The following is a 56023-nucleotide window of genomic DNA, read 5'->3' as shown; positions in this document are numbered from 1 at the left end:
GATATTATTTAATCAAATTAACGATACATGTCGTCGATAAACTCAACGCCTGTCTCATCCAGTGATTTTTTGACCCAAAGGCGATTCGCGGTGCCGTTTTTCGCGGCCTCTACTTTGCTGGCATCGAATTTTGCATAATCTTTGGCTTTATTTAGTACGGCTTCTGCGTCACCGAGGGGGATAACAATCACGCCATCCGCATCGCCGACGATCAGGTCGCCCGGACAAACCGCGACGCCGCCAACGGCGATCGGCGTGTTCACCTCGCCCGGACCTTGTTTAAACGGGCCTGCGGGGTTGGAGCCGGTGGCGAACAGCGGAAAATCGAGAACCGACAGCGCATCGATGTCACGGATTGGCCCGTCCAGCACGATACCGGCGACTTTCTTCATGCAGTGGGCGTAGGCCACCATGATCTCGCCCATCAGCGCTCGCGAACGGTCGCCTTCGTTGGAGACCACAATCACATCGTTCTCACCCGCCATATCCAGCGCGGCGTGCAGCATCAGGTTATCGCCCGCGCGAACTTTTACGGTGATGGCGAAGCCCGCCATAATCGGTTTTTTCGGCGAAGAAATACGTTTAATCCCGTTACCCAGTACGGCAATACGATTCATGGTGTCAGCAATATTCGCCGCCGGGAGCTGTTCAAATTCTTTAAGAAGATCGACGCTGCAGGCCGGACGTTTTAAAAAAATACGGTTACCAATAGTCATGTTTTTCTCCTTAAAAACCCGGGACCGGCCAGGACGGTTTCTTACCGGATAAGACTTCATCAATGCCAATTGCGGAATGGAGCGAGGCTCTGTCGGTCGCTTCGATAGTGGCGGCGCCAATGTGCGGGGCAATCACGATATTGCTTAGCGAGAAAATCGGATCGTTGGCATCAAACGGCTCTTTCTTTAAGACGTCCACGCCCGCTCCGGCGATAGCGTGGGTGCTCAAGGCGTGATACAGCGCTTTTTCATCAACCAGCTTTCCGCGTGCGGTATTAATGAAGTAGGCGCTGGGTTTCATCATGGAAAACTGTTTCTCACCAACAAAATCGGTGGTTTCCGCGGTCGTCGGGCAGTGCAGAGAAACGAAGTCGCTCTCTGTGAAAATACGGTCAAAATCGTCGGTAAGCTCTACGCCTTCGGGGATCTGCTGCTGGGTTTTATACGGATCGTAGGCGATAACTTTCATATTAAAGCCATGCAGCGCTTTGATTGCCACGCGTGAACCGATATTTCCCACGCCAATCAGGCCCAGCGTTTTACCATCCAGTTCCACTTTTGGCGTGCGCAATTTTGCCCAGTAATAATCTTCAAGCATCTTTTCCTGTACCAGCTTGAAATTACGCGAGCAGTGCAGCATATAAAATATGGCCAGTTCGGCAACGGACATGCTATTAGCAATTGGCGCATTTAATACGACTACGCCGTGACGTTTCGCTGACTCCAGATCGACCGTATCGTAACCGGCACCGTGTCGTGCAACGACTTTCAGCTTTTTAGCCGCCTCAAATACGCGATCGGACATTTTTGAAAGGCGTACGATAATACCGTCGCAATCTCCGATGTCGCGAATGATATCTTCTTCTTCCATCCCTGAGCCGTTAATCAGTTGATAACCTCGGCTTTCCAGATATTCTCTTCCTTCCGCCATAATTTCCTGCGGGAGTAAAATTTTGTACGTCATTTAACTATCTCCAGTGTTGATTACGTGGAGGTAATTGCATGGCGTGTGCCATAAATTAATTCAGGCGGGATGTTTTTCATAATTACTTGATAAATATGTTTATTTTGTTTTTTGCTTCGCTGGCTTTTGGTGATGTCCTTCACATCCTCGGACACCGCCTCGAGGTCGTGTATTTAATAATGAAATGGCTGAAATGCATAATTAAATGCACGATCGGTCAGCTTCACACTTTATTTTATTTGTATGGCGGAGGGACCGTTTGTACCGATTGACATTGCGTGCCGGACAACTTAAAACGTAACCAAAGGTTTGATCAGGAGGAATTTTGGCAATGAATAAATCACAGGTGGAGATATTCATGCTGATGGTTCGGGAGGGGAGTATTCATATTGCATCGCAGCGGTTGGGTATTGTGCCTTCGTTGATAACAACCAGCGTATGTGCGCTTGAAAATGAACTGGGTTTTAACCTGATTACGCGCGGCAGGAATATCAGAAAAGTTACTCTAACGGAGAAAGGGCACGCTTTTTACCGGCTTGCTCCAGAATTACTGAGATTACTCAATGCGATTGCGGATATTCGCGCGGGAATAAAACGGCCCGGCGAGTCTTCACCGCCGGGCAAAATAATCAGTTCAGCCCGAGAAAATACTGGGCGATTTTAAAATAGATAATTAATCCGGTACCGTCGATGAGGGTGGCGATAAAAGGCGCTGAGACCACCGCCGGGTCGATGCCGAGGCGCTTAAGCGTCAGGGGGATCACCGACGACACCACCGCGCTCCACAGAGTGATGCATACCAGCGTCAGGCTGACAATCAGGGTGATCTCCATGCCGATACCCATCATCCAGGCGCGAAGGCAGCCCGCCAGGCCGAGCATAATGGCGATCAGCAGCGAGGTTGAAACTTCTTTACGGATCACGCGTCCCATATCGCGCAGCCGCACTTCCCCGAGCGCCATCGAACGCACAAGCGTAGAGGTTATCTGCGTTCCGCTGTTGCCGCCGGTACCAATCAGCAGTGGAATGAAAAAGGCCAGCGCGATAGCCGATTCCAGCGCCTCTTCAAAATGCTGTAACACGCTGCTGGTGTAGGCTTCGGCGACAAAGAGCAGCAGCAGCCATACCGAACGTTTTTTCCATAGCGCCCACGGGCTGGTTTCCAGATAGGGCTTTTCCAGCGGCAGCGTCGCCCCCTGGCGCTGAGCATCCTCGGTTACGTCATCTTCCAGCAGATGCGCAATCTCTTTTTCCATCAGGCAGCCGACCAGCTCGCCCTTTTCGACTACCGGCACCAGATCGAGCCCGCGCTCGCCGAGTTCGGCGACTACCTGCGGGCGCGGATCGTCGGGCCTGACGCGAAACAGGCAGCTATCCATTAAATAACGAATGGATTGCGCGGTATCGCTCTCCTGCAGCAGCTTTTTTATCGATAAACTGCCGCGCAGTTTTTTTCCGGCGACGACAAAAACCTGGCCGGGGATCTCATCGCTGGCCAGCTGAGAAACGAACAGCTCACGGGCTTCATGCACGCTGAGATGTTCCGGCAGGGTGATGAAATCGGTACGCATGTACTGGGCGATCGCGTCGCCGTCGAAAGCTGAGGTGGCGTGGCGTGCGGCGCACAGTTGAATGGAAGACATGGTTTAATTCCCTATAAAAAATCACTCATAGGGGCGAACAAGACAGGATGAGCACAGGCAGATCCCTACGTCCTGGTTTTAGCACTGCACAACGTATCTGTCCGGCATGAACGCCGTCAGAAGTTACCTTGGCAACACCTTGATTCGATGGAAGCCTGTATTTCCCTGAGTGGTCTCTCTCGATACCAACAGGGCGGTAACTTATGTTTATGCAGGAGCCTCGCCATAACGAGATCGTTAAATGAGGCGTGATTATTAGCGAAGAGAGATAATTCACCAAGCGTATAATTCATATGGTTTATTAATGGTTGAGAAAAACCGCTACGAGGCGCATGGGCCAACGAGCCAGCATGATCGCATTAGCCCGCTCGCGAGTTAAAAAGCCGTTTATCGCCGCGCACAGTTTATGAGTGGGGGGATTCCTTCTCCGTCGGCAGGCATTGCAAATGGCCGTGGCGCACGCCGCGCTGGGCGATAACATCATCGGCAAAATGCTGAACGTCGCCCATGTCCCCCTTCAGCACGGCAATTTCCAGACAATCGTCATGATTAATATGCACATGCAGAGTGGCGACGGAGAGATCGTGATGGTGATGCTGGGTGGAGACTAAACGGCTGGCGAGATCGCGCTTTTCATGCTCGTAAACATAGGAGAGCACTGCGAAGCCCTGGATACCGTGCTCCTGAGTGGTTTCCTGGACCAGCGCGCCGCGCAGAATATCGCGGATCGCTTCGGAACGGTTGTTGTAGCCGCGGCGCTGGCTGAGGTTATCCAGCGTGTCGAGTAAATCGTCGTCGAGAGTAATGGTAATACGTTGCATCTGGCTTAAACCTTATTTCTGCGCACGGGAAAGGCGGGAAGTACCGCATTTTGTAACACGCGACCGGCGTCAGAGGAAAAAGTTAATGCGTCGCCCACGGCCTGTGTCTCAACGATTTGCCCCTCATCCATCACCATCACCCGCTGACAAAAGCGCTCTACCAGGCGTAAATCGTGGGTGATAAACAGGCAGGCGGTGCCGAATTGTTGCTGGAGATTTTTGAGCAGACGAATAACGCCCGCCTGGATCACCAGGTCGAGGTTAGAAACCGCCTCATCAAGGATCAGTAACTTCGGTTCTACCGCCAGCGCCCGCGCCAGGCAGACGCGCTGCAGCTGTCCGCCGCTCAGCTGCGGGGGGCGCTTATCCAGCACGCTATCGTCGAGATCCACCGCCTTGAGCATTGCGCTGGCACGGGCCAGCTGCTCCGCTTTGGTCAACGACAGCAGATGACGCATAGGTTCACGCAAAATCTCGCGTACGGTTTTACGCGGATTGACCGCGCTGATGGCGTCCTGAAACACCATCTGAATATCCCGCCGGAACGCCTTTTGCTTAGCGCGATTGAGCCGGCAGAGCGGTTCTCCCCGCCAGCAGACGCTGCCCTGAGTGGGCGATTCCAGGCCAACGAGCAGGCGCGCCAGGGTGCTTTTCCCGCAGCCGCTGCGTCCCAGCAGGGCCACGGTTTCGCCGCTTTTCAGCGCCAAAGAGACCTCTTTTAGTACCTTTAAATCGGTATATTGATGGCTAATCGCGGATACGCTCAGTAATGTCATCAGGCCAGCTCCAGACCATAGAGGGCGAGATGCGCCGCCACCAGACCGCGGGTGACGCCGTGCTGCGGGGCGCGAAACAGAGAGTCAACATCGCCCTGTTCTACAATGCAGCCGTTATCCATCACCGCCACATCGTCCGCCAGCCGCGCCACGACGCCCATATCATGCGTCACCAGCAGCATCCCGGGTCCGCGGTTTTGCATAATATTTACCAGCAGATCGAGAATGCGCGCCTGGGCCACCGCGTCGAGATCGGTGGTGGGTTCGTCGGCAACGATAAACGGCGCATCGCACAGCAGCGCCATGGCAATCATCATCCGCTGCAGCATGCCGCCGCTCATCTCAAATGGGTATAACTTCAGCACGCGCGGCGCGTTCTCCAGTCCGACGGCCTCCAGCGCCGCAATAAGCGTGGCGTCGTCTGCTGCTTTACCCAATGCCCGGCAGGTTTCCCGCGCGTGATCGGCCATTGTCCGCAGCGGATTAAAAGCGCTGCGCGGGTTCTGCATAATGGTGGCGATTTTGCTGCCGCGCAGCGCGCAGGGAGAAACCGGCTTGCCGTCGGCAAGAATGGTTCCCGCTGTTTGCCGCACGCCGGGAGGCAAAATGCCCAGCGCTGCGGCACAGGTCAGCGATTTGCCACTGCCGCTGCCGCCAACCAGCGCCAGCACACGCCCACGTTTGATCGTCAATGAAACGCCGTGCACCAGCGCACGCTCAGCCTGTAAGACGATGTTTTGCAGTTCAATGTGTTGCGGCATCAGTGGGCGTGCTCCGCGATCAGGTGGGGATCCAGGCGATCGCGCAGCGCGTCGCCCACCATGTTGAAGGCCATGACGGTGATAAACAGCGCCAGCCCCGGCCAGAACATTTGCAGCGGCTGGGTCCAGATATACTGGCGGGCGTCATTAATCATCACTCCCCATTCGGCGGTGGGCGCGGTGACGCCGAGGCCGAGAAACGACATCCCGGCGACGTGCAGCATCATATGCCCGATATCCAGGGTCGCCAGCACCAGCAGCGAGGGGAGCACCGCACCGGCAAGATGGTCGATAAATACCCGAATATGGCCCGCGCCGGAAAGCCGCGCGGCGAGCACAAACTCGCGCTGGCGCAGGGAGATCGTCAGGCTGCGCACCATCCGCGCATACCACGCCCAGTGCGACAGGGCGATGGCGATAATCACGTTGGTCAGCCCGGTTCCCAGTACCCCTACCATAAAGAAAGAGAGGATTGAGGTCGGGAAGGTCATAAACATATCCGCGACGCGCATGGTGGCCTGATCGACGCGGCCGCCGATAAGCCCGGCGCTGCCGCCGACGATGAGCCCCAGCGCCAGCACCAGCAGTAGGCAGGCCATTACCGAGCCAAGCGATACGCGGGTCGCCGCCAGCAGGCGCGAGAAGATATCGCGCCCCAGATGATCGGTGCCGAGCCAATGCTGGCCGCCGGGCGGCAGCAGGCGCGAAGGCAGATCGATGGCCTGCGGATCGTACGGCAACCACCACTGGCTGGTGAGGGCAACGATCGCCAGCAGGGCGATGATGAGCAAAGATATGCGGACTGACCCGCGTGAAGAGAAGAAAAAGTTCACGAGCGCGCTCCTTCATGGCGGCGAATGCGCGGGTCCAGCGCGGCGTTCAGTAGATCAACCATCAGGTTACAAACCACAAAAACGATCACCATCATCAGGGTAAAACACTGAATGACCGGGTAGTCGCGGTTAAAAATCGCCGAGACGGCGTAGCGGCCCACGCCGGGCCAGGCAAAGATATTCTCGATAATCATCGTGCCGCCAATCAGCTCGCCGATATGCATTCCCACGGCGGTAATCATCGGCAGCGAGGCGTTGCGCAGAATATGGCGACGCTCGGTTTGCTTAGCGTTCAGGCCGCGCAGTCTGGCCCAGGTTACGTGACGCTGCCCGGCGACTTCCAGCATGCTGGCGCGCAGCAGACGGGCGTTGATCGCCAGCGACATAAAGGCAATCGACACCGCCGGCAGAATGATGTGCCGCCAGCCGCCATAGCCCATCGCCGGTAGCCATTGCAGGTAAACCGAAAAGAACATTACCAGCAGGAAAGCCAGCCAGAAGTTGGGCATCGACACGCCGAGAAAGGCGATGATCCGCACAATAAAATCCGGCAGGCGGTCGCGGTGGCGCGCCGCCCAGATGCCGAGCGGCACGGAGGTGAGGAGGATCAGCACCAGCGCGGCACCGGCTAGCTGCAGGGTGGCGGGCAGAAAGCTCAGCATGTCATCCAGCACCGGACGCTGGGTGGCGAACGAAACGCCAAAATCCAGCTGCAGCGCCCGCCACAGCCAGCTGCCGTACTGGATGATAAGCGGTTGATCCAGCCCCAGCATCGCGCGGGTCGAGGCTACCATCTCCGGCGTCGGCGGCAGGTTCGACAGGCGCAAATAGTCGAGCGCCGGGTCGCCGGTGCCCAGGCGGAGCATCAAAAAAATAATCACCGAAGCGGCGAAGATCATCGGTATCAGCAGCGCGACCCGCCGCAGCGCGTAGCGTAACATCAGGGTTTCACCGGCTTAATCTGTTCAAACGGAATTTCAGACGCGATCGGCGCATAGGGGATCGCGCCCAGCTCCGGCCTGGCGACCACCATCATCGAGACGTAGCTGATGGGCAGGTAGACGGCATCGTTGTGCAGACGCGTCAGAATGTCGCGATACAGCGCCTGACGCTGCGTTTCATCGCGGGTTTCCAGTACCTCGCCAATCTCTTTATCAATAACCGGTTTGTCGGCTAAACCCTGCTGCGCCTGAAAATCGGCGTGCGATGGCACGCGCATTGAACTCATAAAGGCGTGCGGATCGTACGGCGCGCCCCAGGTGCGGTTGAAAATCATGCCGAAGCGACCATCGCGCTGACGGGCATAAATACTGCTTTCTTCCTCGCCGGCCAGCGCCACGTCGACGCCAACCTGGCGCATATCGGCCTGAATGATTTCGGCCATCGATTTGCTCAGCGCGTCGGTGCCGATAAACGACAGCTCAACGCGCAGCGGCTGGCCGTTTTTCTCGCGAATATCTTTCCCTGCAGGCAGTACCCAGCCCGCTTTTTCCAGCAACGTCTTCGCCTGCTGCGGATCGTAGCGACGCGGCTTCAGGCCAATATCGGCATAGGGCACGGTGGGGGCGAACAGCGTATCGGCAACCTGCTGGGTGCCGTACAGGGCGTTATCAATCAGCGATTTTTTATTCACCGCATGGTTCAGCGCTTCACGTACCGAGAGCTCGTTGGTGGGGGCTTTGGCGGAGTTCAGCGCCAGCATCACCGTTTCTATCGGCTGGGAAAGCTGGGTGCGGTAGGCCGGGTTGTGGCTGAAGCGGGCAAAGGTGTCGAGCGGCAGCAGTCCTTCGTTGCCGTAGAGCAGATCAATATCGCCGGTTTCAAACGCCACCGCGCGGGTGGTCGGGTCCGGGATCACCTTGACGGTAATCTTTTGAATGTGCGGCTTTTCACCCCAGTAGCGGTCGTTACGCACCAGCACGTCATACTGATTGAGTTTTGATTCCTTCAGTACCCACGGACCGGTGCCAATCGGCGCTTTAATGCCGCGCAGGGTCTCATTGTCTTTGAACTGCGACGGAGCGATAAAGCGGAAAGGACGCGGCAGCGACAGCTCCTGTAAGAACGGGTAATAGGCGCTTTTCAGGGTGATTTGCAGATGGCTTTTGTCGAGCGCTTTGACATCGACGATCTGATTGACCAGCTCCAGCCAGGCGTGGCGCTGGCGGTTATCGAGCACCACGCGAAAGTTCTCCGCCGCCGCAACGGCGTCAAACGCTTCGCCGTTGGAGAATGTTACGTCATCGCGCAGGGTGAAGGTCCAGACTTTGCCGTCCTCCGAGTGCCTCCAGCTTGTGGCCAGCCAGGGCTTCACCGAGCCATCCGCCTGATACTTCACCAGCGGTTCATACACCATGCTTTGGGCGTACATCTGATTGGGCGTGTAGAGGTGCGGGTTGAGCGGCCCCACGTTGACCGGCCATGCGGTGGTGATGTCATTCGGCGCGGCGGGGGCCAGCAAAGGAACGCAGGCGAGTAGCGCCAGCAGCGTGGTGCGTATAATAGACAAGGCTTTTTCTCAGCGACAGGAAAGTATGACGATTTTAATGATTCATCATACTTTCGGCGTAAGCTGGATCAATATAGCGCCTGAAAGTATAAGAAAACGATATCGCTCTTTTGGCTGTATGAGATGGCGAACCAGCCTGCAGCCCGGCTAAACGCAGCGCAAGCCGGGAAGCATCAGCTTCGGCACATTTCCCGGAGGCGATGCTGCGCATCTGTCCGGGCTACCGGCCCGCAGACGGCGGTGAACCTGTAGCCCGGGCAAGGCGCGCCAAGCGCCGCCCCCGGGAGCAGAGCGCAGAGAGGCAGAATGTTCCGCAGACGGCGGTGAACCTGTAGCCCGGCTAAGCGCAGCGCGAGCCGGGTAAAACAGGCCCATCAGGGCGTTCTGAACAGATCCAACAGCGTGGCGACCTGCTCATCAATAGGCGTTAAATCACGCTTCACGATCAGGTGCAGCGGCGTTGCCCGCCGCGCGCCGTGTCCCAGCGGCAGCGCTTTCAGCACCCCTTGTTGAAGCTGTGGGCGAATACGCTCTTCCGGCAGCCAGCCAAACCCAACCTGATACAGCACCGCATCGATGGCGGCATCAATAGTGGAAAACGTCCACGCGTCGCGGGCGGACTGCGGGTCGTTGCCGCGATCGGCGATGCGCACCAGCGGCCAGGGAGCCAGCGCGTTATCATCCAGCGGCCCTTCGAGGGCGGATAGCGGGTGATCGCGATGGGCGACGGCGACAAAATCAATATTCATCAGCCATTCGCCGCGGCCGGTAATATCCTGACGACGGGTCAGCACCATCACATCCGCCTCGCTGCGGGCCGGAAGCTCTTCCTCAACGTTTTCCAGCACTTCGGTCAGCCTGACCTGAGTTTGCGGGTAGCGCTGCTGAAACTGGCGCAGAATGGCGAACAGCCGTTCGCGTGGGAAAATGCTGTCGACCACCAGATCCAGCCGGGTCCGGGCGCCGTCACGTAGGGTAGCGGCATGGGTTTCGACGTAAGCGAAGGCCTGCAGCAGCGGCTTAACCTGACCGAGCAGCAGCTCGCCTGCCGGGGTCAGCACCGCGCGGCGTCCCGATGGCGTGAGCAGCGTGACGCCGAGGCGCTCCTGCAATAGGGCGAGATTATAGCTCACCGACGACTGGCTGCGGTGGGTCTCGTCCGCCGCCTTCGCGAAGCTACCCAGCTCGACCACTTTCTCCAGCAGCGCCCATTGTTCCAGCGTAGTCTTGTGCATAATCTATCTAAAAAGTGAATGAGTTTAATCCAAACATAGCGTTATTCATCCATTTTTTAAAGCAGTATGCTTGTTCTCAACAAATAGAGGAGAACAGATTATGAGCACATTCGACAAACATGACCTGAGCGGTTTTATCGGCAAACATCTGGTTTATACCTACGATAATGGCTGGAACTACGAAATTTACGTTAAAAATGGCACCACCCTGGATTATCGCATTCACAGCGGTATCGTCGCGAATCGTTGGGTGAAAGATCAGCACGCTTACATCGTTCGCGTCGGCGAAAGCATCTACAAAATTTCCTGGACCGAACCGACCGGCACCGACGTGAGCCTGATCGTTAACCTCGGCGACAAACTGTTTCACGGCACCATCTTTTTCCCGCGTTGGGTAATGAATAATCCGGAGAAAACCGTCTGCTTCCAGAACGATCATATCCCGCTGATGGTCTCTTATCGTGAAGCTGGCCCGGCGTATCCGACAGAAGTGATTGATGAGTTCGCCACCATCACTTTTGTGCGCGATTGCGGCGCGGATAACGACGAAGTGATTAATTGCCCGGCTAACGAATTACCTGACAATTTTCCTGGCAACCTGTAATCATTTTGAAATAGTTTCGTGATTCGCCTGGATTTTTTATATTCCCTGAACGATGTTTAAAGATAGATTTATTAGAATCTGGTTGAGCATCCGTTTACTTTTCGCCAATGCGTTCCCGCTATTTCTCCGTCCGGCGGGAACGCTACAGCACCTTTTTTTACGATAAATTCCACTCTATCTAAATGATTTTTAACAAAATCATTATGCATATCTAATTAATATTAATTTCTTAATATTATCCTAAGCAAAGCTGACTAAATTTAATAACATCTGAATACAAAATAATGAAATGCGCCATCGGGCTGATTTCGCGTTCATTTTCATTTTGTTTAGGTCAGCAGGTGCAGGATATTTCTTATCGACCCCGTTTTTCGGCGGGTCATTGACAGAACAGGAACATGATGAGCGATTTTTTGCCGTTTTCGCGCCCGTCGATGGGCGACGCAGAGCTGGCTGCGCTGCGTGAAGTTTTGCAATCGGGCTGGATCACTACCGGACCGAAAAATCAGGCGCTGGAAGAGGCGTTCTGCACGTTAACCGGCAACCGCCACGCCATCGCCGTCAGTTCGGCGACCGGCGGCATGCACGTCACGCTGATGGCGCTGGGTATCGGTGCGGGCGATGAAGTGATCACCCCTTCCCAGACCTGGGTCTCCACGCTGAACATGATCTGCCTGCTCGGCGCGACCCCGGTGATGATCGATGTCGATCCCGACAATCTGATGATTACCCCCGAAGCGGTTGAAGCGGCAATCACCCCGCGAACCAAAGCAATTATCCCTGTGCACTATGCGGGCGCGCCGGCGGATATCGACGCCATTCGCGCGATTGGCGAGCGTCACGCTATTCCGGTGATTGAAGATGCCGCCCACGCGGCGGGGACGTACTACAAAGGCCGCCACGTCGGCTGGCGCGGTACCGCCATTTTCTCATTCCATGCGATCAAAAATATGACCTGCGCCGAAGGCGGGCTGGTGGTGACCGACGATGACGAGCTGGCCGCGCGTATTCGCAGCCTGAAGTTCCACGGCCTCGGCGTCGATGCTTATGACCGCCAGACCCTGGGCCGCGCTCCGCAGGCGGAGGTGATTTCGCCGGGCTTTAAATACAATCTCGCGGATATCAACGCCGCGCTGGCGCTGGTGCAGCTGGACAAGCTCGCCCACGCCAATCAGCGTCGCGCCGCCATCGCGCAACGCTATCTGCGAGAGCTAGCGGATACGCCCTTCAGGCCGCTGGTGGCGCCGTCGTGGGAGCATCAGCACGCCTGGCACCTGTTTATTATCCGCGTTGACGAAGCCGCCTGCGGCATCAGCCGCGATGCCCTGATGGAAAAACTGAAGGCCATGGGCATTGGCACCGGCCTGCACTTCCGCGCGGCGCATACGCAAAAGTATTACCGCGAGCGTTTCCCTGAAGTTTCATTACCGCATACGGAATGGAACAGCGCGCGCATTTGTTCCATCCCGTTGTTCCCGGATATGACCGATGACGATGTCACTCGGGTCATTTCCGCACTGCACCAGCTGTCAGGACGTTGATATGTTTAGCTATCCTCCCGTGAAAAAGGTCTCGGTCGTCATTCCTGTCTATAACGAGCAGGAGAGCCTGCCGGAGCTTATCCGCCGTACCGATACCGCCTGCGCGACGCTCGGTCGGCAGTATGAAATTCTGCTGGTCGACGATGGCAGCAGCGATGACTCGGCGCGGATGCTCACCGAAGCCGCCGAGGCCGAAGGCAGCCACGTGGTAGCGGTATTGTTGAACCGCAACTACGGCCAGCACTCGGCGATTATGGCGGGCTTCAGCCACGTTACCGGCGACCTGATCATTACCCTTGACGCCGACCTGCAAAACCCGCCGGAAGAGATCCCGCGCCTGGTCGAGAAGGCCGACGAGGGCTACGACGTGGTCGGTACCGTGCGCCAGAACCGTCAGGACACCTTCTTCCGTAAAAGCGCCTCGAAGATGATCAACCGCCTGATCCAGCGCACCACCGGTAAAGCGATGGGCGACTATGGCTGCATGCTGCGCGCCTATCGCCGCCATATCATCGACGCGATGCTTAACTGCCATGAGCGCAGTACCTTTATCCCGATTCTGGCAAACACTTTTGCCCGCCGGGCGGTTGAGATCCCGGTGATGCACGCCGAGCGCGAATTCGGCGACTCCAAATACAGCTTTATGCGCCTGATTAACCTGATGTACGACCTGGTGACCTGCCTGACCACCACGCCGCTGCGCCTGCTGAGCCTGTTCGGCAGCGCTATCGCCCTGCTGGGCTTTGCCTTCGGCCTGATGCTGGTGGTGCTGCGTCTGGTGTTTGGTCCCCAGTGGGCGGCAGAAGGGGTGTTCATGCTGTTCGCGGTGCTGTTCATGTTTATCGGCGCCCAGTTCGTCGGGATGGGCCTGCTCGGGGAGTATATCGGCCGCATCTATAACGATGTCCGCGCCCGCCCCCGCTACTTTATTCAACGTGTTGTTCGCCAGCCGGAAACGGCATCTCAAGAGGAAGATCGTTCATGAAAGCCGTAGTCTTCGCTTATCACGATATGGGTTGTGCAGGTATTCAGTCTCTGCTGGACGCCGGTTATGACATCGCCGCTATTTTTACCCATCCGGATAACCCTGGCGAAAACCATTTCTTTGGCTCCGTGGCGCGTATCGCCGCTGAGCAAGGCATCCCGGTATGGGCGCCGGAAGATGTGAATCATCCGCTGTGGATCGAACGTATCCGCGAGATAAAACCGGACGTGCTGTTCTCGTTCTATTATCGCAACCTGCTGTGCGATGACATTTTGAATATTGCGCCGCAGGGGGCTTTTAACCTGCATGGTTCACTGCTGCCGAAATACCGCGGCCGCGCGCCGCTGAACTGGGTGCTGGTGAACGGCGAAAGCGAAACCGGCGTGACGCTGCACCGTATGGTTAACCGCGCCGATGCCGGCAATATCGTGGCGCAGAAAAGCGTAGCGATTGGCGCGGATGACGCGGCGCTGGCGCTGCACCGTAAACTCTGCGCCGCAGCGTCGGATCTGCTGGCTCAGGCGCTGCCCGCCATCCGCGACGGTAAAACCGAAGAGCGCGTCCAGGATGAAAGCCAGGCGACTTACGTCGGTCGCCGTACGCCGGAAGACGGTCGCCTCGACTGGGAACGTTCGGCCCAGACGCTGCACAACCTCGTCCGCGCGGTTTCCGATCCGTGGCCGGGCGCGTTCGGCTACGCCGGCGCAAACAAGTTTATCGTCTGGAAATCACGCGTGCGCCACGATCTGGCCGCCGCCAAAGCGGGGACGGTGCTCTCCGTTGCGCCGCTGGTCGTCGCCTGTCAGGAAGGGGCGTTAGAAATCGTTACCGGGCAGACCGAGCGCGGCGTTTATATGCAGGGTACCCAGCTGGCGCAGGCGCTGGGCCTGGTTGCCGGCGCGGTGCTGAGCAGCAAACCGGTGGTGGCGATTAAGCGCCGCACCCGCGTGCTGATCCTCGGGGTGAACGGCTTTATCGGTAACCACCTGACCGAGCGTCTGTTGCAGGACGACAACTACGAGATTTACGGCCTGGATATTGGCTCCGACGCCATCAGCCGCTTCCTCGACAACCCGCGCTTCCACTTTGTTGAAGGCGATATCAGCATCCACTCCGAGTGGATCGAGTACCACATTAAGAAGTGCGACGTGGTCCTGCCGCTGGTGGCGATTGCCACGCCAATCGAATATACCCGCAACCCGCTGCGCGTGTTTGAGCTGGATTTTGAAGAGAACCTGAAGATTATCCGCGACTGCGTGAAATACGATAAGCGCATCATCTTCCCGTCGACGTCGGAAGTGTACGGCATGTGTACCGACAACAACTTCGATGAAGACACCTCCAACCTGGTGGTCGGGCCGATTAACAAACAGCGCTGGATCTACTCGGTCTCCAAGCAGCTGCTGGACCGCGTGATCTGGGCCTACGGCGATAAGAACGGCCTGAAGTTTACCCTGTTCCGGCCGTTTAACTGGATGGGGCCGCGCCTCGATAACCTCAACGCCGCGCGCATCGGCAGCTCTCGCGCCATCACCCAGCTGATCCTCAACCTGGTCGAAGGTTCGCCGATCAAGCTGATTGAGGGCGGTAAGCAGAAGCGCTGCTTTACCGATATCAGCGACGGTATCGAAGCGCTGTTCCGCATCATTGAGAACAAGGACGGCCGCTGCGACGGGCAGATCATCAACATCGGCAACCCGGATAACGAAGCGAGTATCAAAGAGCTGGCGGAAATGCTGCTGGCCTGCTTTGAACGCCATCCGCTGCGCGACCGCTTCCCGCCTTTCGCCGGATTCCGCGAAGTGGAAAGTAGCGATTACTACGGTAAAGGCTACCAGGATGTTGAACACCGTAAGCCGAGCATTCGCAACGCGAAGCGCTGCCTGAACTGGGTGCCGACGGTGGAAATGGAAGAGACCGTGGAACATACCCTGGACTTCTTCCTGCGCACGGTTGAACTGACGGACAGCGGCAAATCATGAAACAGGTCGGCTTACGCATCGATGTCGATACCTTTCGCGGTACGCGGGACGGGGTCCCGCGACTGCTGGCTCTGCTAAGCCAGCACGGGATTCAGGCAAGCTTCTTTTTCAGCGTCGGGCCGGACAACATGGGGCGTCATATCTGGCGCCTGGTAAAGCCGAAGTTTCTGTGGAAGATGCTGCGCTCAAAGGCCGCGTCGCTGTACGGCTGGGATATCCTGCTGGCCGGCACCGCCTGGCCAGGGCGCAGGATCGGCGCGGGGAATGAAGAGGTTATCCGCGCCGCCGCGCAGGAGCATGAAGTTGGCCTGCACGCCTGGGATCACTATAGCTGGCAGGCGTGGAGCGGCGTCTGGCCGCAGGAAAGGCTGACGCTGGAGGTTGAACGCGGGCTGCTGGAGCTGGAGCGGATTATCGGTCGCCCGGTAACCTGTTCCGCCGTTGCCGGCTGGCGCGCCGATCAGCGGGTGATCAAAGCCAAAGAGGCTTTCGATTTCCTCTATAACAGCGACTGCCGGGGGACCGGGCCTTTTCTGCCGCAGCTGGGGAACGGCGCGCCGGGGACCGTGCAGATCCCGGTGACCTTACCGACCTGGGATGAAGCGGTGGGAAACGCGGTGGATATTGCGGGCTTCAACCGCTATCTGCTGGACTGCATCCACCGCGACGCGGGGACGCCGGTCTATACCATCCATGCTGAAGTGGAGGGCATTGCTTTCGCGGATCAGTTTGATGAACTGCTGACCATGGCCGCACAGGAAGAGATCCAGTTTTGCCCGCTAAGCCAGCTGCTGCCCGCCGATTTTAGCGCGCTGCCGCGAGGGAAGGTGGTTCGTGGTGAACTGGCCGGCCGGGAAGGCTGGCTTGGACGTGAACAATTACTCAATTCGGGTGTTTGATGAAAAGCATTCGCTACGGCGCCTCTCTGGTCGCCCTTTTTGTCCTCTATTATATACTGCCGCTCAACTTCCGCCTGCTCTGGCAGCCTGATGAAACCCGCTACGCGGAGATCAGCCGCGAAATGCTGGCGACCGGCGACTGGGTGGTGCCGCATTTCCTCGGGCTACGCTACTTTGAAAAACCGATTGCCGGCTACTGGATCAACAGCATCGGCCAGTGGCTATTCGGCCACAATAATTTCGCCGTCCGCTTTGGGGTGGTATTTTCGATTACCGTTACCGCGCTGCTGGTTGCCTGGCTGGCGTGGCGTCTTTTCCGCGATAAACGCGTCGCGATTCTGTCGCCGGTTATCTTCCTGACCGCGCTGCTGGTCTACGGTATCGGCACCTACGCGGTGCTCGACCCGATGATCACCATGTGGATGGCGCTGGCGATGTGCAGCTTCTGGGGCGCGACGCAGGCTCAAAGCCACGGCGGTAAAATTTTCGGCTATGTTTTACTCGGCGTGGCCTGCGGGATGGGAGTGATGACCAAAGGCTTCCTTGCGCTGGCGGTGCCGGTGGTCGGAGTGCTGCCGTGGGTGATTGCGCGTAAGCGCTGGCGCGAAGTGCTGACTTACGGCTGGCTGGCGGTGGGCGTCTGCGCGCTGGTGGTGCTGCCGTGGGGGCTCGCCATCGCCAAACGCGAGCCGGATTTCTGGCGCTACTTCTTCTGGGTGGAGCATATCCAGCGTTTCGCGGAAAAAGATGCCCAGCATAAAGCGCCGTTCTGGTACTACATTCCGTTCCTGATTGCCGGCAGCCTGCCGTGGCTGGCGCTGCTGCCGGGGGCGCTCAAGCGCGGCTGGACCGAGCGCGATGAGGCGCGCGGTGCGCTCTATTTGCTCGGATGGGTGGCGATGCCGCTGCTGTTCTTCAGCATTGCTAAGGGTAAGCTCCCGACCTACATCCTGCCCTGTTTTGCTCCTCTGTCGATTCTGATGGCGCGCTACGCGCTGGATGCGGCGAAGGCGGGGGTGAAAGCGCTGAAAATTAACGGCGCGATCAACCTGGCCTTTGGCCTGATTGGCCTGGTCGCCGTGCTGGTGGTTTCGCCGTGGGGCTTTATGCACAAGCCGGTATGGAGCCACATTGAGCTGTATAAGTGCCTGCTGGCGGCGCTGATATTTGGCTGGTGGGCGCTGATGGGCTGGCTGGCGATGAAGGATAACGGCCGCCGCTGGACCCTCGCCGCCTGCTGCCCGCTCGGGCTGGCGCTGCTGGTGGGCTTCGCTATCCCGGATCGGGTGATCGACAGCAAGCAGCCGCAGTTTCTGGTGGATATCGTCAGCGAATCGCTGACGCCGAGCCGCTACGTGTTGACCAATAACGTCGGTATCGCCGGCGGGCTGTCGTGGGAGCTCAAGCGCAGCGATATCATTCTGTTCGACAAGCAGGGCGAGCTGAAGTACGGTCTCTCCTGGCCGGACGCGCAGCACCAGTTTGTCGATCAGGCGCATTTTGCTGACTGGCTGGCGACGCACCGCCAGCAGGGACCCGTCTCGCTGGTTCTGCTGATGGACAAAGGAGAAAGTATGGCTGATTTAGCGCTACCGAAACCGGACAGCTTCTACGAGCTGGGGCGCGTGGTGTTTATCCAGTACCTGCCGCAATGAGCGTGTGGATCTGTCTGGTTTTCGCCAGCCTGCTGAGCTGCGCCGGACAGCTGTGCCAGAAACAGGCCACCCGCCCGTCCAAATCCGGGCGGCGCGGGCGCCATATCCTCGGCTGGCTGGGTTTAGCGCTGCTCGCTCTCGGCTGCAGTATGCTGCTGTGGCTTAGCGTGCTGCAGTCAATCCCGGTCAGTATCGCCTACCCTATGCTGAGCCTGAACTTTGTCTGGGTGACGCTGGCGGCGTGGGGGATCTGGCGCGAGCCGGTCGCGCGCCGCCACTGGCTTGGCGTGGGGCTGATCGTCGTCGGGATTGTTATTCTGGGGAGCCGTATCTGATGGGCTTAATCTGGGCGTTATTCAGCGTCGGCCTGGCGAGCGGCGCGCAGCTGCTGCTGCGCAGCGCGATGGTCGAACTCCCGCCGCTGACAGAGATATTCACCTTCCTCAACCATCTGCTGCATCTGCGGGCGGGCACGTTTGGCCTGACGTTCGGGCTTATGGGTTACCTGCTATCGATGGTCTGCTGGTACTTCGCCCTGCATCAACTGCCGCTGGCGAAAGCCTACGCGCTGCTGAGCCTGAGCTATATCCTGGTCTGGGCCGCCGCCATCTGGCTCCCCGGCTGGCATGAGCCTTTCCACTGGCAATCGCTGCTGGGCGTGCTGCTGATTGTCGCCGGGGTGCTGACGATCTTCTGGCCGGTGAAGCGGCAGGGCTAGCCCGGTAGCCTGCTTTTGGGGCGTCCGGGCCCGAGCAGGATGGCTAATTTACTGCCGCCCTTGGTGGTCTCCATCCATATTTTACATACGCTGGTTAACGGTACCGACAGCAGCATTCCCACTGGGCCAAGCAGCCATCCCCAGACCAGCAACGAGAGGAAAACCACCAGCGTAGACATGCCCAGCCGATGGCCCATCATGCGGGGTTCGAGAATATTGCCGATGATCATGTGCACGACTAAAAAGAGCGCGCCGACCATCAGACACTCATAATAACCGTTAAAAAGTAACGCCTGGACCATAGGCGGAACGGCGGAAATCACCGAGCCAATGTTAGGCACATAGTTCAGCAGAAAAGCCAGCACGCCCCACATCAGCGCAAACTGAACCCCCATCAGCATCAGCCCTAACCAGACAATCACCCCAGTCCACAGGCTAAGCAGCGTTTTCAGCGCCAGATAATGCGAAACGCCTTTTAAGGCCCGGTGCAGACCGGCGATGTGGATCTGCGGGTTGTTGAGGGCAAAGCGGAGTTTATAAGGCACATGACGGACTTCAAAAAGCATAAACACCACCGTCATCACCAGCAGAACGACGCTGGCCATAGCGCCAGAGAGCCCGGTCATCAGGGTGGTCGTGAACGTCATCAGCTTGTCAGAGTCTATGCGTTGCAGCATACGCTCCGGGGACATGTGAATATGCAAAAACGGCAGCGCCTCCTGCAGCCGCAGAACTTTTGCCGTCAGCTCTTTATTATATTTTGGCAGCATGGCGACAAATTCGTTAACCGATGCGGCCAGTACGCCAATTAACGCGGTGAGCACGATCAGCATCACCACCACCACGATAGTAATGGCTGCCGGGCGACGCACGCCGCGGCGAATAAACCAGGTGACCAGCGGATTGAGGACAATGGCGAAGAACAGCGCCAGTAATAGCTGCACGATGATATCTGCCGCGGCATGGATCCCGGCGAGGATCACCACCAGTGACGCCAGTTTAAGCAGAATATGCATACCCGTTTTATCGGGCTGAGGGGTTGTCATTCACGGTTCCTTTCTATGATTTTCATTAAGTGTAGCGGCTGGCTTGCTGCCAGGAATCCTAATCTGGCTGCTGATTTATAACGTGTGGCGTGGTAGAAATGAAACACAGTAGTAAAAATCTGGTGGAACCCGATGCCCGAAACCGTCGCCGAACCGGCGCTCAATGGATTGCGCCTCAATCTGCGGATTGTCTCTGTCGTGATGTTTAACTTTGCCAGCTATCTGACCATTGGCCTGCCGCTGGCGGTGTTGCCCGGCTATGTGCATGATGTGATGGGGTTTAGCGCCTTCTGGGCCGGACTGGTGATTAGCCTCCAGTACTTCGCTACGCTGCTCAGCCGCCCGCACGCCGGGCGTTACGCCGACCTGCTGGGGCCAAAAAAGATCGTCGTTTTCGGCCTGTGCGGTTGCTTTCTGAGCGGACTCGGCTATCTGCTGGCGGCGCTCTTCGGCGACTTGCCCGCTGTGAGCCTGGCGCTGCTATGCCTTGGGCGCATAATTCTCGGCATTGGGCAGAGCTTCGCGGGAACCGGCTCCACGCTGTGGGGCGTCGGGGTAGTCGGTTCGCTGCATATCGGGCGGGTTATCTCCTGGAACGGCATTGTCACCTACGGAGCGATGGCGATGGGCGCACCGCTCGGCGTGCTCTGTTACTCGCTGATTGGCCTGCACGGGCTGGCGTTGACCATTATGGCGGTGGCGCTGGTGGCGGTGCTGTGCGCGTTGCCGCGGGCGGCGGTGAAAGCGGGCAGGGGCAAAGCGATGTCGTTTCGCGCGGTGCTGGGGCGCGTCTGGCTCTACGGTATGGCGCTGGCCCTGGCTTCGGCGGGGTTTGGCGTTATCGCCACCTTTATCACCCTGTTTTATGATGCCAAAGGCTGGGACGGCGCGGCCTTCGCCCTGACGCTGTTTAGCTGCGCCTTTGTCGGCACTCGTCTGCTGTTCCCCAACGGAATTAACCGCCTTGGCGGGCTGAACGTGGCGATGCTCTGTTTTGTCGTCGAAATTATTGGGCTGCTGTTAGTGGGCCTGGCGGAGACGCCGCTGATGGCGAAAATAGGCACTTTCTTTGCCGGAGCCGGTTTTTCGCTGGTGTTCCCGGCGCTTGGGGTGGTGGCGGTGAAGGCCGTGCCGCAGCAAAATCAGGGGTCGGCGCTGGCGACCTATACGGTATTTATGGATCTCTCGCTGGGGATCACCGGTCCGCTTGCCGGGCTGCTGATGGCGTGGGCGGGCATTTCATCGATCTATCTCGCGACGGCGGGGCTGGTCGCGGTGGCGCTGCTGCTGGGATGGCGGTTAAAAAAACGGCCCCCGGTCGGTGAACCGGAGGCCGCGGCGTCAGGCCAGTAGTTACTGGATGACGAGGGTGTTGATAATGTTTTCCGCTTCGGTCTGCGCCTGCTGCTGATTATCCGCTGGCAGCGTGATCTGCAGCGTCAGCAGTTTGTCATCAACCTTACCGAGCAGGACGGAAGACCAGGCGGTCTGGCCCTTGGCGGAGATGATGCTGTCCAGCTGTTGCAGGGTGTGGCCTTTGATCTCAATGGATTTATTGCTCACGACCTGCAGCTGCGGGTCGCGGCTGCGCTGCTGCTCTTCCAGACGCTGGCTCATGACGGCCAGATCTTCATTGGTGCTGTCGCCAACAATCACGATCACCGCTTTCTGGCCGGTGGCGTCAGAATAGACGTGCATATTGTTGGCCTGGGTGCCCAGCTTGCCGCTCTGGTCGGTCATACCGGCAGGCAGGGAGAAGCTCAGTTTGCCATCCAGCAGACTAATAGGTTGCCCGCTGGCGTTGCTTTCCGCAGCCGCCCCGGCAGTCGGCGTTTTTGTATCGCTGTTATCACAGGCCGCAAGACCCACAACCAGCAGGCCAATACCGACATATTTAACCAAATTGCGCATTGACATCTTCCTTTCGATAAACGGCCATTAACGGCTCATTCGCTTATCTTATCACATCGTTTCGTGAGTACTCTTAACCTGGCTGCAATGCGGATAAATCAGATTTATCTGCCAGCTTTTTCAGCAGCATATTCAACAACATGCCGTACATCGGCAGGAAGAATACGATGCTAATCAGCACCTTGAAGCAGTAGTCGACGATGGCGATTTCACCCCAGTGCGCCGCCATAAACGGATCCGGGCTGCGCCAGAAGGCGATAAAGAAGAAGGCCAGCGTATCGCTGACGTTACCGAAAAGGGTGGATGCCGTGGGCGCCAGCCACCAGCGGCGGTTCTGACGCAGGCGGTTGAAGACGTGGACGTCGAGGATCTGCCCCAGCGCGTAGGCCATAAAGCTGGCGGCGGCGATACGGGCGACAAACAGATTAAAGCTGGTTAATGCGGCAAAGCCCTGCCACTCGCCCATATAAAACAGCGCGGAAACCCCGTAGGAGATGAGCAGCGCCGGGATCATCACCGCGAGGATAATGCGTCGCGCCAGCGGAGCGCCAAAAATCCGCACCGTCAGATCGGTGGCGAGGAAAATAAACGGAAAGCTGAACGCGCCCCAGGTGGTATGAAAACCAAAGATGGAGATCGGCAGCTGCACCAGGTAGTTACTGGAAGTGATGACCAGCAGATGGAATAGCGATAGCCAGATCAGCGCTTTTTTACGCTGTACGGTAGTAAACGGACTCATATTGTGACCTTTTTAGTGGTTGGGGTGAGGGAACCCAATAAAAACGGCTGCATGATACTGCGTTGCGAGCGTATTGCAATGCTTGTTTTTCGCGCAAACGTTAACCTGGCTTGCGTACTGGCGAACTGGGGGTAAACTAGGGCCGTTTTGTTAATGTGAGATGAAAATGAGCGAACTTTTCTCCAGCCCTGACCATATGCTTGATGCGCAGGGGCTTCGTTGCCCGGAACCGGTGATGATGGTGCGCAAGACCGTGCGTACGATGCCGGTGGGCGAGACGCTGCTAATCGTGGCCGACGATCCGGCGACGACCCGCGATATTCCCGGTTTCTGCCGCTTTATGGAGCATGAGCTGCTGGCGCAGCAAACCGAGGCGCTGCCGTACCGCTACCTGATCCGTAAAAGCCACTGAGTCTGGGTACGTCTTCCCGGAGGCGGTGCTGCGCACCTGTCCGGGCTACAAAAACCAGACCGCACGAACCTGTAGCCCGGGCAAGGCGCGTCAAGCGCCGCCCCCGGGGAAAGAATGCAGCGCTCGCCGCCAGAGATATCCCGGATTGCGGCTGATGCCTTATCCGGGCGACAAAAAACCAGACGGCACGAACCTGTAGCCCGGGTAGATACTATTTCTTACGCAACAGCCGCAGCGCGTTAGCGGTGACCAGCACCGTCGCCCCGGTATCCGCCAGCACCGCCAGCCACAGGCCGGTCAGGCCAAGCAGGGTGGTGACCAGAAAAATGCCCTTCAGACCCAGCGCGATGGCGATGTTCTGCCGGATATTGGCGTGGGTGGCGCGCGCCAGCGAAATCATCTGCGCCAGCCCGGTCAGACGGTTATGGGTCAATGCCGCATCGGCGGTCTCCAGGGCGACATCGGTGCCGCTGCCCATGGCGATGCCAATCGTCGCCGCTTTCATCGCCGGCGCATCGTTGATTCCGTCGCCGACCATCGCCAGCGGCGACTCGGCGTTGAGCGCCATCACCGCCTGCACTTTATCCGCGGGCAGCAGCCCGGCGCGGAACGCCAGCCCCAGCTCGCTGGCGATGGCCGCCGCCGCGCGCGGATTGTCGCCGGTCAGTATCACTCCCTGAACGCCTAACTGATGGAGTTCATCCACCGCCTGGCGGGCATCGTCGCGCAGCGTATCGCGCAGCGCCAGAATCCCCAGCAGCGTCTCATCGCGCATCACCAGCACCACGGTTTGCCCGGCGCTCTCCAACTGCTGAATACGTGCATCGTACTGCGGATCGTTATTTTTCCCGGCGGCGCAAATCAGCACCTGACGACCTTCGACCTGCGCCTCAATGCCGGAGCCAGCCAGCGCGCGCTGGCCGCTGGCCGGCGGAATCACCAGCTGACGCTGCTCCGCCTCACGTACGACGGCCTGGGCTAACGGGTGGCTGGAGCCTTGCTCCACGGCGGCCGCCAGCGCCAGCAGATCGTTTTCGCCGATGTCCGTGGTCGCCATCACCGCGGTGACGCGCGGCTGGCCGATGGTCAGGGTACCGGTTTTATCAAACGCCACCTGGCGCACGCGGCCCAGTTGCTCCAGCGCCGCGCCGCCTTTAATCAGCGCGCCGCGACGCGCCGCCACCGCCAGCCCGGAGGTGATCGCCGCCGGGGTAGAAATCACCAGCGCGCACGGACAGCCAATCAGCAGCAGCGTTAAACCTTTATAGATCCACGGCAGCCATGCGCCGGCAAACAGCAGCGGCGGAACAATGGCTACCAGCAGCGCGACGACCATAATCGCCGGGGTATAGATGCGGCTGAAGCGATCGATAAAGCGCTCAATCGGCGCGCGGCGCTCCTCCGCTTCTTCAATCAGCTTAAGAATGCGATCGATGGCGCTGTCGCCCGGTTCGGAGATCACCGTCAGCTGTACCAGACGATCGACGCTGGTGGCGCCGGCCGCCACGCGTTCCCCGGCGTTACGCTCCACCGGTACGGATTCACCGGTTAGCGCGCTCTCATCGAAGCTGGCGAAGGGCGAGAGCAGCTGGCCATCGGCGGGCAGACGGCCCCCGGCGGCCACTTCAATCACGTCGCCGGGGCGCAGGTCGCGCTGGGCTACGGTTTCGCGTACGCCGTCGCGCACGCGGATTGCGGTATCGGGTTTCAGCGCCATCAACGCGCTGACGCCTTGACGCGCGCGGCTGGCGGCCCAACCCTCAAGGCGTTCGCCGATTAAGAACAGCAGCAGCACCATCGCCGCTTCGGCGGTGGCGCCGATAAACAGCGCGCCGATGGCTGCGACGCTCATCAGAGTTTCGATGGCGAACCAGCTTCCGCTTTTGATCAGGCGTATTGCTTGCCGGGCGACCGGCCACAGGCCGACAAGGGTGGTTGCGATGAAGGCGATTTCGCCCAGAGGAGGGTTAAACTGCTCCAGCCCCCAGCTGAGCGCCATCATGGCGACGAGGGTGATGAGCGGCAGATTCTCGCGCAGCCACGAGGTGGCGTCCTCTGTCCGGGGCGCGTTTTCATCCCGCAGCTGGTAGCCCGCGGCGCGCACGGCGCTTTCGATCTGCGGACCAACGTCGCCCTCGGCGTTGACCAGCAGCTTTTCGGTGGCGAACAGCACCTGAACCTGGCTCACTCCCGGCACCTGGCGAACGGCGGTTTCGACCTTGCGGGCGCAGGCCGCGCAATCCATACCTTCTACCAGCCAGCTAAAGCGTGCATGACTCAGCGCGTCGTTTTCAGCGGTGGTTTCGCTGCTGCAGGCGTGGTCTGCGCAGCAGCTTTCCGCAGGCTGCGCGGCAGGGGTAAATTTTAACGATGAGAAGTGTGGGACTTTTTTATCCTGCGATTCTGGAGCCGACATAGGACCCTCCGGGTAATGATAATTTTCTCATTACCCGCAGGATACACTCTGGAGTCGACTCCAGAGTCAAGCGCTTAATTACAAATAGAGCGCGCGGACGATCAGGAAGTGCCCGGCGAAGTAAAACGCCGAGGAGATCGCGTTGTCAGCGCGGAAGCGGCGGCGATAATGGCTGATGAGCCAGACCGCGTTGCCGAGCAGCAGGAACGCGGCGCCAACGAAGCCGGACAGCGCGGTGTCCGTCGGGCGAGCGAACCACAGCTCGCCGGCCAGCCAGACCATCACCAGCGTCATCGCGATAAAGGTAAACACCGGCATTCGCATCTCTTCCAGCCGCGTCCAGATGATGGCCAGCAGCAGCGCGCCGAGGATCAGCAGCACCAGCGGCAGCGGCCAGAAGAACGATAGCGTCAGCTGGCTGGCAAACCAGATGGTGTAGAGCAGATGGGAGAGAAAGAACGCCCCCACGGCGTACATCACCCGCTGTCGGGGCAGTAGGGTCAAGGCGTCGCCGACCAGCGAAGCGCAAAGCCCGGCCAGCACCAGGTAGCTGATGGCGTTAAACATCGGCGCTTGCCAGGCCAGTAACAGAAGCAGGATCAGCGTGACGGGTTTAAACACCCAGCGACGCCAGGCAGGCCCACGATAGGACGCATCGACGTAAAGCCATGCGGAGAAACAGACAGCAATAAATGACCAAAGCATAGTAAGTCCCTGTATCTGTTATCATTAAGTAAGTGATTGTACTTACAGTACTGAATCTCAGTGTAGTGGTTTGCAGAGGAAGATGACAATGATAATCAAGCCACAGTATGCTTATTCCTGATAATTCCTGGGGGCAAGGTGAATGAGTAAAGTTCCGCTGTTTTTTATGGTTGCCGTTGCCATCATTGCGGTTGCCGCATCGTATCGTTATGCGCAGCAGCGCCGGGAAAAAATGGAGAACGACGCCGCGCCGCTGTTGCAAAAACGGGTGGTGGTGAGCAATAAGCGGGAGAAGGTGATTAACGATCGCCGTTCACGCCAGCAGACGGTGACGCCTGCCGGCAGCGAGATGCGTTACGAAGCCAGCTTCAGGCCGGTAAGCGGCGGGATGGAAATGGTTTTTCGTCTGCAGGCGCCGCAGTATCATGCGTTAAGCGTCGGCGATAAAGGCGTCCTGAGCTATAAAGGTTCGCGGTTTATGGGCTTTGCGCCAGATCCCTGAACCTTTTCCGGGCATTACTTCTTCTTCAGGGTCGCCTTGAGCTTTTTCTGCCAGGCGACCAGTTCGAACACGCCGAAGATGAAAATACGGACCTGCTCGAAGCGCCCCAGCGGCGGCATCTCTTTCGTCTGCGTCGCCTTGAGCAGCGTCAGCTGCAGGCCGTGCATCAGAATCATAAAGATTAGCGCCACGTTAACGAAGATATTCAGCGGCTTTGGGAACGGTTGAAACAGATTCAGCAATAAAAACGCCCACACGCACAGCATCAGCAAGCGGCCAAAATTAATCAGCATAGTTTTCTCCTTGGGCCTCTCGTTGATAGAGACGGTAGGCGACCTGTCCGGCCACTTTTTCACGATAGACGTGCCAGTTCATCGGCACCGGCGGTAAACCGTTTTCGACTTCACTCTCGATGTAGATGAGCGCTTCATCGCTAAGCCAGCCGTTGTTTTCCAGCAGTTTCAGCGTTTCTTCAAGCAGCCCTTTACGAAACGGGGGATCGACAAACACGATATCGTGCGGCGCGCCCGCCTGAGCGAGAAACGCTAAAGTATTGGTGTTCACGACCTTAGCGTTGCTGGCTTTGAGGGTCGCCAGGTTTTTTTGCAGCTGCTGCGCGACGCCGCGTTCCATTTCCAGCAGCGTGGCGTTGGCCGCGTAGCGGGAGAGGGCTTCAAGGCCCAGCGCGCCGCTGCCGGCGAAGCAGTCGAGGCAGCTCGCGTCAACGATCGATGGCGCCAGCCAGTTAAATAGCGTTTCGCGTACCCGGTCGGTGGTCGGGCGCAGACCCGGGCTCTCCGGCACCGGTAATTTACGGCCCCGCCATTGCCCGCCGATAATACGGATCTGGCCGCTGCCTGCGTGGTTTGGTTTCTTCATCTCTTTGCTCAAGTCTCAACTTCCGGGCTGCTATTCTAACGATCGGCAGCGGTTGACGAAACCTTAATCCGGGGGCGGTGATGCGAGTTAAGTTAAGTGGTAGACTATCCGACTAATTTCATCATTTTTCAGCTTCCGCTACCAACTGGCCGAAGCTGTGCCATGAATTAACAGCGAGGAGTGTAGTCGCAAATGGCGAAAGACAAAAAACGTGGCTTCTTTTCCTGGCTGGGCTTTGGCCAAAAAGAACAGGCGCAGGAAAGCGAAACAGAACAAAAAGTAGAAGCCCAGCAAGAGGTTGCAGAACCGTCCGCGGAAAGCGAAGCGCCTGCCGCTGCGCCGCAAACGGTCGACGCGCCTGCGACGGAGAAACCGGACGCCGAAGCCTTTGCCGCCGAGGTGGTTGAGGTGACCGAGCAGGTCGTTGAGAGCGAACAACCGCAGGCGGTTGTCGAATCTCCGGTCGTTGAAGAGGTTGTGGAGCAGCCTGCGGTTGAAGAAATTGTCGCTGAGCCGCTGGTTGAAGAGGTCATTGCCGAGCCGGTCGCGGCTGAAGCCGTCGCTGAGCAGACGCCGGAAGCGGTGATTGCCGAACCGGAAGCGGTGATTGAAGAAGCCGTTGTCGAAGATGCCGAAGCAGGCGAACCGTTAGCGGATGCGCAAGCCGATATCAGCGATGAAGAGCTGGAAGCGCAGGCTCTGGCGGCAGCCGATGCGGCGGAAAACGCCGTGGAGGTGGTGCCGGACGAAACCGTCGTGACGCCGTTAGAGCAGGAAAAACCGACCAAAGAAGGTTTCTTCGCCCGCCTCAAACGCAGCCTGGTGAAAACCAAACAAAACCTCGGTTCCGGATTTATCAGTCTGTTCCGCGGTAAGAAAATCGACGATGATCTGTTTGAAGAGCTGGAAGAGCAGCTGCTGATTGCCGACGTCGGTGTGGAGACCACGCGTAAGATCATCACTAATCTGACCAACGACGCCAGCCGTAAGCAGCTGCGCGACGCCGAGGCGCTGTACGGCCTGCTGAAAGAAGAGATGGGCGATATCCTGGCGAAAGTGGATGAGCCGCTGAACGTAGAAGGCAAAACGCCGTTTGTGATTCTGATGGTCGGCGTCAACGGCGTCGGTAAAACCACCACCATCGGTAAGCTGGCGCGTCAGTTCGAGCAGCAGGGCAAGTCGGTGATGCTGGCGGCGGGCGATACCTTCCGCGCGGCGGCGGTTGAGCAGCTCCAGGTTTGGGGGCAGCGTAATAATATTCCGGTGATTGCCCAGCATACCGGCGCGGACTCGGCATCGGTCATTTTCGATGCCATCCAGGCGGCGAAGGCGCGCAATATTGACGTCCTGATTGCCGATACCGCGGGCCGTCTGCAGAATAAATCGCACCTGATGGAAGAACTGAAGAAGATTGTCCGCGTCATGAAAAAACTCGATGTCGATGCGCCGCATGAAGTTATGCTGACCATTGACGCCAGCACAGGGCAGAACGCGATTAGCCAGGCCAAACTGTTCCACGAAGCGGTTGGACTGACCGGTATCACCTTGACTAAGCTGGATGGTACCGCCAAGGGCGGGGTTATCTTCTCGGTTGCCGATCAGTTCGGTATTCCGATTCGCTACATCGGTGTTGGCGAACGTATTGAAGATCTGCGTCCGTTTAATGCGGGCGACTTTATTGAGGCACTTTTTGCCCGAGAGGATTAAAAATGATTCGCTTTGAACAAGTCAGCAAAGCCTATCTCGGTGGGAGACAAGCGCTGCAGGGGGTGACTTTCCACCTGCAGGCGGGCGAGATGGCGTTTCTGACCGGCCATTCCGGCGCGGGGAAAAGTACCCTGCTGAAGCTTATCTGCGGTATCGAACGGCCCAGCGCCGGCAAAATCCTCTTCGGCGGCCATGATATCAGCCGCCTGAAGAGCCGCGAGGTGCCGTTTTTGCGCCGTCAGATTGGCATGATTTTCCAGGACCACCATCTGCTGATGGACCGTACCGTTTACGATAATGTGGCGATCCCGCTGATTATCGCCGGCGCCAGCGGCGATGATATCCGTCGTCGCGTCTCGGCGGCGCTGGATAAAGTCGGGCTGTTGGACAAAGCGAAAAACCTGCCGATTCAGCTTTCAGGCGGTGAACAACAGCGCGTGGGCATCGCCCGCGCGGTGGTGAACAAACCCGCGGTCCTACTGGCGGATGAACCGACCGGTAACCTCGACGAAGCGCTGTCGGAAGGGATCTTACGTCTGTTTGAAGAGTTTAACCGCGTTGGGGTGACGGTACTGATGGCGACGCATGACCTGGGGCTTATCTCCAGTCGTCCGTACCGCGTCCTGTCCCTCAGCGAGGGGCATATGCATGGAGGCCATATCGGTGAATAAGCGCGAGGCAATGAACCACATTCGCCGATTCGGCAATCGATTCGACCGTTTCCGCAATGCGGGCGGGGCGGGCGGTAGCGGCGGACGCAATGCGTCGAAACGGCCAAAAGCGGCGCCGAATCCGGCTTCCCGCAAGAGCAACGTATTCAATGAGCAGGTGCGCTACGCCTGGCACGGCGCGATACAGGATCTGAAAAGTACGCCGCTGGCGACGTTCCTGACGGTGATGGTGATCGCCATTTCGCTGACCCTGCCGAGCGTATGCTACATGGTTTACAAAAACGTCAGCACCGCGGCGTCGCAATATTACCCTACGCCGCAAATCACCGTCTATCTGGAGAAAACGCTGGATGACGATGCCGCTGCGCGGGTAGTCGGCCAGCTGCAGGCGGAGCAGGGCGTCGAGAAGGTCAACTATCTGTCGCGTGATGAAGCCCTTGGCGAATTCCGCAACTGGTCTGGCTTTGGCGGCGCGCTGGATATGCTGGAAGAGAACCCGCTGCCGGCGGTAGCGATCGTGGTGCCTAAGATTGATTTCCAGAGCGTTGAGGCGCTGAACACGCTGCGCGACCGCGTGAGCCACGTTCAGGGCGTTGATGAAGTGCGTATGGATGACAGCTGGTTTGCGCGCCTCTCGTCGCTAACCGGGCTGGTCGGACGCGTGTCGGCGATGATCGGCGTACTGATGGTGGCGGCGGTCTTCCTGGTCATCGGCAACAGCGTGCGTCTGAGCATCTTCGCCCGTCGCGATACCATTAACGTGCAGAAACTGATTGGCGCGACGGATGGTTTTATTCTGCGTCCATTCCTTTACGGCGGGGCGCTGCTGGGGTTCTCCGGCGCGTTTCTGTCGCTGATCCTGTCGGAGATTATGGTCATGCGCCTGTCGTCGGCGGTCACCGAAGTGGCGAAAGTGTTCGGGACGCAGTTTGAACTCAGCGGCTTAGGCTTTGACGAGTGTCTCCTGATGCTGATTGTTTGCTCAATGATTGGCTGGGTCGCCGCCTGGCTGGCAACCGTTCAACATTTACGTCACTTTACTCCCGAGTAATAAAAATCTGGTATAATCTTTCCCTGCACTGAATATCTCTCTGCAGGGAAAGAGTCCCTGTTGACGCTTCCCTAAACTTCATAACCATGTCACATTTTGTGCGTAATCTATTCACATCATTGCATGGAACTTGTGGATAAAATCACTGTCTGATACTAATGTGAGTGATATTCTCGTTGCTCATCAATGCTGGCATGTTTGTTGCTCCGTTGTGAGGACAGAATGATGCCAGAAGATATCGATTGAGAGGATTTGAATGACCAAAGATATGCAAACTTTAGCCTTAGCCCCCGTTGGTAACCTGGAATCGTACATCCGGGCTGCTAACACTTGGCCGATGTTATCGGCTGATGAAGAGCGGGAGCTTGCTGAAAAGCTGCATTACCAGGGCGATCTGGAAGCAGCGAAAAAGCTGATCCTGTCTCACCTGCGCTTTGTTGTTCATATTGCTCGTAACTACTCGGGCTATGGCCTGCCGCAGGCGGATCTGATTCAGGAAGGCAACATTGGCCTGATGAAAGCCGTGCGCCGTTTTAACCCGGAAGTGGGCGTGCGTCTGGTTTCCTTCGCCGTGCACTGGATCAAAGCGGAAATTCATGAATACGTGCTGCGTAACTGGCGTATCGTGAAGGTCGCGACCACGAAAGCGCAGCGTAAACTGTTCTTTAACCTGCGTAAAACCAAGCAGCGTCTGGGCTGGTTCAACCAGGACGAAGTCGAAATGGTCGCCCGCGAGCTGGGCGTGTCGAGCAAAGACGTGCGTGAGATGGAGTCACGTATGGCGGCGCAGGACATGACCTTCGACATGTCTTCGGATGATGAGTCCGATAGCCAGCCGATGGCGCCGGTGCTCTATCTGCAGGATAAATCGTCTAACTTTGCCGACGGCATCGAAGACGATAACTGGGAAGAGCAGGCGGCGAACAAGCTGACCGACGCGATGCAGGGTCTTGACGAACGTAGCCAGGACATCATCCGCGCCCGCTGGCTGGACGAAGACAACAAGTCCACGCTGCAGGAGCTGGCGGACCGCTACGGCGTGTCGGCTGAACGTGTACGTCAGCTTGAAAAGAACGCCATGAAAAAACTGCGCGCCGCTATCGAAGCCTAATCTGAGCGCCAGTCCCCGATAACGCCCCACATTACGTTGGGGCGTTTTGTTTTTCTGCCTCCGCCAGCGCCTGCGGGCAGTGCATTTTCAGGCACGCAAGCAGGATGTTGAACGCCGGCTCCATCTGCGTTTCCGGCTGCGAAGCAAAACCCATCAACAGCCCTTTCTTGCGTTGCGTTGTCAGGTAATAGCGCGACAGCGGACGCACTAAAATATTGCGTGCGTTGGCATCGCGGGCAATCGCCACGTCATCCGCCTCATCCGGCAAATTCAGGATCAGATGCAGTCCGGCATTATCGCTGAAGTCCGACAGCGCGTGCGGCCCGCAGTGCCGCTCAATCAGCTCGGTCAAAAAGACGCGACGGCGGCTGTAGAGCAGGCGCATGCGGCGAATATGCGCCGAGTAATGACCGGCGTTGATAAATTCCGCCAGCGCCAGCTGGATAAGCGAATGGCCGCCGCGATAGAGCTCGGCATGGGCGTTTTTGAGTTCGGCCGCCAGCGGACGAGGCAGCACGACATAGCCCAGCCGCAGCCCCGGGTAGAGCGTCTTACTGAACGTCCCGACGTAGACCACCGGCGCTTCGGCGACTAAGCCCTGTAGCGCCGGGATCGGCTGGCCGGAAAAGCGAAACTCGCTGTCGTAATCATCCTCCACAATCCAGCTGCCGTGCTGATGGGCCAGCGTGAGCAGGCGCTGTCGGCGCTCAAGGCTCATTACCGCGCCGAGGGGATACTGATGGGACGGCGTCACGAAGATCAGCCGCGGCGCTTCGGCTATGCTTTCGGGCGGACACAGGCCGCTGGCATCAACCACCACGGGCTCGGCCCGCACTTCATTCATCGCCAGCACATGGCGAATGCCCCAGTAGGACGGCTCCTCCACCCAGGCGAGATCGCCGCGGTCGCACAGCATGCGGGTGATCAGGTCGATAGCCTGGTGGATCCCTTCGGTGATAAGAATTTGATCTGCCTGACACTGAACGCCGCGCGCTACTCTCAGATAGTCCACCAACGCGTGCTGTAGCTCGGCCGTTCCGCCGTTACAGCTGTAGCTGAGCTGTTCCGGTTTTGGACGGCGGCTGATACGCGCCTGGATTTTACTGAACAGCGGATGGGGAAACGCGTTGACGTCCGGTACACCGGGGATAAACGCCCCCCACTGACGCGGGCTGGCGCTGACCTGTCCCAGCAGATGCTGGCCGCGCCGGGAGATAGGCGCGCTGGTTGCCGGCGCCGGGCTGCTTTCACTGGCGCTGCAGACGGGAAGGAACATATCGGGCAGCGTTTTCGCGACGAATGTTCCGCTGCCGCGACGGGACACGACGTACCCCTCGGCCAGTAGTTGTTCATAAACTGTTAAAATTGTGTTGCGTGACATTCTCAGCTCCCCCGCCAGATCCCGCGACGGCGGCAGGCGGCTATGGGGCGGCAGAGAACCATCCAGAATGGCGTGGCGAATCGCCTTGTAAAGGCGCTTGTGCAGGAGCGGATCGGTTTCTTTCTGCAATCTGACCAGCACCAGGTCTGCGATGAGCGAACGCAATTGGATCCCTCAGATAATCTGAATTGGTACTCGATTATAGGGCCAAATCCTGTGTAAATAAACGACATAGTTTCGGATTTGTTGCGATAACGTGACACACATGACAGGAGATTTCCGGTGAAAAGTTCAGAACTGAATCAGCGTCGCCAGCAGGCGACTCCGCGCGGCGTAGGGGTAATGTGCAGCTACTTTGTTGAGAAAGCAGAGAACGCTACGCTGTGGGATATTGAAGGGAATGAGGTGATTGATTTCGCCGCCGGCATCGCGGTGCTGAATACCGGCCATCGGCACCCTAAAATCATTGCCGCCGTTGAACAACAGCTGCAGGCCTTTACCCATACTGCTTATCAGATTGTCCCGTACGAAAGCTACGTCACGCTGGCCGAGCGGATTAACGCGCTGGCGCCGATTGACGGTCCGGCAAAAACGGCGTTCTTTACCACCGGGGCGGAAGCGGTTGAAAACGCAGTGAAAATTGCGCGCGCTTATACCGGTCGTCCGGGGTTGATTACCTTCGGCGGCGGATTCCACGGCCGCACGTTTATGACCATGGCGCTGACCGGTAAAGTGGCGCCTTATAAGATTGGTTTCGGTCCGTTCCCGGGATCGGTGTATCACGCAGTCTACCCTAATGCCGCCCATGGCATTACCACCGCTGACGCGATGAAAAGCCTGGATCGTATTTTTAAAGCCGATATCGCGGCCGACCAGGTGGCGGCGATTGTGCTGGAGCCGATTCAGGGGGAAGGCGGCTTTAACGTCGCCCCGCCTGAGTTTATGCAGGCGCTGCGCGCGCTGTGCGATACCCACGGCATTCTGCTGATTGCCGATGAAGTACAAACCGGCTTTGCGCGCACCGGCAAGCTGTTTGCGATGCAGCACTATGATGTGAAGCCTGACCTGATGACGATGGCTAAAAGCCTGGCCGGCGGTTTCCCGCTCTCCGGCGTGGTCGGTCGCGCCGAGGTGATGGATGCGCCTGCGCCGGGCGGTCTGGGCGGTACCTATGCCGGTAACCCGCTGGCGGTCGCGGCTGCGCACGCGGTGCTGGACGTGATTGAAGAAGAGCAACTGTGCCAGCGCGCTGAGCGCTTAGGCAGCCATCTGAAAGAAGTGCTGAATCAGGCGCGTCAAAGCTGCCCGGCCATTGCGGACGTACGCGGCCAGGGGTCGATGGTGGCGGTGGAGTTTAACGATCCGCAAACCGGCGAGCCGTCGGCGGAGATCACTCGTCAAATCCAGCAAAAAGCCCAGGAGAACGGTCTGCTGCTGCTGAGCTGCGGCGTCTACGGCAACGTCATTCGCTTCCTCTATCCGTTAACGATTCCGGATGCGCAGTTTACGAAGGCGCTGGATATTCTGGCCCGCGTGCTGAAGCCCTAGCTTTTCGCCCGGTCAGACTGCGGCGGCAGGGAAGCCGAAGAGAAACAGGATGCCGCGTTCTGGCCAGTCATGCTCAGCGTGAGTGGTTTATCACCCTGATATCACCTTTTTTCCGGCAGCGGATGTTGCCGGAATAAAACGGAAAATATTATGTCTGACAACTCCACCTTTTCTCCGGTTCTGACGAGCCGGGAGCGTACCGCTGTACCTGCAAAATCTCTGAGTTTCATTGAAGGCGTGTCGATGATCGTCGGCACCAATATCGGCGCTGGGGTGCTATCCATCGCCTATGCCTCCAGCAAAGCGGGCTTTCTGCCGCTGCTGTTTTGGCTGATCGTTGTCGGTAGCCTGACAACCGTTACGATGCTCTACGTCGCGGAGTCGACGCTGCGCACACGTAAGCATCTGCAGCTTAGCGGCCTGTCGCAGCGCTACGTCGGCCGCTTTGGCGCGCTGATGATGTTCCTCTCCGTTTGCGTCAACAGCGTCGGCGCGCTGACGGCTTATATGACCGGCAGCGGTAAACTCCTGCATTCGTTATTCGGCATCTCGCCGGCCCTCGGTAGCGCGCTGTTTTTTATTCCCGCGGCCGGAGTGCTTTATCTTGGCCTGAAGGCGATTGGCCGGGGTGAGAAATTCATTAGTATCGGCATGGTCGTCATGATCGCCATTCTTGTCGCCGCCACGTTGCTGCAAGAGACCGCCAGCGTGGGGTATTTACTCGACGGTAACTGGCTGTATATGGTGCCGGTATTTAACGTCGTCGCCTTCTGCTTCTCCGCGCAGTATATCGTGCCGGAAATGGCGCGCGGTTTCGCTGATAAACCGGAGAAACTGCCGAAGGCCATTATGGTAGGGATGCTGTTAACCTTTTGCCTGCTGGCGCTGGTCCCGCTTTCGGTGATTGCGTTAAGCGGGTTGGATAATATTTCTGATGTGGCGACCATTTCCTGGGGCAGGGCGCTCGGCGAGTGGGCTTTCTTCTCGGCAAATCTCTTTGCGCTCTGCGCGATGCTGACTTCCTATTGGGGACTGGGCGGAAGTTTCCTGACCAATATTTTCGATCAGTTTCGCCTGGGCAACGACGAGCAGCCGTTCAAACGCTTTAAGGTGCTGCTGGTGGTCGCCGTGCCGCCATTTATTCTGGCCTACAGCGGGATGGTGTCCTTCGTGAACGCGCTCTATTTTGCCGGGGTATTTAGCGGGGTGATTTTGTCCATCATGCCGATCCTTATCCTGAAAGGTTCGCGGCGGCAGGGGGATATCACTCCCGGCTGGACCTGCCCGGCGCTGATAACGCACCCGTTCATCCAGATCTTCATCGTATTGCTCTATCTTTGCAGCGCCGTCTACGCCATCGCTTCTGCCTTTGGCTATCTGCCCGCGGGCTGGTAGTCGCGTTGCTCATGCCACCGCGTTCGGTTTATTCCGGCGCGGGTTTTTATTTGTCACTTATCTGTTACATACTCCGCAATTTTATCGTTTCCAATTCTCCTGAATGACGGTATGTTTAGCATAGTGTGCTGCAAAAGCGCAGGCGGCAGACCCTAATCTAACTATCATATGCTTTTCTTATGTGTTTAATTAGAATAATGCGCTAATAAACAACATCACAACAAATGCAAAAACCATAATAATGGGGAGCCTCAGGATGAATATGAAGGGTAAAGCGTTACTGGCAGGATGTATTGCCTTAATCATGAGCGGTACGGCAATGGCCGAAGATATCAAAGTCGCCGTCGTTGGCGCGATGTCCGGTCCGGTAGCGCAGTACGGCGACCAGGAGTTTACTGGCGCTGAGCAGGCCATTGCCGATATCAACGCCAAAGGCGGCATAAAAGGCAATAAGCTGCAGATGGTAAAATACGACGACGCCTGTGACCCGAAACAAGCGGTTGCCGTCGCTAACAAAGTGATTAACGACGGTATCAAGTACGTTATCGGCCACCTGTGCTCTTCTTCCACTCAGCCGGCGTCTGATATCTATGAAGATGAAGGCGTGCTGATGATCACCCCGGCCGCCACCGCGCCGGAGCTGACGGCCCGCGGCTATCACCTGATTCTGCGCACTACCGGTCTGGATTCCGATCAGGGGCCAACCGCTGCCAAATACATCCTGGAAAAAGTGAAGCCGCAGCGCATCGCGATTGTCCACGACAAGCAGCAGTACGGCGAGGGCCTGGCCCGCGCGGTGCAGGACAACCTGAAGAAGGGCGGCGCCAACGTGGTGTTCTTTGACGGCATCACCGCCGGTGAGAAAGACTTCTCTACCCTGGTGGCGCGTCTGAAGAAAGAGAACATCGACTTCGTCTACTACGGCGGCTACCACCCGGAGATGGGGCAGATCCTGCGTCAGTCTCGCGCCGCTGGCCTGAAAACGCAGTTTATGGGGCCGGAAGGGGTAGCGAACGTGTCCCTGTCTAATATCGCGGGCGCTTCTGCGGAAGGTATGCTGGTGACTAAGCCGAAGAACTACGACCAGGTGCCGGCGAACAAACCGATTGTGGATGCGATCAAAGCGAAGAAACAGGATCCGAGCGGCGCGTTCGTGTGGACCACCTATGCCGCGCTGCAGTCGCTGCAGGCAGGTCTGAATCAGTCAGAAGATCCGGCTGAAATCGCCAAATATCTGAAAGGGGCTACGGTCGATACCGTAATGGGGCCGCTCACCTGGAACGAGAAGGGCGACCTGAAGGGCTTCGAGTTCGGCGTGTTTACCTGGCATGCTAATGGTACGGCGACCGACGCCAAATAATTTAACCTGCGCCTTTCACGCCGCAGAGGCGTTGTCTGCGCCCCTCAACCCCGGTCACTTACTGATGTAAGCTTCCGGGGTTGAGGGGCTTGACGCCTTTCTGCATCGCGAAATGCTGGGTTAAATAGACGAACACGCCCTGCTGACGCTTAGCTGAGTGGGCTACAGATTTGCAAACATCTGCGAGTCGGTAGCCCGGGTAAGGCGTTACGCCGCAATCCGGGAATATTCGGCCTTCTTTCGCCGATTTAGTGATTTTTTACCCAACCGCCGGTTTGCGCGCTAAAGTCCAGCGCCTGCATAAACGCCGCCATCACGCCGCGGTCTTCCACGCCGACATCCGCGATCCGCCAGCTGGTGATTTCTGGATTATCCTTTAGCGCTTGTTCCACTAAATATTGTCCGACGCCGCGACGGCGGGTCACTTCACGCACGCATAGCGCGCCGAGCTCGCCCTCAACGCCGTTCAGCGTTACGCGAACCGCTGCCAGCAGGCGCTCATTGAAGCGGGCGGCATAAATACGATGGCTCTCATCTAACGGCAGCGCCGCGAGATCCTGCGACGGCCAGATTTTACCTAAGTCGATGCGATCCTGATCGCTGAAGTGCTGTAAACGAATAATGGTCAGTTTCATACGCGAGGGTCCAGTCAAAACGGATGCGTTAGTGTATCCAAATTCCCCGCCGGGCGGAGCGCCCTTTTTTGCCTGTTCATCAGGGGATTCGTTTTCCTGGAAGGAGCAGGGTAGTGCAATTCATCATGGATCGAAAAATAAGCAGAATTTTAACCTGATATGTAGCGTTTTATTCCGCCTTATGTATCGTTATTTTATGCTGTTTACTGGACTTTTTTTGTTTATCTTCCAGCAAATACAGAATATTATCTTTGCTTAATCGCCTGAAAAATAGAGATTTTACTCTGGATTCAGGCAAAAAACATCGCTAAACCATTAAAGATAATGGTAAAAGTAGCGTTGTTTAATAAAAGCACAGAATGCTTTTTAACCATAAAAATACAAAATATTTACACCACATCACGAACGGGGTTCTGCAGCATGAAAAGGAACGCGAAAACGGTTATCGCGGGGTTAGTCGCACTGGCGATGTCCCAGGCGGCTTTTGCCAAAGATATTAAGGTCGCCGTTGTTGGCGCAATGTCTGGCCCGGTAGCCCAGTGGGGCGATATGGAATTCAACGGCGCGCGCCAGGCGATCAAAGATATTAACGCCCAGGGCGGCATCAAGGGCGATAAGCTGGTTGCCGTGGAGTACGATGACGCCTGCGACCCGAAACAGGCCGTTGCGGTGGCGAATAAAATCGTCAATGACGGTATTCAGTACGTTATCGGCCACCTGTGTTCTTCTTCCACTCAGCCGGCATCCGATATCTATGAAGATGAAGGCATTCTGATGATCTCCCCGGGAGCAACCAACCCGGAGCTGACCCAGCGCGGCTATCAGTACATCATGCGTACCGCCGGTCTGGACTCTTCGCAGGGGCCGACCGCCGCAAAATACATCATGGAAACCGTCAAACCGCAGCGTATTGCTATCATTCATGATAAGCAGCAGTACGGTGAAGGCCTGGCGCGTTCTGTCCAGGAGAGCCTGAAAAAAGGCGGCGCGAATATCGTCTTCTTCGACGGCATTACCGCCGGTGAAAAAGACTTCTCCGCGCTGCTGGCGCGCCTGAAAAAAGAGAATATCGACTTCGTTTACTACGGCGGCTACTACCCGGAAATGGGCCAGATGCTGCGCCAGGCGCGCTCCGTGGGCCTGAAAACCGTGTTTATGGGCCCGGAAGGCGTGGGTAACGCGTCGCTGTCCAACATCGCGGGCGATGCGGCGGAAGGCATGCTGGTCACGATGCCGAAACGCTATGACCAGGACCCGGCCAACAGCGCTATCGTTGACGCGCTCAAAGCAGAGAAGAAAGACCCGAGCGGTCCGTATGTCTGGATCACCTATGCCGCCGTGCAGTCTCTGGCGCAGGCGATGGACCGGGCCGCAAGCCAGGAGCCGCTGGATTTAATCAAAGATCTGAAAGCTCACGGCGCGAAAACCGTGATTGGGCCGCTGAATTGGGACGAAAAAGGCGATTTGAAGGGATTTGAGTTTGGTGTCTTCCAGTGGCACGCGGACGGGTCATCAACCCTCGCGAAATAAGCCATAAGACAAGTTATCCCACCGCCCGCGCAAAGCGGGCGGGTAGAAAAAGGTTACCTTATGTCCGAGCAGTTTCTCTATTTTCTGCAGCAGATGTTTAACGGCGTCACGCTGGGAAGCACCTACGCGCTGATTGCCATCGGCTATACCATGGTGTACGGCATTATCGGCATGATCAACTTCGCCCACGGCGAGGTCTATATGATTGGCAGCTACGTCTCCTTCATGATCATTGCCGCCCTGATGATGATGGGCATTGATACCAGCTGGCTGCTGGTTGCCGCCGGATTCGTCGGCGCTATCGTCATTGCCAGCGCCTACGGCTGGAGTATCGAACGCGTGGCCTACCGGCCCGTGCGCAGCTCCAAACGCCTGATTGCGCTGATCTCCGCCATCGGGATGTCCATCTTCCTGCAAAACTACGTCAGCCTGACGGAAGGTTCGCGCGATGTCGCGCTGCCAAGCCTGTTTAACGGCCAGTGGACGGTGGGCAGCAGCGACAACTTCTCCGCGACCATTACCACCATGCAGCTGGTTATCTGGGTGGTGACGTTTATCGCGATGCTGGCGCTGACGCTGTTTATCCGCTATTCCCGCATGGGGCGCGCCTGCCGCGCCTGCGCGGAAGATCTGAAAATGGCCAGCCTGCTCGGGATTAACACCGACCGCGTGATTGCGCTGACGTTTGTTATCGGCGCGGCAATGGCGGCGGTTGCCGGGGTTCTGCTCGGTCAGTTTTACGGCGTTATCAACCCGTACATCGGCTTTATGGCCGGGATGAAGGCCTTCACCGCGGCGGTTCTTGGCGGTATCGGCAGCATTCCTGGGGCGATGATCGGCGGGCTGATCCTCGGTATCGCCGAAGCGCTCTCTTCTGCCTATCTCAGCACGGAATATAAAGACGTGGTCTCCTTCGCGCTGCTGATCTTGGTTCTGCTGGTGATGCCTACCGGTATCCTGGGTCGTCCGGAGGTAGAAAAAGTATGAAACCGATGCATTTTGCGATGGCGCTGCTGTCCGCGGTGATGTTCTTTATTCTGGCGGGCGTCTTTATGGGCGTGCAGCTGGAGCTGGACGGCACCAAACTGGTGGTGGATACCGCCGCCGATATCCGCTGGCAGTGGATCTATATCGGTACCGCAGTGGTCTTCTTCTTCCAGCTGCTGCGTCCTGTTTTCCAGAAAACCATTAAGAACGTCTCCGGGCCGAAGTTTATTCTGCCGGCTATCGACGGTTCGACGGTAAAACAGAAGCTGTTCCTGATCGCCCTGCTGGTTATCGCCGTGGCGTGGCCGTTTATGGTGTCGCGCGGGACGGTGGATATCGCTACCCTGACGATGATCTATATCATCCTCGGCCTGGGACTTAACGTGGTGGTGGGGCTTTCCGGCCTGTTAGTGCTGGGCTACGGCGGCTTTTATGCCATCGGCGCCTATACCTTTGCGCTACTGAACCACTATTACGGCCTGGGGTTCTGGACCTGTCTGCCGCTGGCGGGGCTGGTGTCGGCGGCAGCGGGCTTCCTGCTTGGCTTCCCGGTCCTGCGTCTGCGCGGCGACTATCTGGCGATTGTCACGCTCGGCTTCGGCGAAATCGTGCGCATCCTGCTGCTTAACAACACCGAAATAACCGGCGGCCCGAACGGCATTAGCCAGATCCCAAAACCGACGCTCTTCGGCCTTGAATTTAGCCGCAGCGCCCGTGAAGGCGGCTGGGATACGTTCAGCAACTTCTTTGGCGTGAAGTACGACCCCTCCGATCGCGTCATTTTCCTCTACCTGGTCGCTCTGCTGCTGGTGGTGTTAAGTCTGTTCGTGATTAACCGCCTGCTGCGGATGCCGCTGGGCCGCGCGTGGGAAGCGCTGCGCGAAGATGAAATCGCCTGTCGCTCGCTGGGCCTCAGCCCGACGCGCATCAAGCTGACCGCTTTTACCATCAGCGCCGCGTTTGCCGGTTTTGCCGGCACCCTGTTCGCCGCCCGTCAGGGCTTCGTCAGCCCGGAATCCTTTACCTTCGCCGAGTCGGCCTTTGTGCTGGCGATTGTGGTTCTCGGCGGTATGGGTTCGCAGTTCGCGGTGATCCTGGCGGCGGTTCTGCTGGTAGTTTCGCGCGAGCTGATGCGTGATTTCAATGAATACAGCATGCTGATGCTGGGTGCGCTGATGGTACTGATGATGATCTGGCGTCCGCAGGGGCTTCTGCCGATGACCCGTCCACAGCTGAAGCTGAAAAATGGGCAGGCCAAAGAAGGAGAGCAGGCATGAGTCAGCCATTATTATCCGTAAACGGTCTGATGATGCGTTTTGGCGGCCTGCTGGCGGTCAACAACGTGTCGCTGGAGCTGCGCGAGCGGGAAATCGTTTCGCTTATCGGCCCTAACGGCGCGGGCAAAACCACCGTCTTCAACTGCCTGACCGGTTTCTATAAGCCAACCGGCGGCACCATTATGCTGCGCGACCAGCACCTGGAAGGGCTGCCGGGCCAGCAGATCGCCCGCATGGGCGTGGTGCGAACTTTCCAGCACGTGCGTCTGTTCCGCGAAATGACGGTGATTGAAAACCTGCTGGTGGCGCAGCATCAGCAGCTGAAAACCGGGGTTTTCTCCGGCCTGCTGAAGACGCCATCCTTCCGCCGCGCCCAGAGCGAGGCGCTCGATCGCGCCGCGACCTGGCTTGAGCGTATCGGCCTGCTTGAACACGCCAACCGTCAGGCCAGCAACCTGGCCTACGGCGACCAGCGTCGTCTGGAGATTGCCCGCTGTATGGTGACTCAGCCGGAAATCCTGATGCTGGATGAACCGGCGGCGGGGCTGAACCCGAAAGAGACCAAAGAGCTGGACGAACTGATCGCCGAGCTGCGCAGCCATCACAACACCACTATCCTGCTGATTGAGCACGACATGAAGCTGGTGATGGGCATTTCCGACCGTATTTACGTGGTAAACCAGGGCACGCCGCTGGCCAACGGTACGCCGGAAGAGATCCGCAACAACCCGGACGTGATCCGCGCATACCTTGGTGAGGCATAAGATGGAAAAAGTGATGTTATCTTTTGACAACGTCAGCGCGCACTACGGCAAGATCCAGGCGCTGCACAACGTCAGCCTGCATATCAATCAGGGAGAGATTGTCACCCTGATTGGCGCGAACGGCGCGGGGAAAACCACCCTGCTGGGCACCCTGTGCGGCGACCCGCGCGCCTCCAGCGGACGCGTGGTGTTCGACGGTAAAGATATTACCGACTGGCAGACGGCGAAAATCATGCGCGAAGCGGTGGCGATTGTACCGGAAGGGCGTCGCGTCTTCTCGCGGATGACGGTGGAAGAGAACCTGGCGATGGGCGGTTTCTTTGCCGACCGCGACCAGTTCCAGACCCGCATCAAGTGGGTCTATGAGCTGTTTCCGCGCCTGCATGAGCGTCGGGTTCAGCGGGCGGGCACCATGTCCGGCGGCGAGCAGCAGATGCTGGCCATCGGTCGCGCGCTAATGAGCCAGCCGCGCCTGCTGCTGTTGGATGAGCCTTCGCTCGGTCTGGCGCCGATCATCATTCAGCAAATCTTCGACACCATTGAACAGCTGCGCGAGCAGGGGATGACCATCTTCCTCGTCGAGCAGAACGCCAACCAGGCGCTGAAGCTGGCCGACCGCGGCTACGTGCTGGAAAACGGCCACGTGGTGCTGGAGGATACCGGCGACGCGCTGCTGGCGAATGAAGCGGTACGTAGCGCCTATCTGGGCGGCTAGTGAAGTCAAAACGCCCGGCGTCTGCCGGGCGTTTTGCTGGATTCCTACAGCTCCAGAGAGCGCTTCCACAACATAAAATCATACTGTTCGAGCGCATCCGCTTTGGTGCGCCAGGTTCCGCTGGCGGTGGCGATGATTTTCTCAAACAGGCCGTCGGCGATGTCCGCCAGCGGCGTACCTTCGATAATCGGCCCGCAGTCATAATCGATAATGTCCGGCATCTTTTTCGCCAGCGCGGAGTTGGTTGAAACCTTAAGCACCGGCACGATGGGGTTTCCCGTCGGCGTACCTAACCCGGTTGAGAAGATCACCACGTTGCACCCCGCCGCGACCAGGCCCGTTACCGCATCCACATCGTTGCCCGGCGTACAGACCAGCGAAAGGCCGCTTTCTCCCATCGGTTCGGCATAGTCGCATACCGCGCTTACCGGCGCCCTGCCGCCTTTTTTCGCCGCGCCGGCGGATTTGATAGCGTCAGTGATCAGCCCATCGGCAATGTTTCCCGGGCTGGGATTATCGGCGATGGTGGTGCCGAAGAAGTTCGCGACATGCTCATAGTTTTTCATCAGCGACAGAAACTTCTCTTTCAGCTCGCGGGTCGTGCAGCGCTGAACGATATCCCCTTCCGCGCCGCACAGCTCGGGGAATTCCGCCAGCCCCGACGCGCCGCCGAGGGCGACAAGACGATCTGAAACCTCACCCATCGCCGGGTTTGCGCTGATCCCCGAGAAACCGTCGGAGGCGCCGCACTTCACGCCGATTTTGAGCCGGGAGAGTGGGACGTTCTGCCGCTCGGCGACGGGGGCTTCGCGGATCGCGTTATAGGTTTCGGTCAACGCATCCTGCATCATTTTTTCTTCGCTACTCCAGTCCTGCTGCCTGAAATAAATAATCGGTTTGCTGAAGTTCGGGTTGCGCTTCGCCAGCGCGGCCTTGAAATCGACAATTCGCGCTTTTTCACAGCCGAGGGCAAAGACCGTCACCCCAAGAACGTTGGGATGATCGGAATAGGCGGCCAGCACGTCGCACATGGTCATGCTGTCCGAGGTGGCGCCGCCGCAGCCGGAGTTGACGGTAATACAGCGGATACCGTCAAGATGCGGGAAGGGCAGATGCCGGGTATCGTTTAAGGCCCCCGCCGAGGTCACCTGGCGAGCAAAATTTTTCAGGCCGTTATTGGCGTAGCCGAGAGCGTCGTTTAATGCGTCGGTGACGCGCTGAACGTTGCGGTTTTCACAGAATACCAGCGGAATGACCAGCCAGTAGTTCGCGGTGGCGACCCGGCCATCTTCACGAACGATCCCCTTAAACGTCCGCTGCTGCCAGGCGAACACATCGGGCTGCTGCCAGTCATAAGGCGCGACGTCGTTAAGCGAAACCGGGGCCGCGTAGTGTTTGATATTGTCGGTAGTGATGGCTTCGCCGCGGGCAATGGGCCGCGTCGCTTTGCCGACCGGTACGCCGTACAGCGAAACGATATCGCCGGGCGCAATATCCTCGGTGGCGAATTTATGCTTGGCTTTGACATCGCTACGCAGAACGTAGGCTTCATCGTTCCAGTTTACCTGCTGCTCTTTGCGTAAGTCCTGCAGCGCAACGATCAGGTTATCGGTAGGGTCAATTTTTAAGATGGTCTGCATGTTATTTATCCTTTGTTATACGCGCGTCAGGACTTAGTGATGGGGGACCGCGACGCCGTTTGTCGCTTTTCTTCCCGCGAGGGCGGCAATCAGCAGCGCACAGCAGACGGTGATAAGCGACAAGGCGACCAGCCCCGCCGAATCGTTGCCGAAGAAGGCATCGACCTCAACGCGAATCAGCGGCGCGAGGAAGCTGCAAAATGCGCCCATGGTGGTGCAAAAGCCGATACTGGCGGCCAGCGCTGAGCCTGACACAATCTGCGCCGGGAAAGTCCAGAAGATAGGTTGCACGGAGAGGAAGCCGATGGCCGACAGCGAGAGCGCGGCAATGGCGAGTACCGGGCCGGACCAGGCGGAAACAAACAGCCCCAGCGCCGCAGCCAGCATACAGATGACCGAAATCAGTACCCGGCGGGCCGGCATTTTGTCCGCCAGACGCGGAATGTAATAGACGCCGACGGCGGAGCAGGCCCAGGGAATGGCGGCGACCAGCGACTCCTTAAAGCCGAGCGTGGAGCCCATTAGCGAGGCGACTTGCGAAGGCAGGAAGAACATCAGCCCGTAAACGCTGATCTGGATGGTGCCGTAGATCAGCGCCAGGTGCCAGACTTTCAGGCTTTTCAGCGCGGTGCCGACGTTGCTGGTTTCCGTCTGCCGCTGCTCCTGCTGAAGCTGGGCAATCAGCGCCTTTTTCTCTTCGTCGTTGAGGAAGCGCGCTTTGGCTGGCGTATCGTCAAGCCAGAACCAGGCGAAGATCCCCATGATGACCGCCGGAATGCCTTCGATAAAGAACATCCAGAACCAGCCGGGCCTGCCGAGGAAGCCGTGCATTTCCAGAAGCGCCCCGGAGATAGGCGAGCCTAAGGTTAACGCCAGCGGTACGCCGAGCACGAAGATACCGACGACGGAGGCGCGAACTTTATTGGGAAAGTAGATGGAGGCCAGCAGCAGGATACCGGGATAAAAACCGGCTTCGCCTAATCCCAGTAAAAAGCGCAGGACGATAAACTGGGTTTCCGTCTGCACCAGCCCGGTAAGGGCAGAGAGGACGCCCCACAGCACGGTGGTGATACTTAACCATTTCTGCGCGCCGATTTTATTGAGGATCAGGTTGGCGGGGATGCCAAACAGCGCATAGGCGGCGAAAAAGATCCCCGCGCCGAGGGCAAAAGCGGAATTGGAGAGCCCAATATCCACCTGCATCGCCTCTTTGGCGAATCCCACGTTCACCCTGTCGATAAAGGCGATGAAGTACAAAATAAACATCAGCGGCACCAGACGCTTCCATGATTTGGTAATCGCTGAATTGAGGGCCGGATTATCGTAAGCTGTGATGGTTTTCATAATACCTCCACGTAGGGGTCAGGCATTAATTTCAATACCCGCACGGGAAAGTATCCGCTGAATACTTTCGGTCTGGCAGGTGGCGAGCGAGCTAAACGGTGGCGTGCAGCGGTCGGACTGAATAATTCCGCGCAGCTGTAATGCTTTTTTAAATGTTGGAATGAACGGATCGTTAACCGCGTAAATATCCATTAACCCATCCACTTTTTGTTGATACCGCCTAATTTGCGGTAAATCGTTATCGCTAAATGCCTGCATCCAGTCGCGGAATAGCTCAGGGCAAATATTGGATAACCCGCCGATACATCCATTGCCTCCTGACAGGACATTGTGCGCGAAGTTATTGTCATAACCGGCGTAGACTTCAAAATACGGCAGCTCAGATTTTACCTGGCGAATCACCTGCGACGTATGATTGGTGTCCGGAATAGTATCTTTAAGACCGATAATGTTTGGGAACTCTCTGGCGAGTCGTAAACAGACCTCCGGCGAGACGGAATAGCCGGTGCGCTCCGGAAAGTTATAGATGAATATTTTGGCGGCGGTGCGGCGAGCAATCTGGCTATAAAAGGTATAAATGCCTTCATCCGTCAGGCGGAAGTACCACGGGCTGATAATCATGACGCCATCCAGCCCGCACTCATCAGCGTAGTTTGCCAGCTCTACGCATTCGTCAATATCCATGCGGCTGGCTCCCGCATAGGCCTTTATTCCCTGACGGGGGAATTCTGCCGCCATTTGAATTATCTGACGTGATGTTTTCATATCCAGCGAGAAAAACTCGCCGGTACTGCCCATGACGACAAATCCCGATACGCTGTTTTTAATGAAATCGTACAGGCGAAAGTTTCCGTCAGGATCCAGCCTGCCCTGCTCATCAAAAACCGTTATTGCCGGGGTGATATAACGACTTTGCATATTTAACCTCTTTGTTTGTTCGTATATACAAACTGTGTTTGTATTTGCGATTAGGCATAAGTAAACATGCCCTCGACGTGAAGTCAAATGACGCAAAAGACGTATGGGTGATTGGTTAAATCAATGAATAGACGGGGAATTATGCAGAAGAATCGGGCGCCGCGGTGGATCATTAAATATCGGTATTGTGTGGGTAATCACAATTACGCTGGCGCCGTTGGCGAATAAATCAGTAATTTTTGATATCCGGCAGCTTGTTGAGCACGCTCTCAATACGACCCTTTGCCTCTTTTAACGCGCGAATGACCTGCTGCGTTTTCTCATCGCTGGCGCGGAAAGAGGGCAAGGAGACGCTGATCGCCGCCAGAATGACGCCTTTCTGCAGCAGCGGCACCGCGAAGCAAATAGTGTCATCGTTGATTTCCCGATCGTCCATGGCATAACCGCTGGCGGCGACCCGTTCCAGCTGCTGGCGAAGCTGAGCCATATTGGTCACGCTGCGGGCGGTAACGGAGGGAAAACCCTGCGGATAGAGCTCGAGAATCTCTTCGTCGCGGTGCTTATGCAGCAGCGCTTTGCCCAGCGCAGAGCAGATCGCCGGAAGGCGAGTCCCTACCTTAGAGACCAGCTGCACGGTTTGGTCGCCCTGGACTTTATCAACATAGAGCACCCAGGCGTCATCCAGAATGCCGAGCTGACAAACTTCATTGCATTCGTTGACCACCGCGTGCATTTCGCTATTGATCGTTTTCAGCCAGAACTCTTTTTCCACCGTTGAGCTGGCCAGCACCGCGCATGAGATACCCAGCGTGTAAATACCGTTGCGATCGTCGTGGCTGATATATTTCCGGTACTGCAGTGATTTGAGGATCGGGAAAATGGTTCCCTTTGAAATATCCGTCTTGAGCGATAGCTCGGAAAGCGTCATTCCGTCCGCGTTGGCTAAGGTTTCCAGAATGAGTAAAACGCGCTCGGTAGGTTTATGCAGCGTCTTCATATTTTTCCTTGTGACGGCTCGCCGGAGAGTGCTCTTTAACGAACCCTATTTAACTACAGATCCCTGATTATCTGTAGTCTGCGCGGGCGCTCTTTTTCGCTTTGCCATTTCCCTGCCACTTTTTTTTCACCGTTTCATCATGTTTTTGCCAATTTATTGTAATATTTTTGTAATGCAATAGTTATTTTTCTGTCATTCGAGCATGTCATGTTACCCCCGCGAACATAAAACGCGTGAAATCGCGCATCCGGAACAACAAGAGAGATAACCGATGATATCGTTACGACATACAGCTTTAGGACTGGCGCTCAGCCTGGCATTTGCCGGACAAGCCCTGGCGGTAACCACTATCCCGTTCTGGCATTCGATGGAAGGGGAGTTGGGGAAAGAAGTTGATTCACTGGCGCAACGTTTCAACGCAGCCAACCCGGACTACAAAATTGTTCCGGTATACAAAGGCAACTACGAACAGAGCCTGAGCGCCGGCATCGCCGCCTTCCGTACCGGCAACGCGCCGGCTATTCTGCAGGTTTATGAGGTCGGCACCGCGACGATGATGGCCTCTAAGGCGATAAAGCCGGTCTATCAGGTGTTCAGCGATGCGGGCATTCAGTTTGATGAAACGCAGTTCGTGCCTACCGTCTCCGGTTATTACACCGACTCCAAAACCGGCCATCTGCTCTCCCAGCCGTTTAACAGCTCCACGCCGGTGCTGTACTACAACAAAGACGCCTTTAAAAAAGCCGGTTTAGACCCGGAACAGCCGCCGAAAACCTGGCAGGATCTGGCGGCGTATACCGCGAAGCTGAAGGCCGCCGGGATGAAGTGCGGCTACGCCAGCGGCTGGCAGGGCTGGATCCAGATTGAAAACTTCAGCGCCTGGCACGGCCTGCCGGTCGCCACTAAAAACAACGGCTTCGACGGTACCGATGCGGTACTGGAGTTCAACAAGCCAGAGCAGGTGAAGCATATCGCCCTGCTCGCAGAGCTGAACAAGAAAGGCGACTTCAGCTACTTTGGGCGCAAAGACGAGTCAACCGAGAAGTTCTATAACGGCGACTGCGCCATCACCACCGCTTCCTCCGGCTCGCTGGCGGATATCCGTCAGTATGCGAAGTTCAACTATGGCGTAGGCATGATGCCGTACGACGCCGACGTGAAGGGTGCGCCGCAAAACGCCATTATCGGCGGGGCCAGCCTGTGGGTGATGCAGGGTAAAGACAAAGAAACCTATACCGGGGTCGCCAAATTCCTCGATTTCCTGACTAAGCCGGAAAATGCCGCCGAATGGCATCAGAAAACCGGCTATCTGCCGATTACCACCGCCGCTTACAACCTGACCCGCGAACAGGGTTTCTATGATAAGAACCCCGGCGCCGATATCGCGACGCGCCAGATGCTGAACAAGCCGCCGCTGCCGTTCACCAAAGGTCTGCGCCTGGGCAATATGCCGCAGATCCGCACCATCGTTGATGAAGAACTGGAAAGCGTATGGACCGGTAAGAAAACGCCTCAGCAGGCGCTGGACGCGGCCGTTGAGCGCGGTAATCAGCTGCTGCGCCGTTTCGAGCAGTCAACGAAGTCGTAATCTTATAGCCAGCCCCTCACCCTCTCCCCGCCGGGGAGAGGGGATCGCCCGGAGCCGTCTTTTCACCCTCATCCGTTTAGGGAGAGGGCCGGGATGAGGGGAAACCAACTCAGAGTTTAACTATGTCATCATCCCGTCCGGTGTTCCGCTCGCGTTGGCTGCCCTATCTGCTGGTCGCGCCGCAGCTGGTCATCACCGTCATCTTTTTTATCTGGCCCGCGGGCGAAGCGCTGTGGTATTCGCTGCAGAGCGTCGATCCGTTTGGGCTCTCCAGCCAGTTTGTCGGCCTGGATAACTTTTTAGCCCTCTTCCAGGACCCGTACTACCTGGACTCCTTCTGGACCACCATTAAGTTCAGCACGATGGTTACCGTCAGCGGCCTGCTGATCTCGCTATTTTTCGCCGCGCTGGTGGATTACGTGGTGCGCGGCAGCCGTTTCTATCAGACGCTGATGCTGCTGCCCTATGCCGTTGCGCCCGCGGTGGCGGCGGTGCTGTGGATCTTCTTGTTCAACCCCGGCCGCGGGCTAATTACCCATCTCCTCGGTGAGATGGGCTACGACTGGAACCACGCGCAGAACAGCGGCCAGGCGATGTTCCTCGTGGTTTTCGCCTCGGTGTGGAAGCAGATTAGTTACAACTTCCTGTTCTTCTTCGCCGCGCTGCAATCGATTCCTCGCTCGCTGGTAGAAGCCGCCGCCATTGACGGCGCCGGCCCGGTTCGCCGCTTCTTCAGGCTGGCGTTGCCGCTGATCGCCCCGGTGAGCTTTTTTCTGCTGGTGGTCAATCTGGTGTACGCCTTCTTTGATACCTTCCCGGTTATCGATGCCGCAACCGGCGGCGGGCCGGTTCAGGCGACGACGACGCTGATTTATAAGATCTATCGTGAAGGTTTTGCCGGGCTCGACCTTTCCGCTTCCGCCGCCCAGTCGGTGGTGCTGATGTTCCTCGTCATTATTCTGACGGTGGTGCAGTTCCGCTACGTTGAAAGAAAGGTGCGCTACCAATGATTGAGAACCGTCGCGGGCTGACGATTTTCAGCCACACCATGCTGATTTTAGGGATTGCGGTCATTCTGTTCCCGCTGTACGTCGCCTTTGTCGCGGCGACGCTGGACAGTAAAGCGGTCTTTGACACGCCGATGACGCTGATCCCCGGCGGGCATCTGCTCGAAAACATGAAATTTATCTGGGTGAACGGCGTAGGAGCCAACAGTGCGCCGTTCTGGCTGATGATGCTCAACAGCTTCATCATGGCCTTCGGCATTACGGTGGGTAAAATTACGGTCTCGATGCTCTCCGCTTTCGCCATCGTCTGGTTTCGTTTTCCGCTGCGCAATCTGTTCTTCTGGATGATCTTTATCACGCTGATGCTGCCGGTTGAGGTGCGTATTTTCCCGACGGTGGAAGTGATCGCCAACCTGAAAATGCTCGACAGCTATGCCGGGCTTACGTTGCCGCTGATGGCCTCGGCCACCGCGACCTTCCTGTTTCGCCAGTTCTTTATGACCCTGCCGGACGAGCTGATTGAAGCGGCGCGTATCGATGGCGCGTCGCCGATGCGCTTCTTCCGCGACATCGTGCTGCAGCTGTCGAAAACCAACCTGGCGGCGCTGTTCGTCATCACCTTTATCTACGGCTGGAACCAGTATCTGTGGCCGCTGCTGATCATTACCGACGTGAATCTCGGCACGGCGGTCGCGGGCATCAAAGGGATGATCGCCATCGGCCAGGGCACCACGCAGTGGAATCAGGTGATGGCGGCGATGCTGCTCACGCTGATTCCTCCGGTTGTCATCGTTTTAGCCATGCAGCGCGCGTTTGTGCGTGGTTTAGTGGATAGTGAGAAATAAAATGGCAGGACTTAAGCTACAGGCAGTAACCAAAAGCTGGGATGGCAAAACCCAGGTGATCCAACCGTTGACGCTGGACGTCGCGGACGGCGAATTTATTGTGATGGTGGGCCCCTCGGGCTGCGGAAAATCAACTCTGCTGCGCATGGTGGCGGGTCTGGAGCGGGTCACCAGCGGCGATATCTGGATCGACCGCAAGCGCGTCACCGAAATGGAGCCGAAAGATCGCGGCATTGCGATGGTGTTCCAGAACTACGCCCTCTATCCGCATATGAGCGTGGAAGAGAATATGGCGTGGGGCCTGAAAATTCGCGGTTTGGGTAAAGGATTAATTGCTGAGCGCGTCCAGGAGGCGGCGCGCATTCTGGAGCTGGATGGCCTGCTGAAGCGCCGTCCGCGCGAGCTTTCCGGCGGGCAGCGCCAGCGCGTGGCGATGGGGCGGGCTATCGTACGCGACCCGGCGGTATTTCTGTTTGATGAGCCGCTCTCCAACCTTGATGCGAAACTGCGCGTGCAGATGCGTCTTGAACTGCAGCACCTGCATCGTCGGCTGAAAACCACCTCGCTGTACGTGACCCACGATCAGGTGGAGGCGATGACCCTCGCGCAGCGGGTGATGGTGATGAATAAAGGCGTTGCCGAGCAGATTGGCACACCGGTTGAGGTCTACGAAAAACCGGCCAGCCGCTTTGTGGCGAGCTTTATCGGCAGCCCGGCAATGAACCTGCTGGAAGGCCGGGTCAGCGACGACGGTAGCCGCTTCGAGCTTGCAGGCGGGATGCTTTTACCGATCAACAGCGAACATCGCCGCTATGCCGGGCGTAAGATGACGCTGGGTATCCGTCCGGAACATTTTGCATTAAGCTCCCAGGCGGAAGGTGGCGTACCGCTGGTGATGGATACGCTGGAAATTTTAGGCGCCGATAACCTCGCCCACGGGCGCTGGGGTGAGCAGAAGCTGGTGGTCCGGCTGCCGCACCAGCAGCGACCGCAGGCGGGCAGTACCCTGTGGCTGCATCTGCCGCAGGAAAGTCTGCACCTTTTTGATAGTGAAACAGGACAACGCGCATGAGTCACTGGCCTTATCCCCCTATCGTCGCCCACCGCGGCGGCGGTAAACTGGCCCCGGAAAATACCCTGGCGGCTATCGATACCGGCGCTCGTTACGGCCATACGATGATTGAGTTTGATGCGAAGTTATCGAAAGACGGGCAGATTTTTTTACTGCACGACGACAATCTCGAACGCACCAGCAACGGCTGGGGCGTGGCGGGCGATCTGACGTGGAGCGATCTGCTGAAAGTGGATGCCGGCAGCTGGTACAGCGGCGAGTTCAAAGGCGAGCCGCTGCCGCTGCTGAGCGAGGTCGCGGACCGCTGCCGTCTGCACGGCATGATGGCGAATATCGAAATTAAACCGACCACTGGTACCGGTCCGCTGACCGGTAAAGCGGTAGCGCTGGCGGCGCGTGAGCTCTGGCAGGGCATGACCCCGCCGCTACTCTCGTCGTTTGAAATCGATGCCCTGGAAGCCGCGCGGGAAGCCGCCCCCGAGCTGCCGCGCGGGCTGCTGCTGGATGAGTGGCGGAACGATTGGCGCGAACTGACCGCGCGCCTCGGCTGCATCTCTCTTCATCTCAACCATAAGCTGCTGGATGAAGCGCGCGTGGCGAGCCTGAAGGCCGCGGGCCTGCATATTCTGGTGTATACCGTTAACAAACCGCAGCGCGCCGCCGAGCTGCTGCGTTGGGGCGTGGACAGCATCTGCACCGATGCGATTGACGTCATCGGCCCCAACTTCCCGGCGTAATCTGCGCCTGCGTCAGGCGGCCCTTACGGGGTCGTCTGGCGCTGCAGCATCCCACCGTTGGTGTTTGGCAGAGGCTGCTGCCGGTTCAGGTTGTCATTCTGCTGTACCCGCTGCCGGTCGTTATTCAACTGCGTCTGCAGATGCTGCTGCTGCGCGCGCGACTGGTTCTGAATACTCTGTTTCAGATTGTTTTGCTGCTGCATTTGCTGGGTTTGCATCTGATTTTGCATCCGCTGCTGGCTGGGCACCACGTACCCCGGCTGATTGGGGTTATTGTCGATATTGATCGGCTGCGCCAGGACGCTCAGCGGCAGCAGCGCCGCCAGATATAACATAGCTTTCATTGTTCTCTCCTCCCTTTCATGGGATCTCTTAAGTTTACCCTCTTTCCGGCACAACAATGATTTTTTAAGACTTATCATCCAGGATTATGGGTAAATAAAAACATCATTCAGGAGTATGACAATGATAAAAACAACGTTCTGGCGTCAGGTGGTTATCGCTGCGTTGCTGGCGGGCGGCAGTTTTACCGTCGCGGCAAATCCCGCTCCTCCGCCGGTGTCTTATGGTGTAGAGGAAGATGTTTTTCATCCGGTCCGCGCTCAGCAGGGGATGGTGGCCTCGGTGGACGCGCTGGCAACGAAGGTCGGCGTGGATATTCTGCGTCAGGGCGGCAACGCGGTGGATGCCGCCGTGGCGGTGGGCTACGCGCTGGCGGTTACCCATCCGCAGGCCGGTAATATCGGCGGCGGCGGCTTTATGATGCTGCGTACCAAAGACGGTAATACCACGGCGATCGACTTCCGCGAGATGGCGCCGGAACAGGCTACCCGCGATATGTTTCTCGACGACCAGGGCAACCCGGACAGTAAGAAATCGCTGACCTCGCATCTGGCTTCCGGTACGCCGGGTACCGTGGCCGGCTTCTCCCTGGCGCTGGAGAAATACGGCACGATGCCGCTCAACAAAGTGATTCGCCCGGCGATTAAGCTGGCCGAAGAGGGCTTCACGGTCAACGATGCGCTGGCCGATGACTTGAAAACCTACGGTAGCGAAGTGATCCCCGACCATGCCAACAGCCGGGCTATCTTCTGGAAAAACGGCGAGCCGCTGAAAAAGGGCGATAAGCTGGTGCAAAAACAACTGGGGAAAAGCCTGGAACTGATTGCCGAGCTGGGACCGGACGCGTTCTATAAAGGCGTGATTGCCGACCAGATTGCCGCTGAGATGAAGAATCACGGCGGGCTTATCACCAAAGCGGACCTGGCGAATTACAAAGCGGTCGAACGTATGCCGGTGAGCGGCGAATATCGCGGCTACCAGGTGTTCTCAATGCCGCCGCCTTCATCCGGCGGCATTCATATCGTGCAGATCCTGAATATCCTGGAAAACTTCGATATGCATAAGTACGGCTTCGGCAGCGCCGATGCCATGCAGGTGATGGCGGAAGCTGAAAAACACGCCTATGCCGACCGTTCGGAATACCTTGGCGATCCGGACTTCGTCAAAGTGCCGTGGCAGGCGCTGACCAGCAAAGCGTACGCCAAATCGATTGCTGAACAGATTGATATCAATAAAGCGAAGCCGTCGAGCCAGATCCGTCCCGGCAAGCTGGCGCCGTACGAAAGCAATCAGACCACCCATTTCTCGGTGGTGGATAAAGACGGTAACGCCGTTGCGGTGACCTATACGCTGAATACGACCTTTGGCACCGGCATCGTGGCGGGGAACTCCGGCATTCTGCTGAATAATCAGATGGATGATTTCTCGGCTAAACCCGGCGTGCCGAACGTCTACGGGCTGGTGGGCGGTGACGCCAACGCCGTCGAGCCGAAAAAGCGCCCGCTGTCGTCGATGTCGCCAACGATTGTGGTGAAAGATGGCAAAACCTGGCTGGTAACCGGTAGTCCCGGAGGCAGCCGCATAATCACTACCGTACTGCAGATGGTGGTGAATACCATCGATTTTGGAATGAACGTCGCGGAAGCCACTAACGCCCCGCGCTTCCATCATCAATGGCTGCCGGATGAACTGCGGGTGGAGAAGGGATTCAGCCCGGATACGCTGAAGCTGCTGGAGAGCAAGGGGCAGAAAGTGGCGGTGAAAGAGGCGATGGGCAGCACTCAGAGTATTATGGTTGGCCCGGACGGCACGCTGTACGGCGCATCCGATCCGCGTTCCCCGGATGATTTAACGGCAGGGTATTAGGTTTACCCTCACTCCGACCCTCTCCCTGCCGGGAGAGGGTTAGTTGAGCGTCACCCCTTCAGCCGCGCCATAAAGTAGGCATCGACATATTCGCCGTTGCGCAGGGCGTATTTCTTGCCGGTCCCTTCGACAATAAAGCCAAATTTGCGGTAAAGCGCTACCGCGGAGGGATTATCCGTAAACACGGTTAACTCGATACGATCGACGCGCAGCCAGTTATCACAGAGATTAATCATCTCGCGCATCAGCGCGCTGCCTACCCCACGACCGTGCGCCTGCGCGG

Annotated in this window: 55 protein-coding genes and 1 riboswitch (1 of these 56 cut by a window edge); of the genes, 30 read left to right on the top strand and 25 right to left on the bottom strand. The window is 57.6% G+C overall.

The annotated features are described in order from the left end of the window. Positions 1-17 precede the first annotated feature (17 nt). Together BWI76_RS26545 and BWI76_RS26540 are read right to left on the bottom strand one after the other, a co-directional pair. Positions 18-716, bottom strand: coding sequence for an RraA family protein (locus tag BWI76_RS26545; protein WP_004106638.1), 699 nt, complete (start codon positions 714-716; stop codon positions 18-20). 10 nt (positions 717-726) lie between these two features. Next, positions 727-1680 carry a hydroxyacid dehydrogenase gene (locus BWI76_RS26540; RefSeq protein ID WP_004134748.1) on the bottom strand — a complete coding sequence of 318 codons (954 nt, stop codon included), beginning with the start codon at positions 1678-1680 and terminating at the stop codon, positions 727-729. Between the two features lie 331 nt (positions 1681-2011). Between BWI76_RS26540 and BWI76_RS26535 the strand changes: the two genes are divergently transcribed. After that, complete coding sequence (locus BWI76_RS26535) at positions 2012-2344, top strand: LysR family transcriptional regulator (RefSeq protein ID WP_071830703.1); 333 nt, start codon at positions 2012-2014, stop codon at positions 2342-2344. Here BWI76_RS26535 and BWI76_RS26530 read toward each other — a convergent pair. The 8 genes from BWI76_RS26530 to BWI76_RS26495 all read right to left on the bottom strand — a co-directional run bounded on the left by BWI76_RS26530 (position 2310) and on the right by BWI76_RS26495 (position 10258). Then, entirely contained in the window at positions 2310-3323 is a 1014-nt protein-coding gene (locus BWI76_RS26530; protein ID WP_004134750.1) for a magnesium transporter, read from the bottom strand. The genes BWI76_RS26535 and BWI76_RS26530 overlap by 35 nt on opposite strands. A gap of 56 nt (positions 3324-3379) precedes the next feature. Then, a riboswitch (M-box (ykoK) riboswitch) is annotated at positions 3380-3563 on the bottom strand. Between the two features lie 164 nt (positions 3564-3727). Continuing rightward, entirely contained in the window at positions 3728-4144 is a 417-nt protein-coding gene (gene nikR, locus BWI76_RS26525; RefSeq protein ID WP_004134751.1) for a nickel-responsive transcriptional regulator NikR, read from the bottom strand. Positions 4145-4149: 5 nt separating this feature from the next. Beyond that, positions 4150-4920 carry a nickel import ATP-binding protein NikE gene (nikE, locus tag BWI76_RS26520; protein WP_004134753.1) on the bottom strand — a complete coding sequence of 257 codons (771 nt, stop codon included), beginning with the start codon at positions 4918-4920 and terminating at the stop codon, positions 4150-4152. Beyond that, on the bottom strand, positions 4920-5681 hold the full coding sequence (gene nikD, locus BWI76_RS26515; RefSeq protein ID WP_064371546.1) for a nickel import ATP-binding protein NikD: 762 nt from the start codon (positions 5679-5681) through the stop codon (positions 4920-4922). Before nikD ends, nikE begins: the two co-directional genes overlap by 1 nt. After that, positions 5681-6514 carry a nickel ABC transporter permease subunit NikC gene (nikC, locus tag BWI76_RS26510; protein ID WP_004134761.1) on the bottom strand — a complete coding sequence of 278 codons (834 nt, stop codon included), beginning with the start codon at positions 6512-6514 and terminating at the stop codon, positions 5681-5683. Before nikC ends, nikD begins: the two co-directional genes overlap by 1 nt. Beyond that, on the bottom strand, positions 6511-7455 hold the full coding sequence (nikB, locus tag BWI76_RS26505) for a nickel ABC transporter permease subunit NikB (RefSeq protein WP_004134764.1): 945 nt from the start codon (positions 7453-7455) through the stop codon (positions 6511-6513). The genes nikC and nikB overlap by 4 nt, the downstream gene beginning before the upstream one ends. Then, a complete protein-coding gene (gene nikA / locus BWI76_RS26500) occupies positions 7455-9023 on the bottom strand; it encodes a nickel ABC transporter substrate-binding protein (protein ID WP_064371547.1) in 1569 nt (522 codons plus the stop codon). Before nikA ends, nikB begins: the two co-directional genes overlap by 1 nt. A gap of 374 nt (positions 9024-9397) precedes the next feature. After that, positions 9398-10258, bottom strand: a complete 861-nt coding sequence (locus BWI76_RS26495; protein WP_024359805.1) for a LysR family transcriptional regulator — start codon at positions 10256-10258, stop codon at positions 9398-9400. Positions 10259-10355: 97 nt separating this feature from the next. Here BWI76_RS26495 and BWI76_RS26490 point away from each other — a divergent pair, with 97 nt between their 5' ends. The 8 genes from BWI76_RS26490 (at position 10356) to arnF (ending at position 18642) form a co-directional block, all read left to right on the top strand. After that, positions 10356-10862, top strand: coding sequence for a phenolic acid decarboxylase (locus tag BWI76_RS26490; protein ID WP_024359806.1), 507 nt, complete (start codon positions 10356-10358; stop codon positions 10860-10862). Positions 10863-11263: 401 nt separating this feature from the next. Further along, positions 11264-12403: a UDP-4-amino-4-deoxy-L-arabinose aminotransferase gene (gene arnB / locus BWI76_RS26485; protein WP_049087057.1), complete on the top strand. Its 1140-nt coding sequence runs from the start codon at positions 11264-11266 to the stop codon at positions 12401-12403. 1 nt (position 12404) lies between these two features. Then, positions 12405-13388 carry an undecaprenyl-phosphate 4-deoxy-4-formamido-L-arabinose transferase gene (gene arnC, locus BWI76_RS26480; protein ID WP_004134773.1) on the top strand — a complete coding sequence of 328 codons (984 nt, stop codon included), beginning with the start codon at positions 12405-12407 and terminating at the stop codon, positions 13386-13388. Then, positions 13385-15370, top strand: coding sequence for a bifunctional UDP-4-amino-4-deoxy-L-arabinose formyltransferase/UDP-glucuronic acid oxidase ArnA (gene arnA, locus BWI76_RS26475; RefSeq protein WP_004134775.1), 1986 nt, complete (start codon positions 13385-13387; stop codon positions 15368-15370). The genes arnC and arnA overlap by 4 nt, the downstream gene beginning before the upstream one ends. Then, positions 15367-16269, top strand: a complete 903-nt coding sequence (arnD, locus tag BWI76_RS26470; RefSeq protein ID WP_004134777.1) for a 4-deoxy-4-formamido-L-arabinose-phosphoundecaprenol deformylase — start codon at positions 15367-15369, stop codon at positions 16267-16269. The genes arnA and arnD overlap by 4 nt, the downstream gene beginning before the upstream one ends. After that, positions 16269-17924 carry a lipid IV(A) 4-amino-4-deoxy-L-arabinosyltransferase gene (gene arnT, locus BWI76_RS26465; RefSeq protein ID WP_004134779.1) on the top strand — a complete coding sequence of 552 codons (1656 nt, stop codon included), beginning with the start codon at positions 16269-16271 and terminating at the stop codon, positions 17922-17924. The genes arnD and arnT overlap by 1 nt, the downstream gene beginning before the upstream one ends. Continuing rightward, positions 17921-18259 (top strand): 4-amino-4-deoxy-L-arabinose-phosphoundecaprenol flippase subunit ArnE, encoded by a 339-nt coding sequence (gene arnE, locus BWI76_RS26460; RefSeq protein ID WP_004134781.1) that lies wholly within the window; start codon positions 17921-17923, stop codon positions 18257-18259. Before arnT ends, arnE begins: the two co-directional genes overlap by 4 nt. Next, complete coding sequence (arnF, locus tag BWI76_RS26455) at positions 18259-18642, top strand: 4-amino-4-deoxy-L-arabinose-phosphoundecaprenol flippase subunit ArnF (RefSeq protein ID WP_004134783.1); 384 nt, start codon at positions 18259-18261, stop codon at positions 18640-18642. The genes arnE and arnF overlap by 1 nt, the downstream gene beginning before the upstream one ends. On the opposite strand, the gene BWI76_RS26450 is transcribed toward arnF, so the two are convergent. Continuing rightward, positions 18639-19688 carry an AI-2E family transporter gene (locus tag BWI76_RS26450; protein ID WP_004134785.1) on the bottom strand — a complete coding sequence of 350 codons (1050 nt, stop codon included), beginning with the start codon at positions 19686-19688 and terminating at the stop codon, positions 18639-18641. The two genes, arnF and BWI76_RS26450, sit on opposite strands and share 4 nt — an antisense overlap. 132 nt (positions 19689-19820) lie before the next feature. On the opposite strand from BWI76_RS26450, the gene BWI76_RS26445 reads away from it, so the two are divergent. Continuing rightward, positions 19821-21041, top strand: coding sequence for an MFS transporter (locus BWI76_RS26445; protein ID WP_004134787.1), 1221 nt, complete (start codon positions 19821-19823; stop codon positions 21039-21041). Here BWI76_RS26445 and BWI76_RS26440 read toward each other — a convergent pair whose 3' ends face one another. Beyond that, positions 21042-21599 carry a DcrB family lipoprotein gene (locus BWI76_RS26440; RefSeq protein ID WP_004126200.1) on the bottom strand — a complete coding sequence of 186 codons (558 nt, stop codon included), beginning with the start codon at positions 21597-21599 and terminating at the stop codon, positions 21042-21044. 73 nt (positions 21600-21672) lie between these two features. Continuing rightward, a complete protein-coding gene (locus BWI76_RS26435; RefSeq protein ID WP_004126198.1) occupies positions 21673-22338 on the bottom strand; it encodes a 7-cyano-7-deazaguanine/7-aminomethyl-7-deazaguanine transporter in 666 nt (221 codons plus the stop codon). 166 nt (positions 22339-22504) lie between these two features. Between BWI76_RS26435 and tusA the strand changes: the two genes are divergently transcribed. Continuing rightward, positions 22505-22750 carry a sulfurtransferase TusA gene (gene tusA / locus BWI76_RS26430; protein ID WP_004134789.1) on the top strand — a complete coding sequence of 82 codons (246 nt, stop codon included), beginning with the start codon at positions 22505-22507 and terminating at the stop codon, positions 22748-22750. A gap of 211 nt (positions 22751-22961) precedes the next feature. Here tusA and zntA read toward each other — a convergent pair whose 3' ends face one another. Together zntA and BWI76_RS26420 are read right to left on the bottom strand one after the other, a co-directional pair. Then, the gene (gene zntA, locus BWI76_RS26425; protein ID WP_049100308.1) at positions 22962-25166 is read right to left on the bottom strand and encodes a Zn(II)/Cd(II)/Pb(II) translocating P-type ATPase ZntA; all 2205 of its coding nucleotides are present in this window, start codon (positions 25164-25166) and stop codon (positions 22962-22964) included. 78 nt (positions 25167-25244) lie between these two features. Then, positions 25245-25871 (bottom strand): lysoplasmalogenase, encoded by a 627-nt coding sequence (locus BWI76_RS26420; RefSeq protein WP_004126194.1) that lies wholly within the window; start codon positions 25869-25871, stop codon positions 25245-25247. A gap of 142 nt (positions 25872-26013) precedes the next feature. On the opposite strand from BWI76_RS26420, the gene BWI76_RS26415 reads away from it, so the two are divergent. Continuing rightward, positions 26014-26373, top strand: coding sequence for a DUF2500 domain-containing protein (locus tag BWI76_RS26415; RefSeq protein WP_004133016.1), 360 nt, complete (start codon positions 26014-26016; stop codon positions 26371-26373). A gap of 14 nt (positions 26374-26387) precedes the next feature. Here BWI76_RS26415 and BWI76_RS26410 read toward each other — a convergent pair whose 3' ends face one another. Together BWI76_RS26410 and rsmD are read right to left on the bottom strand one after the other, a co-directional pair. Further along, positions 26388-26666 carry a DUF1145 family protein gene (locus BWI76_RS26410; protein ID WP_004126191.1) on the bottom strand — a complete coding sequence of 93 codons (279 nt, stop codon included), beginning with the start codon at positions 26664-26666 and terminating at the stop codon, positions 26388-26390. Further along, positions 26656-27252, bottom strand: coding sequence for a 16S rRNA (guanine(966)-N(2))-methyltransferase (gene rsmD / locus BWI76_RS26405; protein WP_004133018.1), 597 nt, complete (start codon positions 27250-27252; stop codon positions 26656-26658). Before rsmD ends, BWI76_RS26410 begins: the two co-directional genes overlap by 11 nt. 192 nt (positions 27253-27444) lie before the next feature. Here rsmD and ftsY point away from each other — a divergent pair, with 192 nt between their 5' ends. The 4 genes from ftsY to rpoH all read left to right on the top strand — a co-directional run bounded on the left by ftsY (position 27445) and on the right by rpoH (position 31792). Next, positions 27445-28959: a signal recognition particle-docking protein FtsY gene (gene ftsY, locus BWI76_RS26400; protein ID WP_049130724.1), complete on the top strand. Its 1515-nt coding sequence runs from the start codon at positions 27445-27447 to the stop codon at positions 28957-28959. Between the two features lie 2 nt (positions 28960-28961). Then, the gene (ftsE, locus tag BWI76_RS26395) at positions 28962-29630 is read left to right on the top strand and encodes a cell division ATP-binding protein FtsE (protein ID WP_004106557.1); all 669 of its coding nucleotides are present in this window, start codon (positions 28962-28964) and stop codon (positions 29628-29630) included. Beyond that, entirely contained in the window at positions 29623-30681 is a 1059-nt protein-coding gene (gene ftsX / locus BWI76_RS26390; RefSeq protein ID WP_024359812.1) for a permease-like cell division protein FtsX, read from the top strand. Before ftsE ends, ftsX begins: the two co-directional genes overlap by 8 nt. 256 nt (positions 30682-30937) lie before the next feature. Further along, complete coding sequence (gene rpoH / locus BWI76_RS26385; RefSeq protein ID WP_004133023.1) at positions 30938-31792, top strand: RNA polymerase sigma factor RpoH; 855 nt, start codon at positions 30938-30940, stop codon at positions 31790-31792. Between the two features lie 31 nt (positions 31793-31823). On the opposite strand, the gene BWI76_RS26380 is transcribed toward rpoH, so the two are convergent. Next, positions 31824-33338 carry a PLP-dependent aminotransferase family protein gene (locus BWI76_RS26380; protein ID WP_064343292.1) on the bottom strand — a complete coding sequence of 505 codons (1515 nt, stop codon included), beginning with the start codon at positions 33336-33338 and terminating at the stop codon, positions 31824-31826. A 117-nt stretch (positions 33339-33455) separates the two neighbouring features. On the opposite strand from BWI76_RS26380, the gene BWI76_RS26375 reads away from it, so the two are divergent. The 3 genes from BWI76_RS26375 to livJ all read left to right on the top strand — a co-directional run bounded on the left by BWI76_RS26375 (position 33456) and on the right by livJ (position 37476). Further along, complete coding sequence (locus BWI76_RS26375) at positions 33456-34721, top strand: 4-aminobutyrate--2-oxoglutarate transaminase (protein WP_024359814.1); 1266 nt, start codon at positions 33456-33458, stop codon at positions 34719-34721. Between the two features lie 150 nt (positions 34722-34871). Then, positions 34872-36116, top strand: coding sequence for an aromatic amino acid transport family protein (locus BWI76_RS26370; RefSeq protein WP_004133030.1), 1245 nt, complete (start codon positions 34872-34874; stop codon positions 36114-36116). Between the two features lie 256 nt (positions 36117-36372). Then, a complete protein-coding gene (livJ, locus tag BWI76_RS26365) occupies positions 36373-37476 on the top strand; it encodes a branched chain amino acid ABC transporter substrate-binding protein LivJ (protein ID WP_004133032.1) in 1104 nt (367 codons plus the stop codon). A gap of 248 nt (positions 37477-37724) precedes the next feature. Here the strand turns inward: livJ and panM are convergent, their stop codons facing one another. Then, positions 37725-38111: an aspartate 1-decarboxylase autocleavage activator PanM gene (panM, locus tag BWI76_RS26360; RefSeq protein ID WP_004133033.1), complete on the bottom strand. Its 387-nt coding sequence runs from the start codon at positions 38109-38111 to the stop codon at positions 37725-37727. Between the two features lie 420 nt (positions 38112-38531). Here panM and livK point away from each other — a divergent pair, with 420 nt between their 5' ends. The 5 genes from livK to livF are packed head-to-tail and all read left to right on the top strand — an operon-like array spanning position 38532 to position 43384. Continuing rightward, positions 38532-39641 (top strand): high-affinity branched-chain amino acid ABC transporter substrate-binding protein LivK, encoded by a 1110-nt coding sequence (gene livK, locus BWI76_RS26350; protein WP_004133035.1) that lies wholly within the window; start codon positions 38532-38534, stop codon positions 39639-39641. A gap of 60 nt (positions 39642-39701) precedes the next feature. Next, the gene (livH, locus tag BWI76_RS26345; RefSeq protein WP_004106541.1) at positions 39702-40628 is read left to right on the top strand and encodes a high-affinity branched-chain amino acid ABC transporter permease LivH; all 927 of its coding nucleotides are present in this window, start codon (positions 39702-39704) and stop codon (positions 40626-40628) included. Then, entirely contained in the window at positions 40625-41905 is a 1281-nt protein-coding gene (gene livM / locus BWI76_RS26340; protein ID WP_004126168.1) for a branched chain amino acid ABC transporter permease LivM, read from the top strand. Before livH ends, livM begins: the two co-directional genes overlap by 4 nt. Continuing rightward, the gene (gene livG / locus BWI76_RS26335; protein WP_004126165.1) at positions 41902-42669 is read left to right on the top strand and encodes a high-affinity branched-chain amino acid ABC transporter ATP-binding protein LivG; all 768 of its coding nucleotides are present in this window, start codon (positions 41902-41904) and stop codon (positions 42667-42669) included. The genes livM and livG overlap by 4 nt, the downstream gene beginning before the upstream one ends. A 1-nt stretch (position 42670) precedes the next feature. Further along, positions 42671-43384, top strand: a complete 714-nt coding sequence (gene livF, locus BWI76_RS26330; RefSeq protein ID WP_004126158.1) for a high-affinity branched-chain amino acid ABC transporter ATP-binding protein LivF — start codon at positions 42671-42673, stop codon at positions 43382-43384. Between the two features lie 44 nt (positions 43385-43428). Here the strand turns inward: livF and BWI76_RS26325 are convergent, their stop codons facing one another. From BWI76_RS26325 to BWI76_RS26310, 4 genes are all read right to left on the bottom strand, one after another. Further along, on the bottom strand, positions 43429-45024 hold the full coding sequence (locus BWI76_RS26325; RefSeq protein WP_024359816.1) for a UxaA family hydrolase: 1596 nt from the start codon (positions 45022-45024) through the stop codon (positions 43429-43431). A gap of 33 nt (positions 45025-45057) precedes the next feature. Continuing rightward, positions 45058-46368: an MFS transporter gene (locus tag BWI76_RS26320; RefSeq protein WP_049087627.1), complete on the bottom strand. Its 1311-nt coding sequence runs from the start codon at positions 46366-46368 to the stop codon at positions 45058-45060. A gap of 18 nt (positions 46369-46386) precedes the next feature. Next, the gene (locus BWI76_RS26315) at positions 46387-47286 is read right to left on the bottom strand and encodes a dihydrodipicolinate synthase family protein (RefSeq protein ID WP_004870189.1); all 900 of its coding nucleotides are present in this window, start codon (positions 47284-47286) and stop codon (positions 46387-46389) included. A gap of 229 nt (positions 47287-47515) precedes the next feature. Next, positions 47516-48283 (bottom strand): IclR family transcriptional regulator, encoded by a 768-nt coding sequence (locus tag BWI76_RS26310; protein ID WP_004870191.1) that lies wholly within the window; start codon positions 48281-48283, stop codon positions 47516-47518. Positions 48284-48554: 271 nt separating this feature from the next. Here BWI76_RS26310 and ugpB point away from each other — a divergent pair, with 271 nt between their 5' ends. The 5 genes from ugpB (at position 48555) to ugpQ (ending at position 53532) form a co-directional block, all read left to right on the top strand. Continuing rightward, positions 48555-49871, top strand: a complete 1317-nt coding sequence (gene ugpB / locus BWI76_RS26305) for a sn-glycerol-3-phosphate ABC transporter substrate-binding protein UgpB (RefSeq protein ID WP_004870193.1) — start codon at positions 48555-48557, stop codon at positions 49869-49871. A 122-nt stretch (positions 49872-49993) separates the two neighbouring features. Further along, a complete protein-coding gene (gene ugpA / locus BWI76_RS26300) occupies positions 49994-50881 on the top strand; it encodes a sn-glycerol-3-phosphate ABC transporter permease UgpA (RefSeq protein ID WP_004870196.1) in 888 nt (295 codons plus the stop codon). Beyond that, positions 50878-51723 (top strand): sn-glycerol-3-phosphate ABC transporter permease UgpE, encoded by an 846-nt coding sequence (gene ugpE, locus BWI76_RS26295; protein WP_004870197.1) that lies wholly within the window; start codon positions 50878-50880, stop codon positions 51721-51723. Before ugpA ends, ugpE begins: the two co-directional genes overlap by 4 nt. 1 nt (position 51724) lies before the next feature. After that, positions 51725-52795: a sn-glycerol-3-phosphate import ATP-binding protein UgpC gene (locus BWI76_RS26290; RefSeq protein ID WP_004126131.1), complete on the top strand. Its 1071-nt coding sequence runs from the start codon at positions 51725-51727 to the stop codon at positions 52793-52795. After that, entirely contained in the window at positions 52792-53532 is a 741-nt protein-coding gene (gene ugpQ / locus BWI76_RS26285; protein WP_064371548.1) for a glycerophosphodiester phosphodiesterase, read from the top strand. Before BWI76_RS26290 ends, ugpQ begins: the two co-directional genes overlap by 4 nt. A gap of 23 nt (positions 53533-53555) precedes the next feature. On the opposite strand, the gene BWI76_RS26280 is transcribed toward ugpQ, so the two are convergent. Continuing rightward, positions 53556-53876 (bottom strand): DUF2756 family protein, encoded by a 321-nt coding sequence (locus tag BWI76_RS26280; RefSeq protein ID WP_004870201.1) that lies wholly within the window; start codon positions 53874-53876, stop codon positions 53556-53558. A gap of 121 nt (positions 53877-53997) precedes the next feature. Here BWI76_RS26280 and ggt point away from each other — a divergent pair, with 121 nt between their 5' ends. Continuing rightward, positions 53998-55740 (top strand): gamma-glutamyltransferase, encoded by a 1743-nt coding sequence (gene ggt / locus BWI76_RS26275; RefSeq protein ID WP_004870203.1) that lies wholly within the window; start codon positions 53998-54000, stop codon positions 55738-55740. 50 nt (positions 55741-55790) lie between these two features. Here ggt and yhhY read toward each other — a convergent pair whose 3' ends face one another. Then, positions 55791-56023, bottom strand: partial view of an N-acetyltransferase gene (gene yhhY, locus BWI76_RS26270; RefSeq protein WP_004870206.1) — the end only. The gene runs 259 nt beyond the window's last position; the window shows 233 of its 492 coding nt (coding positions 260-492); the start codon falls outside the window, past its right edge — the gene reads right to left on this strand; its stop codon occupies positions 55791-55793.

This window comes from Klebsiella sp. M5al, assembly GCF_002090195.1.
Classification (GTDB): domain Bacteria; phylum Pseudomonadota; class Gammaproteobacteria; order Enterobacterales; family Enterobacteriaceae; genus Klebsiella; species Klebsiella grimontii.
The sequence above is the reverse complement of the archived record's forward strand: the minus strand, read 5'-3'. Positions and strand labels throughout refer to the sequence as shown.

What these genes read in the sequence shown, in the direction of transcription:
- nikD (WP_064371546.1), bottom strand. Translation starts at nt 5,681, where the DNA reads ATGCCGCAACACATTGAACTGCAAAACATCGTCTTACAGGCTGAGCGT.
- ftsE (WP_004106557.1), top strand. Translation starts at nt 28,962, where the DNA reads ATGATTCGCTTTGAACAAGTCAGCAAAGCCTATCTCGGTGGGAGACAA.
- BWI76_RS26325 (WP_024359816.1), bottom strand. Translation starts at nt 45,024, where the DNA reads ATGCAGACCATCTTAAAAATTGACCCTACCGATAACCTGATCGTTGCG.
- arnA (WP_004134775.1), top strand. Translation starts at nt 13,385, where the DNA reads ATGAAAGCCGTAGTCTTCGCTTATCACGATATGGGTTGTGCAGGTATT.
- arnE (WP_004134781.1), top strand. Translation starts at nt 17,921, where the DNA reads ATGAGCGTGTGGATCTGTCTGGTTTTCGCCAGCCTGCTGAGCTGCGCC.
- ugpE (WP_004870197.1), top strand. Translation starts at nt 50,878, where the DNA reads ATGATTGAGAACCGTCGCGGGCTGACGATTTTCAGCCACACCATGCTG.
- nikR (WP_004134751.1), bottom strand. Translation starts at nt 4,144, where the DNA reads ATGCAACGTATTACCATTACTCTCGACGACGATTTACTCGACACGCTG.
- BWI76_RS26435 (WP_004126198.1), bottom strand. Translation starts at nt 22,338, where the DNA reads ATGAGTCCGTTTACTACCGTACAGCGTAAAAAAGCGCTGATCTGGCTA.
- panM (WP_004133033.1), bottom strand. Translation starts at nt 38,111, where the DNA reads ATGAAACTGACCATTATTCGTTTACAGCACTTCAGCGATCAGGATCGC.
- livJ (WP_004133032.1), top strand. Translation starts at nt 36,373, where the DNA reads ATGAATATGAAGGGTAAAGCGTTACTGGCAGGATGTATTGCCTTAATC.
- BWI76_RS26315 (WP_004870189.1), bottom strand. Translation starts at nt 47,286, where the DNA reads ATGCAAAGTCGTTATATCACCCCGGCAATAACGGTTTTTGATGAGCAG.
- arnF (WP_004134783.1), top strand. Translation starts at nt 18,259, where the DNA reads ATGGGCTTAATCTGGGCGTTATTCAGCGTCGGCCTGGCGAGCGGCGCG.
- BWI76_RS26415 (WP_004133016.1), top strand. Translation starts at nt 26,014, where the DNA reads ATGAGTAAAGTTCCGCTGTTTTTTATGGTTGCCGTTGCCATCATTGCG.
- BWI76_RS26495 (WP_024359805.1), bottom strand. Translation starts at nt 10,258, where the DNA reads ATGCACAAGACTACGCTGGAACAATGGGCGCTGCTGGAGAAAGTGGTC.
- BWI76_RS26320 (WP_049087627.1), bottom strand. Translation starts at nt 46,368, where the DNA reads ATGAAAACCATCACAGCTTACGATAATCCGGCCCTCAATTCAGCGATT.
- BWI76_RS26540 (WP_004134748.1), bottom strand. Translation starts at nt 1,680, where the DNA reads ATGACGTACAAAATTTTACTCCCGCAGGAAATTATGGCGGAAGGAAGA.
- arnB (WP_049087057.1), top strand. Translation starts at nt 11,264, where the DNA reads ATGAGCGATTTTTTGCCGTTTTCGCGCCCGTCGATGGGCGACGCAGAG.
- BWI76_RS26280 (WP_004870201.1), bottom strand. Translation starts at nt 53,876, where the DNA reads ATGAAAGCTATGTTATATCTGGCGGCGCTGCTGCCGCTGAGCGTCCTG.
- ugpA (WP_004870196.1), top strand. Translation starts at nt 49,994, where the DNA reads ATGTCATCATCCCGTCCGGTGTTCCGCTCGCGTTGGCTGCCCTATCTG.
- ugpQ (WP_064371548.1), top strand. Translation starts at nt 52,792, where the DNA reads ATGAGTCACTGGCCTTATCCCCCTATCGTCGCCCACCGCGGCGGCGGT.
- BWI76_RS26410 (WP_004126191.1), bottom strand. Translation starts at nt 26,666, where the DNA reads ATGCTGATTAATTTTGGCCGCTTGCTGATGCTGTGCGTGTGGGCGTTT.
- ugpB (WP_004870193.1), top strand. Translation starts at nt 48,555, where the DNA reads ATGATATCGTTACGACATACAGCTTTAGGACTGGCGCTCAGCCTGGCA.
- BWI76_RS26370 (WP_004133030.1), top strand. Translation starts at nt 34,872, where the DNA reads ATGTCTGACAACTCCACCTTTTCTCCGGTTCTGACGAGCCGGGAGCGT.
- BWI76_RS26530 (WP_004134750.1), bottom strand. Translation starts at nt 3,323, where the DNA reads ATGTCTTCCATTCAACTGTGCGCCGCACGCCACGCCACCTCAGCTTTC.
- livF (WP_004126158.1), top strand. Translation starts at nt 42,671, where the DNA reads ATGGAAAAAGTGATGTTATCTTTTGACAACGTCAGCGCGCACTACGGC.
- BWI76_RS26290 (WP_004126131.1), top strand. Translation starts at nt 51,725, where the DNA reads ATGGCAGGACTTAAGCTACAGGCAGTAACCAAAAGCTGGGATGGCAAA.
- zntA (WP_049100308.1), bottom strand. Translation starts at nt 25,166, where the DNA reads ATGTCGGCTCCAGAATCGCAGGATAAAAAAGTCCCACACTTCTCATCG.
- arnD (WP_004134777.1), top strand. Translation starts at nt 15,367, where the DNA reads ATGAAACAGGTCGGCTTACGCATCGATGTCGATACCTTTCGCGGTACG.
- BWI76_RS26445 (WP_004134787.1), top strand. Translation starts at nt 19,821, where the DNA reads ATGCCCGAAACCGTCGCCGAACCGGCGCTCAATGGATTGCGCCTCAAT.
- arnT (WP_004134779.1), top strand. Translation starts at nt 16,269, where the DNA reads ATGAAAAGCATTCGCTACGGCGCCTCTCTGGTCGCCCTTTTTGTCCTC.
- arnC (WP_004134773.1), top strand. Translation starts at nt 12,405, where the DNA reads ATGTTTAGCTATCCTCCCGTGAAAAAGGTCTCGGTCGTCATTCCTGTC.
- ggt (WP_004870203.1), top strand. Translation starts at nt 53,998, where the DNA reads ATGATAAAAACAACGTTCTGGCGTCAGGTGGTTATCGCTGCGTTGCTG.
- rpoH (WP_004133023.1), top strand. Translation starts at nt 30,938, where the DNA reads ATGACCAAAGATATGCAAACTTTAGCCTTAGCCCCCGTTGGTAACCTG.
- livG (WP_004126165.1), top strand. Translation starts at nt 41,902, where the DNA reads ATGAGTCAGCCATTATTATCCGTAAACGGTCTGATGATGCGTTTTGGC.
- BWI76_RS26420 (WP_004126194.1), bottom strand. Translation starts at nt 25,871, where the DNA reads ATGCTTTGGTCATTTATTGCTGTCTGTTTCTCCGCATGGCTTTACGTC.
- BWI76_RS26545 (WP_004106638.1), bottom strand. Translation starts at nt 716, where the DNA reads ATGACTATTGGTAACCGTATTTTTTTAAAACGTCCGGCCTGCAGCGTC.
- livK (WP_004133035.1), top strand. Translation starts at nt 38,532, where the DNA reads ATGAAAAGGAACGCGAAAACGGTTATCGCGGGGTTAGTCGCACTGGCG.
- BWI76_RS26535 (WP_071830703.1), top strand. Translation starts at nt 2,012, where the DNA reads ATGAATAAATCACAGGTGGAGATATTCATGCTGATGGTTCGGGAGGGG.
- BWI76_RS26440 (WP_004126200.1), bottom strand. Translation starts at nt 21,599, where the DNA reads ATGCGCAATTTGGTTAAATATGTCGGTATTGGCCTGCTGGTTGTGGGT.
- livM (WP_004126168.1), top strand. Translation starts at nt 40,625, where the DNA reads ATGAAACCGATGCATTTTGCGATGGCGCTGCTGTCCGCGGTGATGTTC.
- rsmD (WP_004133018.1), bottom strand. Translation starts at nt 27,252, where the DNA reads ATGAAGAAACCAAACCACGCAGGCAGCGGCCAGATCCGTATTATCGGC.
- nikE (WP_004134753.1), bottom strand. Translation starts at nt 4,920, where the DNA reads ATGACATTACTGAGCGTATCCGCGATTAGCCATCAATATACCGATTTA.
- ftsY (WP_049130724.1), top strand. Translation starts at nt 27,445, where the DNA reads ATGGCGAAAGACAAAAAACGTGGCTTCTTTTCCTGGCTGGGCTTTGGC.
- tusA (WP_004134789.1), top strand. Translation starts at nt 22,505, where the DNA reads ATGAGCGAACTTTTCTCCAGCCCTGACCATATGCTTGATGCGCAGGGG.
- BWI76_RS26450 (WP_004134785.1), bottom strand. Translation starts at nt 19,688, where the DNA reads ATGACAACCCCTCAGCCCGATAAAACGGGTATGCATATTCTGCTTAAA.
- BWI76_RS26310 (WP_004870191.1), bottom strand. Translation starts at nt 48,283, where the DNA reads ATGAAGACGCTGCATAAACCTACCGAGCGCGTTTTACTCATTCTGGAA.
- livH (WP_004106541.1), top strand. Translation starts at nt 39,702, where the DNA reads ATGTCCGAGCAGTTTCTCTATTTTCTGCAGCAGATGTTTAACGGCGTC.
- nikB (WP_004134764.1), bottom strand. Translation starts at nt 7,455, where the DNA reads ATGTTACGCTACGCGCTGCGGCGGGTCGCGCTGCTGATACCGATGATC.